Genomic DNA, 57,671 nt, shown 5'->3' on the forward strand with positions numbered 1-57,671 from the left:
TAAGCGATCTCCGAAGAACTGACGTAACAGCTCGGCGGTTTGTGCTTTGGCAAGCTCATCTTCACTGACCGTTTTGGTGACATTGACTCGTGCCACCGCTGGCGTCACTTGCTGTACTAAGTCAGAGAAGTCAGCAGTGGTGACCGCTGCTTGTACCTGAGACATAGTGGCTACATTAATACCTGTCGCCATTACCGTGCCGATAGCCAGTGCCAAAGTACTGCGTTGTAACCAACGCTGCATACGAATAGTAGATTGTGCTTGAAACATATTGATAGGCATATTGTCTCCATATGAGTGATTATTATTGTTAGCAACAATATTATCGCTATTATCGCCATAATAGATATAGCCAAATCCATATAAACCCGCTACATCGTCATCCTCGTTAACCATACTAAGGTATAGCCTGCATTCAGCTCCCTTATATCAAGGTTATTTGAATTCAACGATAGCAAGCTTGTCTAAATTTATAGGAATAGTCCTGACTGCTGGTCAGTTTACTACTTGTCTGCGAGTTTATGTAGTAGCGCCTGACCATGATGGCAAATATAAGCCGTTTTAATATGACGTCATACTATCTTCTCATTTTTTGTAATCTTTGATATTGATATTAATAGTGCCGTTACCTACTCGTGTGTCAGCGCAGAACGATGGCGCGTGGCTATCACGGCAGACAGACCCTTGACATATATAAAATAAAATCATGATATGATAACAAACCTAATAAATTATTTAGCAAACAATAGTCAGCTATAATAAGGTGTTATTTACAGAACGCCAAGCAATTTGGCTTTTATCGCCTTTATTTTCCATCTTTTGTGTTTCTAGCATTGGTGTATTTAGCTTGAGACACTTTTGTCTTTGTTACTATATAGTATATATATCATCCATGATTCATGATGGCTATGGTTATTATTAATTTGCCGTTACAAAAGGTTTTTGACGGCTAACGATGACCTATTTTAATAGCTATACAGCATCACAAGATTATAAAAGGATTAATTTATGGATACCGCCCTATTATTATCCGGCGTGGTTGGGATTGGCATTGCCGCCCAATGGTTGGCTTGGTATTTAAAGCAACCATCCATTTTATTTTTATTACTTATTGGTATTATCGTTGGCCCAGTGCTCGGCGTATTCGACCCTGACTTGGTGTTGGGCGAGCTGATGTTCCCGTTTATCTCTTTGGGGGTGGCGATTATTTTATTCGAAGGCTCGCTAACGCTAGAGTTCGATGAAATCAAACAACACGGCTCGGTCGTGCAGATGCTGGTATCAGTCGGGGTACTGATCACCATTGCTATCGTGGCGCTGTCGACTTATCTATTGTTCGATGTCGATCCACTGATTGCGTTGCTGTTCGGTGCACTGGTCTGTGTGACGGGGCCAACGGTAATTATGCCGCTACTGCGTAGTGTGCGACCCAACAAGACCATCTCCAATATCCTGAAATGGGAAGGCATTATCATCGACCCCATCGGCGCTATCGCCGTGGTATTGGTCTACGAGTATATTATCTCAGGCGGCGAAGCCAGTAGTATCTTACTGTTTGCCAAAATCGTGGTACTTGCAACCGCGCTAGGTATGGCGGGTGCTTGGGTACTGGCGTTCCTCATGCGTCGGCATATGATTCCTGAGTTTTTGCGCAATGTCTTTACCCTTGCCTTTGTTTTGGTATTATTTTCAGTCTCAAACCATTTAGAGCATGAGTCGGGTCTACTGACCGTCACTGTATTAGGCGTTGCCCTCGCCAACTGGCCAAAATTCCCGCGCGATACGATTTTAGAGTTTAATGAATCGTTAACCATTTTATTAGTTTCAGTATTATTTATCATTCTTGCGGCTCGTGTTGAGCTTGAAAGTCTACTGCAGGTTGGTTTTGCGGGTCTAGTATTACTGGCTATCGTGATGTTCATCGCGCGTCCATTATCAGTATGGGCCTCGTCCATTGGCTCTAACTTAAAGACCAATGAAAAGTTAATGATTAGCTGGATTGGACCACGCGGTATCGTCGCTGCCGCTATCTCATCTCTGTTTGCGATTCGCTTGCAAGAATATGATATCCAAGGCGTTGAACTGCTAGTGCCATTGGTATTTTTGGTCATTATTGGTACGGTCATGATTCAGGGCTTGGGCGCAAAAATGGTAGGTAACCTGCTTGGTGTCCGTGAGCCTGAGACCAACGGTATCCTGATCGTCGGCTCCAACCCAATTGCCCTGCTCGTCGCCACCTCATTAAAAGAGCAAGGCTTCGATGTCATCGTCGCTCATAACAACTATACCAACATCGCGCGCGCGCGTATGAGTGGTCTGCGCACCTATTTTGGCAACCCCATCTCTGATCACGCCGACCATCATCTTGACCTCATTGGTATTGGTCATTTATTTGCCATGAGTATGGATAAAGAGATGAATACCTTGTCTGAGATTCATTACCGTCATGAGTTCGGTGAACGTAAGCTTTATCGCCTCAAGTTCAGCGACGAAAAAGTTAAAAGTGAGCGCGACGATAAGCAAGGTAACTTCCATTCACAGTGGCTGTTTGGCAAAGATGTCACCTACACCAAGCTTGCCAGTATGCTGTCCAGAAAAGCCCGTATTAAAATCACCAATATTACGGACAGCTATAGCTTTGAGCAGTATAAAGCTGACAATAAGCAATTCGTGCCGCTCTATACGCTAGACAAAGAAGGCAAGCTGCACGTCATCACGGACAAATTCGAAGGATCAGTACCGCGCGATCGCAAGCTGATTTCTTTGGTCGTTGATGATGAGGTACAGCCAAAGCCAGTAGACGTCACGCCAAAGCAAGAGCAAGCACGCGCTGCTGCAGATGCCAGCTTTGAAGCCAACTCTAAAGCGCCTGAAAAGCGTAAAGAAAAAGAGATGGTGGAAGAGATCGCTGATACGCCAGAACAAGAGCTAGCCGTCGCGACTGATAAAGACAGTGACAAGAGTGCCTCTAACAGCACTAATAATGCCAGTATCAAAGCGGCGGCGGCAAAGAGTGATGCTGTAAAGGAAACCACAAAGGCTGAAACCAATGAAAATCAGGACATAGAAGCTAAAGAGTCTTTTAACAGCCCCTCTAATAAAGGCGTGATGTCTGATAATTCAACGGCAACATCCAAGACTGCTAAGCCGACTACTAGCAATAGTGGTACAAACGGTAATGGTAATGCGCCGAAGATGAAAAGTGGTGCGCTCGACCCTAATCGCCTACCTGACTCAGATCATGACAATACCAATAGTGATGTGAAGATAAAGGATGCGGCAAAAAAGGCTGCGGATAAACCATAACGCTATTGTCTGAAAAGCTAACGAGCAAATAAAAAGCCCTCATAATGATTATGAGGGCTTTTTTATAGGGCGCTATTTGACGATGTTTGGCAAGATTTAGACATTTTTAGCCCATTTAGATGACTATCGAATAAATTGAAGACACGCTCTAGCTAAGATGAAATCGTGTCGCAACCGTTTGCCATACTCGCACACTTACTTCGTCAGCACTGCCTGAGGCGTCGATACGCTGGATACGCTCAGGCTGCTCGCCAGCAAGGACACTGAAACCTTTATGCACCCGAGTAAAAAACGCCGCCGCCTGCTGCTCAAAACGATCGGCAGCGCTACGTTTACCCGCCCGCGCCATGCCTTCTAATACTGGCAAATCCAACCATAGAGTCAGCTCGGGCAACTGGGTAACAAACTGACCGATAAGGCTGTCAATTTTGGCTCGTACCTCCTCATCACCATGCGCACGTCCAAAGCCCTGATAGGCAATGGTAGAGTCGGTAAATCGATCGCATATCACCCATTTACCACGCTGTAATGCGGGCAAAATTACTTGTTGCAGATGGTCACAGCGCGCCGCAAACATCAGTAGCAGCTCAGTATTATCATTAATTTTGGTATCAGGGTCTAGCAAAATAGCGCGCAACTGCTCTGCAAACGGGCTACCACCCGGCTCACGGGTACGCAGATAGTCGATACCATGCGCCTCTAGTCGCGCACATAACTGCTCGATAGCGGTGGTCTTGCCAACGCCTTCGGTACCTTCAAAGCTAATAAAGCGCCCTTGCATGGGCGCGGTATCTGTAATCTCAGGCGTGGCTTGAGCTGGGCTGCTGTATGCTAAGTTGGCTGCTATAGATGCTGACATACTATGACCTTATGTCATTGATGAGAATGGGCGTGGCTCTTCGGTACATACTGGCTTATGACGGCGGCGTTTGCGAGCGCTTTTCACGCATCACGCTCAGGTATTCTTTTACCGCCTGATTGTGCTCAGCCAAGCTATTGGTGAATTTGTGCCCACCGTTGCCTGTCGCCACAAAATACAACGCATCACTATCCGCCGGATGTAAGGTTGCTTCGATAGAAGCCGCAGAAGGCAAGGCTATCGGTGTGGGCGGCAAACCATCAATTTGATAGGTGTTATACGAGGTCTTTTCGTCGATGTCTTTACGGCGAATATTGCCATCATAGCGGCTGCCCATACCATAGATAATGGTCGGATCGGTCTGCATGCGCATGCCTTTATCCAAGCGGTTTTTAAAAACCGCAGAGACTAAAGGACGCTCTTCTGCCACACTGGTTTCTTTTTCGATAATAGAGGCCATAACCAGCGCTTCATAAGGACTCTTATAAGGCAGGTCAGGCGCACGATTTTCCCATGCTTTGGTCAATGCCTGCTGCTGACGCTTGTACAAATCTGTCAATACCTGCTTGTCGCTGGTGCCCTCGCCGTAATAATAAGTATCAGGCGCAAACCAACCCTCAAGATTATGATTGACGATAGGGTCGTTACTATTGGTCACGCTGTCTGGCAATATACCTGCCAAATCTAAAGCCTGCGCGATACTAGCATTGCTAGCATTAGCGCCATTCACTGTCAGCACTTCTTTTTTGATAGTGTTATTATCACGTAGCGTTTGATATAGATCTTTAGACGTTTTGCCTTCGATAATTTGCACTTTTACCATCGCTGCTTTAGCCCCTTGCGCGAGCACTTGCAGCGCCTCAGCGATGGTTGGGTTCTCTGGTAATTGATAAATACCGGCATGTAATGGCGCGTCCACTTGCGACTTGATATAGAGCTTGGCAATGCTGGCAGAAAAAAGTGGAATCTGCTGTTGCCACTGCGGCAATAAGCCGTAATAGGTCTGACCTGACTCAATCGTCACCATTTGCTGCGGCTGCTCAATCCGTCCAAACAACGTCTGATAGACCATCACTAAGAAAAACGCGGCAATCAGCCCAAGCACGAGCAAGACTTGATAACCGCGCTGCATAAAGAACGACTGATTGTCTGCTTTATATTTACGCGGTTTACTGTTGCCGCTGATGAGCGAGACATCTGTTGCCGGTACGTCCTCTACTGCCGCCTCGTCGACGACTGGTCTAGCATCTGATGGCGTGCTAGCAACACGCTCGTCAACAGTTCCCGCTTGCTTATTGGATGGGGTATCATTAGGACGTTCAGGAGGCGTTTCAGGTGTGGGCGTGCTCATGGCAACTCGCGAGGCAGAAGTTTGCTAGAATTTAGCACTGAACCGTGCGCTTTTCAATGGTATTTGCTTAGCTTATGAATTATCTTGCTATTGATAGCAGTTTATATGGCTTAATACTTAGGCGTTTTTTTCAGTATTCTCAGCTTATCTATTAATAATGAAAATATCTTATGAACCTACATTTTAACCAAAGTCTTGCTAAAAACTATCACTCTGAACCTCAAAAAGTTCGTGTACTCAGTGAAGCATGGGTAAAAGAAAATAGTTACTGCACCAATTGTAGCGCCCAGTCGCTAGCTGAGTTTGCTAATAACAAACCTGTTGCTGATTTTTATTGCGAAAATTGTAATGAGCAATATGAGTTAAAAAGTAAAAAAGCCAAGTTAAGCAATGTTGTCAATGATGGTGCTTATAAGACGATGATTGAGCGTATCAATAGTAAGAACAATCCCAGCTTCTTCTTTTTAACCTACTCAAAAGAATACACCGTCAATAACTTTCTGATTATTCCCAAGCATTTCTTTACACCCGATATTATTGTTAAGCGTAAACCCTTATCAGTGACGGCAAAACGAGCAGGTTGGGTTGGTTGCAATATTGACTTACGCCAAGTACCCGAATCGGGCAAAGTATTTTTGGTCAAAGACCAACAAGCTATACCGCGTGAAAATGTCACTCAACAGTTCCAAAAGACTTTATTTCTACGCAAGCAATCTATGGCTTCACGTGGTTGGACACTCGATGTCTGGCAATGTATCGACCGACTCGATGACAGTTTTTCTCTCAATCAAGTTTATGCTTTTGCTGATGAGCTGCGGCTCAAACATCCTGAAAACAACCATATCAAAGATAAAATTCGTCAGCAATTACAAGTGTTGCGCGATAAAGGCATTGTTGAATTTATCGGTCATGGGCATTATCGAAAATTATATTAAACGCTTTTATTATCCCAAAGGGGTAAATCTGCGCTTGCCGCTAATTTTCCATAGAATTTGTGCGGAGGATAATCCATTTCCAACTCATCATTTACTTTAAAAAAACTTCTTACATTGCCTTCAAGACACATATAAGTTCTGTTTTTTACATGTTTATTCTATCCTATTAATAGTCCTAGTGGTGTACGAGCAGCTTTGGTAAAAGCCTGTCTTTTGACCATAAGCGCACACATCACAGTGTCATCATGAGGTAGCTTATCCAAGCCTTGCTCTATGACTTCTTGACGTGTATGCGCGTACTTAAACTCACCACCAAATGCTGTATATTTTTTATCTTTCTTAGAATAGATAATACTGAATGCTATCTTCGAATAACCAGCTAAGTGGACGATTTCATCAGGATGTTTTTTTGCTTTATGACATACCTCATTAAATAGCATTAAGCGGCGGATTTGTAGCGGAATTCTTTTTTCTTCATAGGTAGTACGCATTTATTATCTCCTGTTAAATAACCTTTAATCAGATACGATTTATTTCTAAGTCCCTTAAATTATATTAAACGTTTCTCATTAAAGCGCTCAGGCCTCGGTTGTCCTTTATTATCACGGTAGACGTCTGCGATTAACTCGTCTCTATCGTCCCATAAAGGTAAACGTGCCGTTGCAACTAAACGGTCATGAAACTTATGCGGTGGGTAGTCTGAATCAATTTCATCATTAATCCGAAAAAACACTTCTTCACGATAATCGACGTAAGCGTGCATTCTATTTTTAACGTAGTTATTCCAATACCAGACCAGCTGGATAGCTGTGCAAGCAGGTTTAGTAAACTGCTTTAAATTGACTGTCAGTGCACGCGTGACTGGTTCGTCGTTAGGAAAAACTCTAATACGTTGCTCGATAACTTCTTCTTTTGTTTCTGCGTACTCAAACACGCCGCCAAACGCGATAAACTTTTTAAAGTCTTTCAAATACATAACACCGAGCGATAACTCAGTGAATCTCGATAAGTGAATAATTTCATCAGGTTGTTTTTTTGCTAATTTGCAAATCTCATCAAAAATTAATAATCGACGGATTTGTAAGGGGATTCGTTTATCTTCGTAGACGTATTCCATTGATTTCTCTCCTTATCAAATCACTATCATTGATCGATTTTCCTTATCGCACAAGGCTACGTAACAAAAGACGATCACTTCTTTTTAAGCGCTTTTGCTAACCTAGGCTATATGAATAATAAAGAAATTTTGATAAAGATATATTGGGAATAGCGATGATGAAAACAGATAAGAAATTGAATAGAGTTTTTCAGATAGAAATTGTGGAAACACTCAGCAATATCGTAGAAGTTGATGCAGAGAACGAGCAAGAAGCACTATTAAGAGCGCAAGATATGTATCGTAATGAAGAGGTTGTTTTATATCCCGATGATTTTATTGACACCAAATTTAATATTTTTGCGCGAGAATAAATAGCTTTATTTAGCCGATATTTTTTGACTTTTAAAACCCACCACTTCACCCGACAATAACGTCAGACTGCTCATCGGCATAATACCGCGTAACGCATTGCAAAAGAACAGTTGGCTTAACTGCGGCAAATCTTCATCTGATAACGATCTGATAATGACTGGCTGTTCTGTGCTGGATAGCCCATCGATGAGCGCTTGCCGCATCACGCCAGCGACGCCCGATTGTGCCATCGACGGCGTGTACCATTGACCAGTGCTCAGATAGTTGCCGTTGTTTTGAGGATGTGAAGGATTGGACGATTTTGCGAATGGCGATTCTGATAATTGATAGAACACATTACTCATCGTTCCTTCAACCCACTGCCCGCTCATATCACGCAGCAGACCTTCGCCAATATTTGGCTCTGTATTGGCTGGTAAATGCTTGGTTTGTAATGAATGGGACGTCAATTCTTGGGCTTTGATGCGTTGCAGCTCGGCGCTTGCCAGCACAGTATCGAGGCGATTTAAGCTTTTGAGTCCGGCCAGCGGTGGCGGTAAGCAAGCAATTTGAGAAGACAAACAAATGGCAGAAGCCACTGGTTGCACAGGCACTAAGCACCCATCAGGTAAAGACATCTGCTCAGCAGTGGCGAGAGGCATGGCGGAAGACTTGAGCCAGATCTCACACGCACTGCCGGACGTGCTTGGCGTATAACCATAACCAAGGACATCTTGCACCGCGCGGGTGACGATAAGCTTAAGCATGCCTTGCTGCAAGTGCTTGGCCTGTCTATGCAAGGTAGCTAACAGTGCTCGGCTATCGATATCGAGATGCAAGGCACTGGCATGAGAGTCCAGACGCTGCTGATGATAGCTCGACCACAGTATCCGTCCATCGATGACGCCCATAGTGGTAAAAAAGCCATCACCGTATGCCAGTCCGCGATTGTCTAAAGGCAGTGTGGTTACGACTGTTAATGCTGTCTCTGCTTCGTCATCGCTAGCCGCGCTTAAAGGTTGCAGACGTAGCCAGCTGTTGGACGGCGGCATAATGGCGGCCACCGTTTAGCTATTGTCTGTTTGCGCATCGGCTTTATTCAGCACCAGCATACAGCTGTAAAACTCACATTTCGCCAGCTCTATTTTTTGTCCACCGACGGTTTTATTCTTAATAATTTGACCGCCCAGCATATCAGCGATTAATTTTCCGCCCTCATCACCCATCAGCTGACGCGCTAGCATATAGGATTTTTTGGCATGGTTTTGACTCAGCTCTTTTTCTTTTTTTGAGTCGGTTGGATTGGCATAATACCAGCCAAGCTCCAGATATTTTTCGGAGTCGATAAGGTCTAAATAAGGCGCATCGGTATCCATAAAGCGATACTTAGAGGCCGAATTACTGGCGTAGTCTAGGCTGTTTTCGTCCGTGCTGACCACTTTACCAAAGGTCGACTTGATATCATCCAACGCATCAACCGTAAGCGGGTCTACTGGGGCAGCGCTCCACGACGCAACCTCATATTTTACTGGTATGCCTTGCTGAGCAGTGGCACCATCTAAGTCGGCGGTTTTGGTCGGAGTGGTTTGCGTAGAGGTATTCGCAGCGCTCTGCTCGCTAGTGCTTGCCGCACTGGCCTCTGGATTTTGGGCGTCTTCTTTGGTGCTATCACAGCCACTCAACGTCACGCCAACTGCCATTATCATACTGACCATCAAGGTCTGTAGGTTATTATTCAACATGGACAATTTACTCACACTTTTAGATTGGTCTCAAAATAGTATTAACGAGCTGGCAGATGTGCCACTGATAATGAAGAATGTTGTTATTAAAAAGCTTGGTTGTAACCTAGCAGTTCCTGGCGTCTATTGATATCGATTTTTATGCTCACTAGTTTACCCAACTGCTGAACGCTTGACTACCCTTTAGGTTACGGATACCGCTCCCAGACAGTACAGATTTGTTAAAGACCTCACGTCTTAAAACGCTGTGTTTAATCGTGTATTTATTCCTTAACCGCTCCATTTGTCAAACATAACGTTATCCCTTATGATGAGTGGGTTTGAATGCTTACCAATCTGACCACTCCATGCCCTTACTGCCAGCGGACTATTTATGACCCAGCACTTTATCGTTATTGGCAATCCGATTGCCCACAGCAAATCCCCTGCAATCCATACCCAGTTCGCCGCGCAGGCAGGGATTGAAATTAGCTATCAGCGCCAGTATTGTCCCGATGAGGCAGCCAGTTTTATGGCGGTTATTGAGGCGTTTTTTCATGGTGGCGGTGTGGGTGCTAACGTGACGGTTCCTTTTAAACAAGTCGCTTATGCGTGCTGTCAGGCACGTGGTGGCTTATCAGAGCACGCCAAAGTCGCTGGTGCGGTCAATACGATTCTGCTCAATAAAGCGCTATTAAAAAGCGGCGCGCCAATAGCAGAGGCACTATACGGCGACAATACTGATGGGCAAGGATTGGTCAATCATATCAGTAGCTTGGGTTGGCCGCTAGAGGGTGCACGCGTTGCCCTCATTGGCGCGGGCGGTGCGGCACGCGGGGTGATACTACCCCTGATTCAAGCAGGTATCGGAACCCTGACAATTGCCAATCGCACAGTGAGCAAAGCCTGTGACTTAGTCAGCGAGCTTAGCGCCGCCAGTACCTCTATTAGTCAGCAGCAGATTACCGCTTGTACCACTAGCGAGCTGCGCGGACAGTTCGATATTATTATTAATGCCACATCGATTGGTCTATCAGGTGAGACTTTGCCACTGAGCGACACCCTACACGGTCACTATGCTTACGACATGATGTACGGTCGCACGCTACCGTTCTTGGAGCATTTCGCGGCACGTGGTGCGCAAATATCAGACGGCTACGGCATGCTTATCGGTCAAGCCGCCTTAAGTTTTGAGCGTTGGACGGGTCACAGTATCGATGTAGTGCAAGCCACTAAAGCCCTCAACGTCAAATGACTTACACGACCATTTAGTGGCTTGTGTGTGAACAGCAGAATTATAAGGCTCTCTCATATGCTTTGAATTTATGGTGTTGATTTAGTGTTTCGTTGTTTGACTAAAACGCGCCAGCATCCAGTTTTCTATCTGGCGTAACGGTACGCGCAAACGGTTTGAATGAATCGCCAGACCACCGCTAAGACCGACGACGCAGCCAATCGTGGTATCAAGCATGCGCACACGAATGACTTCCTCAGCCACGGGCTGCAACAGCGACATGCTGCCATATTCAGCGATAAATATGGTTAATGGGGTGATAAATACCACCGCCAAGCCATAATGACGATCAACCAACGCCTCGATACAGAGCATCATGAGCAGCACTGCTATCGCAACGCCCCATATCGACAGCCCCCACGATAGCATCCAACCTGCCACTGCCATTCCGACCAACGTACCGAGCAAGCGATGCACTTGTTTGATCCACATCGTGCGTAGCTGCATACCTTGAATGATGATAAAGCAGCTCATGGCCGCCCAATAGGGATATGGCATCTTTAGCAATACTGCGATTGCCAACGCCAAGCTCACAAAGCTGGTCACAATAAGGCTGTCGCTAATCATGTCCGGCTCATAGGTATAAAGCGGCGCAGGCACTATAGGACGCGTGGCTAACAAAAACAGACTATAAAGCAGCGCGAGCAACATCGAGATGCCACTACCCAACATCACCAGCCCTGTCGCTGACAATACTTGCGCTAATGGCACAGGTATGAATAAGGCGATTGCTCCCGCCATCATGACAAACAACCCTGCTGGTGGTGGCTGCTGATAATAGCGACCCAACATGACAATAGTAAAGGCAAGTAGCGCAAATACAGGCAGGCGCAGCACAGGTATCTGCTGAGCGATCAGTCCAAGCGCAAAGCTCATCACTATGGCAAAGCCCCACGCCATAATCGTCACCAGACGATACGGTAGCGTGCCTGACAATGGCAAATTAAGGATAATCATCGCCCCCAACGAGGCCTTGATACCTGAGGATAAGGCGTCAAAATAAGCACCAACGAATACGGGAAAGCTAATCGCAATAGCGGCGATAATCGGCATATGCCACGGTCTTTTACTGCGGTTAACCGTTAACAGATGCGTCAGCTCACCTGAAATTAAAGACTTAATATAGGCAAATAGGGTTGTCAACCAAGATACCAGACCTGCCTTGCGCTTTGGTGCGCTCATAACTCGCTTTCCTTATTCTGTCGATAGTCGATCGATATTTCTTAAATGGTTTTTGAGATTTCTTGGATTAATGGCGCGGTACTTATTTGCTATTAATTTACATGCGGTTTATATAAAAATTATTCATGACGCACAAGTACTGCCAATTTAAATACCGCCTTATTAACTTATAACTTAATTTGATGTATAATTTTACGAATTATGAATATTAGTTATACGTTATATATTTGTGGCTGTAGAAGTCTTATACTCGTATCACCGTCATAGTAGTTGACTTTTATTAAGTAACGCTTGACCATACCTATAGCGGACAAGAATTTATTCATAAGTCCCATCGATCCTCCATAAGATCATTCATTTGCCACAAAAAATAAGCAAACATTCACTTGAATACACTTAGGTTTGAATCCTAGTGCTATGACAGTGAACCAACCAAAGAGACCAACTATGTTAACTTACAAAGCACCTTTACGTGATATCAAGTTTTTAATAAATGATGTTTTCGACTTTCAGACGCATTACAAAGATTTAGACAACGGCGCAAATGCTGATCCTGAAACGGTCGATATGATTTTGCAAAGCTTTGCTGACTTCTCTGAAAATGTCTTAGCCCCTTTGTACCAGCCAGCAGATGCAGAAGGCTGTCATTTTGAAGAGGGTGTTGTCACTACCCCTAAAGGCTTTAAAGAAGCTTACGATCAGTTTGTAGACGGCGGCTGGCAAGGTATTTCGTACCCTGAAGAGTACGGCGGTATGAACTTGCCTATGTCAATCAACCTCATTAAGTCTGAAATGATGGGTACGGCGAACTGGCCGTGGGCAATGTATCCTGGCCTATCGACAGGTTGTATCAATACCATCATGCAATACGGTACTGATGAGCAAAAAGAAACGTACCTGCATAAATTGGTTGAAGGCACGTGGGCAGGTACGATGTGCTTGACTGAGCCGCAGTGTGGTACCGATTTAGGACAAGTAAAGTCAAAAGCGATTCCACAAGAAGACGGCAGCTACAAGCTTAGCGGTACTAAGATTTTCATCTCAAGTGGTGAGCACGACTTGACTGACAATATCGTCCATATCGTCTTAGCACGCCTACCAGATGCGCCAGAAGGCACTCGTGGTATCTCATTATTTATCGTACCAAAATTCTTGCCAAATGCCGATGGCGAAGCAGGCGAGCGCAATGGCGTTACTTGTGGCTCTATCGAGCACAAAATGGGTATCAGCTCATCAGCGACTTGTGTACTGAACTTCGACGGCGCGTTAGGTTATCTCATCGGTGAGCCGAACAAAGGCCTAAAAGCCATGTTCACCTTTATGAACACCGCCCGTATCGGTACTGGTATCCAAGGTTTGGCACACACTGAGCTGTCTTTCCAAAACGCCCTACCGTATGCGAAAGATCGTCGTTCAATGCGTACGTTGTCAGGGACCAAAGATCCTGAAAAAGTAGCCGATGCTATCATTCATCACGCTGACGTTCGTCGTATGCTATTGACGCAAAAAGCCTTTGCTGAAGGCGGTCGCTCAATGATTTATCACTCAGCGCGTTATGCCGACAAAATGTCGCAAGGCGTTGCCAACGGTGATGATGCTGAGTTTGAAAAGTGGGATGACAAATTAGGCTTCTATACGCCTATCCTAAAAGGCTTTTTAACCGAGCTAGGTATCGAAGCGGCCAAGCATGGTCAGCAGATATATGGCGGTCACGGCTATATCAAAGAATGGGGCATGGAGCTGATCGCTCGTGATGCACGTATTGCCACTATGTACGAAGGTACCACTGGCGTACAGGCACTTGATTTGTTAGGTCGTAAGGTTATCTTGCAGTCTAAAGGTAAAATCATCCGTGATTACACCTCAAGCATCATGAAATGGTGTGGCGAGTACGCACTTGATAAAGACATGCGTAAATTCGTTTGGGCATTGACCAAGCTTTGTGCTGAGTGGAACACCCTAACCGTACGCTTGATGCTAATGGCACGTAAAGACCGTGAAATCATCTCAGCCGCATCAGAAGATTTCTTGATGTACTCAGGCTATGTCATGATGGGTTACCACTGGGCGCGTATGGCGGCTGTCGCTTATGACAAGCTAAAAAATGGCGGCACTGAGTCACCAGAATTCTACAAAGCTAAAATCCAAACGGCTGAGTTCTATTTTGATAAGATTCTACCACGTACCTCAGGCCACGCCGAAGGTATGGTGGCACCAAGCGAAAGCATGACTGCCATGAAAATCGAAAACTTTGCTTTCTTAGACTAAAATCATGACTAAGACTGTACGAGTTACTTGATTATTAATAAAAAAAGCGCCTATTTATTAGGCGCTTTTTTATGCTTAACTAGGGGGTGTCCTCACTTCAAACGCTTGTATCTAAATGGGCTAAAAATGGCTATGGTATTGCTGATATCAATTTTTTGTCGCCTCTGTCTGCGCAGGCACAGCAAGCAAGAAAAATGGATATCAGCAGTGCGTGAGGTGCCGATATTACTTTTCACTGACTATAGTAGATAAATAACAAAGTCAGTTAGGAGGTACGATGTTTTTGGTTAAAAATAAAACTACTTTAACAACCGCGCAAGTGCTAAAAACGCTGTTGCTTAGTGCCACATTAATAGGCGTTAGCGCACACAGTGCGTTGGCTAAAAATAGTGACACCCCGATTCGTTTTGCCAAAGGCGCGCTTAGTAGTACAGTGACGGGACAGCTTAAGCCTAATGAAAACGAGCGCTGGTATCGCTTTGATGCCAGCAGCAGGCAATATGCCATTATTAATATTGCGCCCCTTACCGGCACCCCAGAGACTGCCAATGTCGGCGTACTGCATATGCCGAATGGCACACAAGATGGCACCAAAGGCGGTATCATTTATCAAGGCTGCTTGCCTGCCACTGGCAAGTATCGATTGCGCATTGCTCGTAATCTGATGGCCACTCAAGGTCGCACCGCAGGTTATAGCGTTGAAGTGATTGTCTTACCTAAGTATGCTAGCGAGTCACTGTGCGAGTATTTGTAAGTATTCAATACGCCCTAGTCACCTAGCATTTTCTTATGATAAATCGCGCTGATTTCTTCCACCTCAACACAGATTTGTATGCCTACGCGCTCTGATTGCTCGGTATCTAACACCTCTTCTATGGTAGCCGTTAATAGCTCAGCAAGCTGATGGCGTATGACCTCATCACGACCGGTCATGATTTTTAGATGCGCATAAACAAAGCCATATGCCTGTTCGTCGTCTTCAACACCCACCAAAAATGTCTCAATAGGTATGATGCGTGCTTTGATATCCGTCGGCTTGCCAAAATGTCCACTATCCCAAAGCGCTTTGTTCAAAGACTTAAGCAAGGATTCTGCATGAGGGATACTGACATTGGGCGTGACTTGAATGGTTAAATGTGGCATGAGACTATCCTTAGAATATAATTACCTTAAAAATATAAGCACCTTAAAAATATAAATATCTTAAAAAAATAAGTACATTAAAAAGCATGGAAAACGGATAAAAAATGAGTGTGCTTGGTCAGCACGAACCTAACCATTATTCATCAGTGATGGCGGCAAAACGTGCGTCAAGGGTGGCGGCCAATTGTATCGGTGGCAGTTCAATCTCTAAGCCGCGACGCCCCGCACTCACATAAATGGTTGGCTGCTGCTCAGCTGAACTGTCTATAATAGTCGCTAAGCGCTTCTTTTGTCCCAACGGACTGACCCCGCCCAGTACGTAACCTGTGCTACGTTCGACTTGCTTAGGGTCTGCCATCTGTACTTTTTTGCATATCAGCATTTTATTAGCAGACAGCGCTTTGGCCATTTTTTTGAAATTTAAAGTTCTATCAACGGGCAAGATAGCCACAGCTAGCGAGCCATGGTCAGTCGACACCACCAAGGTTTTGAATACTTGTTTTACCTCCACGCCCAGCTTTTCGGCAGCTTCTAAGCCATAAGATGCGGCACTACTGTCGTGAGTATATTCGTGCAGCTGATAATCAAGGCCGCGCTGTTTGGCAAGTTGGATAGCAGGAGTCATAGGCGTTGAACTTTTGGTTGTTTGAAGGAGATTTGTTTAACAGCAGTGAGTGCGTGTACAGACTGGTCTGAATATTCATTCATGCTCGCTGACGCTATTATATTATTACGCTAAAGCCTTTAGACTTCAAATAATTGAGCCTTTTAAGCGGCATTTCACTCACAAAATAATTACCGATTCGTATTAATATTAGCAGTATATACAGACATAATATATCGCTTTGATGGCTTTTATGGCATCATAAGAGTAATACATTTCACTAATTTTGATACCCATTATGATACCCAGTTTCTTAAAGAATAAGTTCCTAAAAAAACGGATTTTTAAAGCGCCAGTCACGGCCGATAGCCAGTCAGCGACAGACAACGATGCAATAACTGACGGCGAGCCAGTCGTTACCAAGCCTTACTCGAATGCGCCCATCAATCAGCTCTATCGTAAGGTATCGGGTCAGCTACTCGATGTCGCCGTTAAGCCGAAGCTGTTGGGCGAATTGCCGGAGTTTGATACGGATGATCAGACGCTCAGATTTTATGTGCTGCAAGATTATTCGCGCTCCAACAGTATTTTGATCGACTTGCAGACGCAAGAGCACAACCTACCACCAGCATTGGTCGGGGTGAATGATGTCGCCCATAACATTAAAGAAAACGCGGCCATTATATTTTTGCACCATCCACATTCTAAAGACAGCCAGCTGTCGCCACGACTATCACGCTTGGTGTCTGCCGTTTTACAGCATCCAGAGTTAAAGGTTCGTTTAGTGCCCGTCTCTATCCTGTGGGGACGCGCACCCGAAAAAGAAGACTCCCTCTTTAAGCTATTGACCGCTGATAACTGGGAAGACCCTAGCATCACCAAGCAGTTATTTAATATCGGAGTGATGGGACGCGATACCTTTGTCCAGTTCCACCCACCGCAAGACTTGCGCACCCTTATCAATGACAATCTCCAAGGTCATGGAGAAGGCCCCGCTGTCTTTGATTCTACTGCCACTGATTCAACTGATTCGAGCCATTCAACTGCTGATAGCACAAATGAGACCACTACCGTAGCGAATTATGCGTTAGTCGCGGCTGCCGATGGCAATCGTGAGTTGGTGCGCATGCTACAACAACAGCTTAATATTTACCTAGATAAACAGCGGGCCAGTATGCTTGGTCCTGATTTATCAGACAGGCGCAACTTGGTGGATAAGCTGATATATTCACCAGCGATTAAGCATGCGATAGAAGCTGAGGCCACAGCGTCAGGCACCAATGTTCGTGATGCCCGTATCCTTGCCAAGGGCTATGCAAACGAGATGGTCAATGACTACTCGCACTCTATCATACGCGGTTTTTATAAATTTTTGACATGGCTATGGACGCAGCTCTATGACGGTGTAGAAGTCCATCACTTCGAGCGTGTACGCGAGCTTGCCACCGACTACGAGCTGGTATATGTCCCTTGTCATCGTAGTCATGTCGATTACCTTCTACTGTCTTATGTCATTTATAAACGTGGCCTGAGCATTCCTTATGTTGCAGCAGGTGATAACTTAGATGTGCCCATCTTAGGCCCACTATTGCGCGGCGCGGTGGCGTTTTATATTCGTCGAAGCTTCCGTGGTAATGCGCTTTATACCGCCGTACTCCGTGAGTATATGCATACGCTTATTACCCGTAATACCCCAATTGAATACTTCATCGAAGGCGGGCGCTCACGCTCAGGGCGTCTATTACCACCGAAGATGGGTATGCTGGCCATGACGGTACACAGTCAGTTACGCCAAACCAATAAGCCAGTAGTCTTCATCCCGACTTATATCGGTTATGAGCGCATCATGGAAGGCGGCACCTATGTTGGTGAGCTAAAAGGCAAGCCAAAAGAATCTGAGTCGTTAATAGGCTTACTCAAAGTTGGGCGTAAGATTGAGCGTATCTTTGGTAACGTGCATTTGAGCTTTGGCACACCGCTACACCTTAGCGACTTTATGCAAAAATTTGATGTACCCGCCAACAGCTTACCTAGTGATCGCACGGATACCCCACTCGATGAAAAAACCGGCGCGATGGTCGATAACATCGGCGTCAAAGTGATGCAGCATATCAATAAAGCCGCCGTCGTCACTCCGGTGTCACTATTGTCATTAGTCCTGCTATCAGCACCAAAAGCGGCGCTCGATGAAGAGATCTGCCGTGAGCAAATCGCCCTATATCAAGGTCTGGCTCAGCAGTTGCCCTACTCTGATGATACGGTGGTCACTGATATGTCACCACAGCAAATCATCGATTATGGGGTTAAGCTCAAGCTTATCGAGCGTATCCCGCATATTTTAGGGGATATCATTCAAGTCGCTGGCAAACAAGCCGCCCTGCTCAGCTACTTCCGTAATAACATTTTGCATGTCTTTATTCTGCTGTCATTCCTAGCCGCTTTGGTTGCCCGTAACGGTCGTATCGAACGCAGTCGTCTCAATAGCATTGCCGAGCAGTTATATCCGTTTTTACAAAGTGAGCTGTTTTTATACTACCCAGCGCATGGCCTAGCCGAAACGCTCAATAAAAAAGTGGATAACCTGCTCAGTCATGGACTGATCGTCGAGTTGGGCGATGGTGTGCTTAGCGTTCCTGAGTCTAATAGTAAATGCTATCAGCAGCTACAGGTACTCGCGACGCCTGTCGAACAAAGCCTTGAGCGTTACTTTATGACGCTTGCGCTTTTGGCTCAGCAAGGCTCGGGCAATTTGACCGAAAACGAAGTGGTTGATTTGTGTCATCTACTTGGGCAGCGCTTGTCCGTCTTATATGCTGATGATATTCCTGATTTCTTTGACCGCGCCTTATTCACCAGCTTTATTAGTGCCTTGACCCGTCTAGATTATTTGCAAAAAGATGATGAGACGGGTGTGTTGACTTTTGATCAGCGTATCAACGACATTGCCCATCATGCCAAATACGTGCTCAGCCCTGATATGATGCAAATATTACAGCAAGTGGCCAGCTTAGATGAAGAGGAAATCACTCATGCGATTACTGAGATTAGCAATAAAAAGCAGCGTAAATTTGGGCGCAAGCGTTAATTTATAGCCAGCTATCATCTATAGTCAGTGAAAAGTAGTATCGAACCATCACGCACTCTGCTGATATCCATTTTTCTTACTTGCTGTGCCTGCGCAGACAGAGGCGACAAAAAACTGATATCAGCAATAACGTTAATTATATTGAACAAAAAAAGACCTCTAATTCATTAGAGGTCTTTTTTATTGCTTATATGAACAAGTGAAGTGCAATTTCAATTTTCTAAATAGCTAGCTTTTCAGTAGCCTTGAAGCAACTATGCTAGGTAGAAATCTTTTTATACTTCATACGCTTAGGAGTGGCAGCATCACCCATGGTCTTTTTACGATAAGTCTCAAACTCAGAGTAGTTACCATCGAACCAAATTGGACCTTCTTCTTCGAACGCCAAAATATGGGTGGCGATACGGTCAAGGAACCAGCGATCATGCGAGACGACCATGACCGTGCCTGGGAATACTTGAATTGCATCCTCTAGCGCACGTAAGGTTTCGATATCCAAATCGTTTGATGGTTCATCAAGGAGCAAGACGTTTGCACCCTGTTTTAGTGTCTTAGCAAGCTGCAAGCGGTTACGCTCACCACCTGATAATTGACCAACGTGTTTTTGCTGGTCTGAGCCTTTAAAGTTAAAGCGACCGATATAAGCACGACTTGGTGTGGTGTAATCGCCAACCGTAATAATATCAAGACCGTCAGACACTTCTTCCCAAACGGTTTTACTGTCGTCTAAGTTGTCACGTACCTGACCAACATAAGCGACTTTGACACTTTCACCCAAATCAACGGTTCCAGTATCTGGCGTATCACGTTCAGTAATCATGTTAAATAGTGTGGTTTTACCCGCCCCATTTGGACCAATGATACCAACGATAGCACCTGCTGGGACGTTAAAACTTAGGTTTTCATAGAGCAAGCGATCGCCAAATGATTTAGAGATGTCATTAATCTCAATAACCTTGTTACCCAAACGTGGACCAGGTGGAATGTAAATCTCAGCCGTCTCGTTGCGCTGTTGGAACTCTGTTGAGTTCAACTCTTCAAAGCGTTGTACACGAGATTTAGACTTGGCTTGTTGGCCTTTTTGGTTTTTACGAATCCACTCAAGCTCTTTTTTCAGCGCTTTAGCAAAGGACTCTTCTTGCTTATTCTGCTGCTCTAGACGGGTATTCTTTTGCTCTAGCCACTCAGTATAGTTGCCTTCATACGGATAGCCATGGCCACGGTCAAGCTCCAAAATCCACTGCGCGACATTATCCAAGAAATAGCGATCATGGGTAATGGCAACGATAGTACCGCTGTAGTTCTGCAAGAACTGCTCAAGCCATGCGACAGATTCGGCGTCCAAATGGTTGGTCGGTTCGTCAAGTAACAGCATATCTGGGCGTGACAATAGTAAACGGCATAGTGCCACACGGCGTTTTTCACCACCAGACAGTTTGCTAACGTCAGCATCCCAAGGCGGTAGACGCAATGCATCAGCCGCTTTTTCAAGCTGGGTATTTAAGTTATGCGCATCCCATGCTTGGATGATGTCTTCCATCTTGCCTTGCTCTTCAGCAAGCTTATCAAAGTCTGCATCTGGTTCAGCGTATTCTGCATAAATCGCATCAAGGCGTGCCAGCGCATCTAAGGCTTCACGCATACCATCTTCGACATTACCACGGACATCTTTACTGTCATCAAGCTGTGGTTCCTGCGGCAGATAGCCAATCTTGGTGCCCGTTTGCGCGCGTGCTTCGCCGCTAAACTCTGTATCTACGCCCGCCATGATGCGTAGCAAGGTTGATTTACCAGACCCATTGATACCGAGTACACCGATTTTGGCACCAGGGAAAAAAGATAGGTTGATGTTCTTTAGGATTTCACGCTTAGGTGGAACAAGTTTTGACACGTTGTTCATCGTGTAAATATATTGAGCCATTAACACTCCGATAGACTGCATAGAAGAGGCCAACAAATCAGACTTAGCAATGATGCCAAGCATGCTGCGCCTCAAAATCAGGGTTACAAATTATAGGCCATTATCGCATTGTGGCGCATACCCTGCAAGCTGGTAGATGGCTTTAGCAGCTTTTAGCACGCTTTGGCATCGATTTCATATTTTTACGCCTATAAGCACAAGATTATTTGCTTAAATGCAGCCTATAATAGTCAGTATAAGCTCTAATTTGAACAATAATCATATTACCCTGATACGCTTCTGTTTTATAAACCTCACAAAAAGTTGCAGCAAATTTTTCGCAAAATTAATGAATAGCCGTTAAGATATTAGATATTCTTAATAAAATATTTTAATAATTGTAGAGTTTTTTTATCTGTTCTAATATGTATAAGCGCTGATAAAAGCGACGGCAAAAGCAGTTAAGTGAGCAGTCAAACGCACGACTTTACAATGATTGAAAAGCATATGATAAAAGGTATTCTATGACGACCGGCTACCGCCCTGAGATTATCCAACGTGCGTTCGTTGATTTTATTGGGTCGCGCCTGCATCCGTTTTGGTCGTTGACCACGCCCAAACTACGCCTTATCGCGCGACAGGTGATTAGCGAAGAATTGGTCGCCCTAAAATTTGAAGCCAATTGGGCCTTTAAACGTCTAGCATTTACTATCGATGATGGCTGGCACGGCGGGCAACATATTCATCTGACCGTGCCTATCGAAGGTATCAACCATCTGCGCAGCTACTCACTAGTGGGGATGTTTCCGCAGTCAGCAGATTTGCACGACGCTATCTTTGATAGTAACGCTGAAAATGCCGCCAATGACAATGACAATGACAATGACAATGACAGTGCCAGTAAGTATCTACGCGATACCGTTACCATTGCCATCAAACCGCAAGGATTGGTTTCAGACTATCTGACCAAACAAGCGCTACTTGGTACGGTATTTAATAGTAGCTTGCCAAGCGGTGATTTTACCTTGGCAGACACATCAGCAGAATTAGCCGAACAGAAAATCGAGCCATCATGCTCTAAGCAATCGCCATTATTATTTATCGCTGGTGGTAGCGGTATTACCCCGATGTTAGGATTGATTACCCAAGCATTAGCACAAAGCCGCACTGTCACTTTGTTATATTATCACCGTACGTCATTGGCAAAATCACCTTTCCAAGCTTACTGGCAACACTTAGCAACTGCCTATCCCTATTTTGCTTACTATATGGTGAATACCGCTGACCCAAATAACTACAGTAGCCAGCTAGCAGGCTCGCGACACTTAGACGTAGACACCTTATCACTGCTGCCGTTGTCACTAGCAGAGTCAACGATATTCGCCTGCGGCTCATCCTCGTTATTGGCAGGGCTCTACCGTGCTCTAGAGACGTTAAGCCTGCCTTCAGATAACCACACTCTAGCACCTAAGCGCTCGCTGCGAGATAACGTGATTGTCGAACGGTTTGGCACTGCATTGCCTGATTCTGATATGAGCCTTGGTACAAATGAGGAAACGGCTGATATAGCAGTGCAAACGGTCTATTTACGTGGACGACAGCAGCAGTTTAGTAGTGGCACCACTTTACTCTTGGGCGCGGAGCAAGCAGGTATCAGACTGAGCTATGGTTGTAGACAAGGAATCTGTCAACTGTGTCGCTGCCAAAAAATCAGCGGTGTCGTCAAAAATATCCAAACGGGCAAGCTAAGCAGTCATGGTGTTGAATCTATTCAGACCTGTATCAATATCCCGATGACAGACGTCATTTTGGATGTATAAAGCAGGCTTCTTTTATTAGATAGCTATTAGGTGTTGGTACGCCTCCACTCACGGTTTATAGTGTAGAAAAAACCTTGCAAACTCAAAATTAAATACGATTTTCTTGTTATTATTACTGATTAATTAGGGCGTGTTCTCATTTTGAAAATGGCGATAAAAATGAGATAAAGTGCAGGTAAATAAGGAAAGTAGCGCAGATAATATCGAGATATTGACTAGCTATTTGACGCAGTTTGGCAAGATTTAGCCATTTTTAGACCATTTAGGCAGGTTCGTTCAGATTGAGGACATGCCCTAAGTAAACTAAATAAAATACAGCAACTTGTACCAGATTTAGATAGCTTAACGCTTTAGCATATTATATGCTAAAGCCCACTTGAATCATAAAACCGGCGCTGTCGTCTGACACCCTAAGCAGTCTCGGTTAAGGACTATTTATGCGCTTATTACCGCCTATGTTCACCGCCCAGTCTGCCGTGCCTACATTTGCTGGTTTAACGAATCTATCGCCAAAACAAGGTTTATATCCAACCCTGAGCGGCGCACAATTACCAACAGCGCGTACAGAAGCCTTGGCTGCTGAGCTAAACACGCTGTATCAGAGCGTGATGGACTCACTGGGCGCTGATGACGCTCGCTATATTCAGCGCGTTTATAGCACCGTCGTCTATAGTGAAATACTGGCCCGTGGTCTACTCGCTGTGTCAGGTCGACTGTCATCACGACAAAGTAGAGTAGTCACTTGGTTACTGGGCACTTCCCTATTAAGTTTTAGCAAAATTTTAAATAATATGGAGCTTGGTCATAATGTCATGCATGGTCAATATGACTGGATGCAGCATCCGCATCTGAATAGTAAGCAGTTTGATTGGGACATCGTTTGTCCAGCGCCGCTCTGGCAGCATTCGCATAACTACCTGCATCATACTTATACGAATATTGTTGGGCGCGATCACGACGTTGGTTATCATTTGATTCGGGTAACTGATGAACAGCCTTGGACGCCAAGCGACCGTTATAATTTACTGAAGACCATGATATTGGCATTGGGATTTGAGTGGGCGGTGGCTTTTCATGACATCCAAATCAGCGTTGACGAATATGCAGAGTCGCCACAGCTAACAGAGATCATGCAGCCAAAGTCTCATGCGTTACTGAGTAAAATCGCCCGGCAAGTGGGCAAAGATCATCTTGTTTTTCCGACGCTGGCTGGCTTAGCTTTCGGTCGCCGTAGTGCGATGACGACGCTGAGTGGTAACCTTACAGCCAATGTCGCTCGCAATATTTGGACGTGGGCAGTAATATTTTGTGGTCACTTTACCGAACAGGCGCATATCTATACCCATCTGGCTGATAATGAAAGCAAAGGCGACTGGTATGTGCGCCAAATCCTTGGCTCTAGTAACATTCAAGGCAGCAAATGGTTTCACCTTTTAACGGGTAACTTGTCACATCAGATCGAGCATCATATCTTCCCTGATATGCCTGCTCGCCATTACGCGCGTATCGCGCCCCAAGTACAGGCAATATGCCAAAAGTATGGCTTGTCTTATAACACGGGTCGGTTTGGTCGCCAATTCAAACAAGTACTGGGTCGTATCAAGCATTTTAGCAAACCAAGTGCAGAAGAGTGGCAGGCACATTTGCAAGCGCAATCTAACGTGCCAGCGCATACAAGTAATGTTACAACGCCAAAAGATGAACCACTTATGCGCGGCTTAAGCAAATATCTGCCACCTGTCGTGCAACAAGCCTTATTTTATTCCAAGTAAATGTTATAAAAATTATGGTAAAAACTTTGTCTGTAGCGCTCATATAATATTAACGGTAACATTTTACCTATCTGTGTTTACCATAAGCAGTCGTACATGACTGGTGTAACAACGGATAATGTCCCATAATATAAAAACGACAAATTAGCCTTTTAGAAAAATCATAATAATGGAGTGATATATGAACGATAATACTGAAAAAAAACCATTAGATATTGTCCATGATGACCAAGCTAAACGTTTTGAGACCTCAATTGATGGTCATACTGGCTATCTCAGCTATCAGGAACACGATGATAAACTAATCTACGACCATACTATCGTACCGCAAGAATTGGGCGGGCGCGGTGTTGGTTCTGGTCTGGTCAAACATGCCTTGAACTATGCACGCGAACAGGGTAAAAAAGTCGTACCACAATGCTCATTTGTTGCCTCTTATATAAGCAAGCATCCCGAGTATCAAGATTTGGTATAACTGGCTCCTCTTATAGTCCGTTCAATTCAAAAATAAGACAGCGGAACTGAGACACATTTTTTGCAGCCTCTGTCAGCGTAGACACAGCAAGCAAGGAAAATTTGTCTCAGTTCCGCGTTATGACACTTTGTACCTATTTTATTTAGAGCCTACTATATAGGGTTAACTATATTAAGATCTAACAATTGCTACCACACTACCCTCCTATTTATTTGCTGTCTGCAATCATGTATTTATTTTTAAATATATGACAAGATATCGAATATAGGTGGGTTTTTTGTCCTATTTAGAGTATAAAGTTGCTAGCGCACTTATTAGAATTTTTATCAATCCATTAAATAATGAAAGTTAATAAAAACTCGACCAAATCATCCAACATAATAATAAGGGAGACCACCATGAGTAGTTTATCTGACAAACAAATTGACTTACAGCTAGAAGACTTAGCTGGCTGGCAGCGTGACGGCAACAGCATTATTAAAAGCTATGAATTTAATGACTTTATTGAGGCCATCAGTTTTATGAACCAAGCCGCATTTCATGCCGAAGCGCTCGAACATCACCCTGAATGGCACAATGTTTATAATGTTGTAGACGTACGCCTAACCACGCATGATACGGGCGGTATCACCAGTCTTGATATTCGTTTGGCCAAACGAATGGAACATATTATTCAACCCAAACGCTTGTAATACATTTGGACGTATTCTTTATTAAGTCATGTTCAGTGGCTTAATATCTAGAGCAAAACAATTAGTAAAGTAGGTAGTAAATTGATTAGCGAAGAGTTTCCATAAAAAAAGTCCTCAATTGAGGACTTTTTTGCTTGATAACGTTTATTTATTCAAATTCACTGCTACATTTTACGGCTAACAAATGCGACGATAAACAAAATCACCGCCAATGCTAATAGAATGTAGGCAAAGTTTGCAGACAGTCCAGCGACACCACCAAACCCTAAGAAACTTGCAATCAGTGCGATTACTGCAAATATAATAGCCCAGCGAAACATAACCTTCTCCTCAATAATTATCAAAAATCAGATAGAAAGACAAATAGCAGATCTAAAACGCGATCGTTGCTAATATTCGTCTTACTTCATCTAATGTCCATTTAAGTTGTTGTTTTTTTAATACTATTTACAACTGTGTACGGGGATAGATTAGCAATATTTTTCGCCAAAAAACGTTCATTTTAGTAATAATGTCGGTAGGTTATGTAATCTTTGTAGCAAATCTTAATATTTAGACATTTTTGCTTGGCTTTGCAGCACTTATGTGTAGAGATGGTGAGATATCACTCAACTCCGAGCATTTTCACCCTATAATTTACTATAAACCATAACAGTTCACAGTAACTGGTTCCTACTTACCATTATTATGCCTTAGAATAGATTGACGACTTAGAATCCATTTAACGATATGTAAATATGGATCTTTTTTTATTCCCATCACTCATTTATAGTCGCTTCAATCTAAAAATGGTACGAAGCAATCGAATGCAGATGTATAGACCCTACTTCAAGCAAGGTTAATGCTGCAACACTTTTATAATGGATCGGCTCTAGCATTAAATTATGCAGAAAAACACTTATTAAGGACAATAAATATGGCTAATAATATGGATACGTCAAAGAATACGAATGCAGCAGATGATAATAAACAAACCAACAGTAACCAGCGCCCTTACGCCATTATTTTATACGGAGCGACCAGTTTTGTTGGACAGATTACTGCTCATTATTTAACAAGCTTTTTGTCTAATGCCAAAAATAAGGATAGCTCCAACGTCACGTGGGCGATAGCAGGTCGTGACGAAGACAAGCTTAACGAATTACAGTCCAAGCTTGAGAGCAAAGTAGATATTATTATCGCTAATAGTAAAGACGCTGCTAGCCTAGATGAGATGACCAAGCAGGCGCAAGTCATCATCTCAACCGTTGGCCCTTACTTAAGATATGGCGAGGCGTTGGTCAAATCTTGCGCCGAAAATGGCACTGATTATGTCGACCTTACCGGTGAAGCCATCTTTATTAAAGATATGATGGACAAATACCAAGAGACTGCCAAACAAAGCGGTGCTCGTATCGTCAATTCCTGTGGCTTCGACTCTATTCCGTCAGATTTAGGCGTTTATTTTACCCAGCAGCAGGCAGAAGCTCAGTTCGATAGCACTTGTGATGTCATTCATATGCGCGTAAAAGCGGCGAAAGGTGGCTTATCTGGTGGTACGGTTGCCTCAATGGCGACTATTTTTGAAGAAGTAGGAAAAGATAAATCACGTCGTAAGCAAGTGGCAAACCCTTATCTGCTCAATGATGATAAAGATGCGCCTAGCGTGCGCCAAGCCAATGTCAGTAAGCCAGAATACGATAATGAGCACAAACGCTGGTTGGCCCCGTTTGTAATGGCAAGCATCAACACTCGTATTGTACATCGCAGCAACCAACTGCTTGGCTACAAATATGGTCGCGACTTTAAGTATGACGAAGCGATGTGGATGAAAGATGGGGTAAAAGGCAAACTGTCAAGTTATGCACTGAGCGCTGGACTGTTAGGATTTGCCACCGCGATGATGATTAAGCCAAGCCGCGAATTGCTGTCCAAGCATGTCTTACCAAAAGCTGGCTCTGGGCCGTCGAAGTCTGACCAAGATAACGGTTACTACGATATTCGTCTCTTTGGAAAAACTGCCAATAAAGACACCATCAACACCAAAGTAACGGGCGATAAAGATCCTGGTTATGGCAGTACGTCACGCATGCTGGCACAAGCAGCCTTATGCTTAGCGCAAGATATTAGCAAAGATGATGTCGGTGGCGGGTTTTGGACGCCAGCAGCCGCTATGGGTGATAAGCTGCTAACACGTTTAGAAGCGCATGCAGGTCTTAGCTTTGAGGTAGTCGATGGTTAGCCTTTACAGATGACACTTAACAAACTGTCAATAAACGAAGACTAAAATCTGAATAGCCGTATTTTTAATGATCGTATTTTTAATAACCGTATCTTGGTAACAAGGTACGGTTTTTTTATGGACAAACTCTTTAAAATTTTCAAGCAGATGTTAATGAATAATAATAACGTACGTTTTTGGTGAACAATGTTGCCAGTTTTCTCTTTTTTTATACATTACGCTACACATCCTTAGCCTGATGTCACAGCCATGTCTTAGCAACTGACGTAGTATTAAAAACGTTAAAATAAAAAATTAAAGCAGAAACGTCGAATCAAAAATTATGACGTTATTTATTAAAAACTAATTGGTTTTACTAGGGTGTGTCTTCATTTTAAAAATGGTCATAAAAGTGAGATAAACTGCCGTCAAACGAGGAAAATAGTGCAAATAATATCGGGATATTAATCAGCTATTTGACGATGTTTGGCAAAATTTAGCCATTTTTAGCCCATTCAGATACAAGCGCTTGAATTGAGGACACGCCCTAATAACTTGATATAAAAATAAGCCATATAAGAAATAATACTAATTCAAACACATTTATTAATCATTAAAAGGATGTAACCATGAAATTGAATATATTGACCGTTGCTGTTATTACATCAGGTCTAACCATGCTTGCGAGCCATGCAAATGCTGCAATGACAACCGATAATCACGGTAACGTAGGCTATGACAGTTACGACGAATGCGTCACTGCTGTCCAAGATGGCTCAGCCAAGTTTTATAGCCCTTATACCTATCAAAACCCCAAACGCCAAGCTGGTGAAGCCTCTGTCAAAAAGATGCGCTTATCTGAAGTCATGATTCCACAGAGTGTCGTCGACAGCAATAACTTAAATGCTAACAATTATTCAGCAGGTGCTTGTGATTTAGGCGTGGGACAATCGAATGGTCGCTATGGCGTATCCGGCGCTTTGGTCGGCAAATATGTTGCTATCGCCGCTGATATGCCAGTCAACGTCTACATGGATAAAAACGGCAATCCTGTGCGTTTAAGTATGCAACAGTGCGACAATCATTTTGGCGCCAAGTTCCCTACACCAATTATGTCTGAAGCTGTGGAAAGTGAAGCGTTAGAAGCGGAAGTTGCCATTACTGAAGAGCGTAGTATAGAACCCGTTATTATCGAAACGACTCGTGTTATTCGTCCTGCTAAATATAAAGTAAAAGAAGTCATCATCGCACCACAAGATCAAATTAAACGCGTTAATACAGCAAATGGTACGGCCATTGCGGTAGAAGATGCTGGGCGTACTGTAATCGTTGGCGAGGTAGCAGATGCTGAAGTGATTGATAATACTGAAATCAGTCAGACCTTCCCTGTCATCCGCGTTCCTGATAGCGATTTACAGCAGCGCGTTATCGATCCCAATACTGGTAGATATGTCATCGTTGAATAATTTTTTTACAAAAAAAATCTTGGATGCAAGTAAATTATATTCTTATAGTTGATTTAATTTAAAAGTAGTACAAGGCCACCGAGTGTAGATGTATATTTAGTACTTCAAACGAGGTTAACGCAGTAATACTTTTATAGTGGAATGACTATATTTAATAGTCACTGTGTTTAAAGCTAAGGTAAAGAAACTTTATATATTTGCCTGACAATAAGAATACAATAGTTGCACAAAGTCACCTGCGAGCGCATGTCTGTTAGATTTTTAATCTATGTACTACTGAAATAATAATCGCTTAGTTGCTATTCTCTTGCTTAGAGTTTTATTAGATTATTTTATAAAACTCTTTATCCACACCAATCATGATAATCAACAAATGGTTATCATGATTTTGTTTTATCTACACATTGAATGTTAAATATATTAAATATATAGATTCAAAATACACCATTAATTTGTGCTATACGAAATCATGCAAATAAGCGTCAAGTTTGAAATACTTTGAGCTGACGCTATGAGAATGCAAACTGAGGAATAAACTGATGAAAAACCGTACTCTACCTTTATCATTACTGATTGGCGCTATGCTCACTATTCCAAGCTTGGCTATGGCTGCACCTGCTGATACTGCACAAGCAGATATGCAAAATGCTGCTACTACCACACTTGAGACTGAAGCTGAAAATTCAGCCAATGTATCAGTACCAAATCCATCTAACTCGGTTCAGATTAACGAAACCCAGCGCATCTCAAGAGCAAGCGTAAATAGCAACGCCACTCAACAACAGATGGCTCCTGAGCAACAGGCTATGCAGCAAGCGCAACAACAAGCCATGCAAGATTCAGAAGAAGCAATGCCACAAAAAGACCTACAAGAAGATATGTCACAAGAAGATATGCTAGATGAAGAATCAATGCTGGAAGAAGAAGCTTCGTCAGAATCACAAGAAGAGCTATAACAAACTCCCCAAGAAGCAACAGAAAATCTATAATACGGTATAAGCGCTTCTGTTAACTAATAAAAGCAGTAATATTTATTTACTACAGCACCTTAGAGTCTGTTGAACGAATCTTTAAATATTAGACTGCTGATATCAATTTTTCTTGCTTGCTGTGCCTGCGCAGACAGAGGCGACAAAAAATTGATATCAGCAATACCGTCGTGTTTTTAAAAAATTTTGACTATAGCTAAAGTATTTCTCAAATATATTTCCAATAAAAAAGGCAGCCATTAGGCTGCCTTTTTTATTGGTTATTTCTGTTAATTATTTAGAACTAACTTAAGAAACTGACCAAACCCATTACTTCTTAGTTTTAGTGACGCCCGCTTCTTGCAACAATGCACCCAATGTACCCATTTTGCTAGGTGCTTCTACTTTTTCAGCTTTAGGCGCTTTGCTGCGGTTATTGGCGCTGTCTTTATCTTGACGATTACCGCGCGGTTTTGACGGACGCTTATCCGCTGCTGGACGGCTGTTATTTGGGCGATTGCTATTTGCCTGATTACTACGTGGACGACTGGCTTTCTCATCATTACCTGTACCTTCTGCAGTCGACTTTGCTGCTGGACGCGCGGGCTTTTCAGATTCAGGCTTCATACTAAAACCAATGCGACCACGCTTTTCGTCGATAGAGATGACACGCACTGAGACAATATCGCCCGGCTTGACGCGATTCATCGGATCGGCAACGAAGTCATTGGCCATCTGTGAGATATGCACGAGACCATCTTGATGGACACCGACATCAACGAAGCAACCAAAGGCTGTCACGTTAGTAACCACACCTTCTAGCTGCATGCCTTCGCTTAAATCTTTAATGCTATTAACGTCTTCACGGAAATTAGCCGTTTTAAACTCAGGACGTGGGTCACGTGCAGGCTTGGCAAGCTCTTCGATGATAGCTTTGACACTGATATTATCATCATTTGCCGCTAGTGCAGTGGTGTCGAGCGTGTTTAGTACACCGTCGTTACCGATGACTTCTGGCAATGCTTTACCGGTTTGCGCCAGTAAGCTATCGACCAGCGCATAGCTTTCTGGATGCACACCAGTCGCGTCAAGTGGATTACTACCACCATGTATGCGTAAGAAGCCTGCTGCCTGCTCAAAGGTCTTAGCACCTAAACGCGGAACGTTTTTGAGCGCCTCACGGCTATCAAATGCGCCGTGCTCTTTACGATAAGTGACGATTTGCTGGGCGACATTTTTATTCAAACCCGCAATATGCGCCAAGATAGCAGGACTTGCCGTATTCACATCAACCCCAACCGCGTTCACGCTATCTTGGGTCACTTTATCCAAGCTATCAGCCAACTGGTTTTGGTTGACATCATGTTGATATTGACCAACACCAATGGCTTTTGGATCTACTTTGACCAGCTCTGATAACGGATCTTGCAAGCGACGAGCGATAGAAACCGCACCGCGTACAGATACGTCTAAATTACCAAGCTCATCAGTGGCCAGCTCACTGGCTGAATAGACAGAAGCGCCTGATTCATTAACGATAACCGCTTTGGCTTTTAATTCAGAATTGGCGGCCAAAATCTCTTTAATCATCGCATCTGTTTCACGGCTCGCCGTACCGTTACCGATAGCGACTAGATCGACGTTGTAAGTACTTAATAATTCATCAATGACTTTTTTGGCTTCATCCATCTTATTATCAGGGGCGAATGGATAAACGGTTGCGACGACAGGCTTGTCTTCGCTGTCTAGCATGACATGGCCTTGGGCATCGACAATCGCCATTTTAACGCCATGGCGGATGCCGGGATCCACACCTAAAATCACTTTACGACCAGCAGGTGCTGACATGAGTAAATGCTGTAAATTATTGGCAAACACATCAATCGCGTCAGCTTCAGCAGTTAGGCGTTTTTCCGTCAATAAGCGATGCTCGATATGCGGACGCCATTTTTCTTTCCATAAGCTACTAGCGGCTTCTGTTAAAAACTCACGGCGCGCGTCAGGTGCTTTGGCATTAACATCGAAATGCTTGATAGTTTTTTCGATAAAGGGGGCATCTTCGCCTTCGATTTTGAGACCCAAAACATTCTCTTGGCGACCACGTAGCATTGCTAATAAACGATGGTTTGGCAGACGCGCAAGGCTTTCACTATGTTCAAAATAATCTTTGAATTTCTCACCGACTTCGCGTTTTTCTTCGCTAGCAACCGCAGATACGATACTCGCCGTTTTGGCAAAACCACTACGTAAATTATCTAGCAAGTCTAGTGCTTGTGTCCACTCATCAACGATGATGGCTTGCACGCCCGCCAATTGCTTATCGATATCGCTAAAGTCGACTTCAATCTCGTTACCGCTGTCGTCAGAGATGCTAGATGGCGCTTGATAGTCAGCCAGTGCCTCTGTTGGGGTAATCTCTTGCGTCAGTACCGCCTGAGCAGCAACGTCGAGACCAGCAGCACGTGCTTTGGCAGCTGGTGAACGGCGACGTGGACGATAAGGCAAGTAGATGTCTTCAAGCTCAAGCTTGGACGTCGCGTTATCGATACGCGTCTGTAGCTCGTCAGTCAAATTGCCCTGCGTGCTGAGCAGCTCAGTAATTTTGAGGCGACGCGTTGCCATGTCGCGCTCATAATTGAGAGACTTCTCTAAAGCACGCAGCTGCGCATCGTCAAGGTTTTGGGTTTTTTCTTTGCGGTAACGCGCAATGAAAGGAACGGTCGCGCCTTCATCGTAAAGTTTGACAAACGCATTGACTTGAGCAGTCTTAATGCCAAGCGCGCGAGCAAGCTTGTCGTGAATATTCGCGTGTGTGGTTGCATCCAAAACCTGTGCATTTGTCGAGGTTTGAGATGGCGTTAAGGTATCAGTGCTACTCATAGACGTATCAATCGTTGATAAATGGTGTTTGGCATTATAGCAAAAGCTGCATGAATAAAAATCCTTTTTATCTTTTCCTTATTTATCTGCTGTTTTCTACCCTAAATTGGCTGCTATGCTAAGTTCTGTAGCCTTGTTAAACAAACGCATACAGCATTTATGCCGATGGGTGATGCAATTGGCAGTGCAATCTTATACACTAAAGTATCAATAGCGCAAATATTACTACGCGCTGAAATATTGAACAGAAGTCTTTAATTTTACGAGGTTTCATTAATACCTAATAGATTAATGATTAAATAACGACAACGTTTTTGCTGAAACTTTCTACTAATAATAATTTTTATAAGAGGATGCCTGTATGCCTGATAATAACAGCCCCGATACTTTAACTCAGCGTATCTTAGTGGTCGATGATGATGCTCGTCTGCGTTCTTTATTACAACGCTTTCTAGAAGATGATGGCTTCGTCGTTCGTACTGCCCATGATGGCAGTCAGATGGATAAGTTGATGCAACGCGAGCTTTTCTCTTTAGTCGTACTGGATTTGATGCTACCGGGCGAAGATGGCATTAGTATCTGTAAGCGGCTGCGTGAAGACAATGGCGATATTCCAATCATCATGCTGACGGCCAAAGGTGGCGACGCCGATCGTATCGCTGGTCTTGAAGCGGGTGCGGATGATTATCTGCCTAAACCCTTTAATCCAAAAGAGCTGCTTGCTCGTATCAAAGCCGTATTACGTCGTCAAAATCGCGAGCTACCGGGTGCACCAAGTCATCAGCTAGAAGTGGTTGAATTTGGTCCATGGACGCTTGATTTATCGACTCGTACGCTTAAACGTGATGGCAATGTAGTTACCTTAACGACCGGTGAATTTTCAGTATTAAAAGCATTGGTTCAGCATCCACGTGAGCCATTAACTCGCGATAAATTGATGAATCTTGCCCGTGGTCGTGAATGGGGTGCGATGGAGCGTTCTATCGATGTACAAGTCTCACGCCTACGCCGCCTCATTGAAGACAACCCGTCACAAGCGCGTTACATCCAAACCGTTTGGGGTGTAGGCTATGTGTTCGTTCCTGACGAAGCTGAAGTTGAAACAGCAAAAAGTGAATAGTATTTACTTTATAGTTGCTGCTTTACACCCACTTATGACGATAGTTTAGACGACAATGGCTTTGACCACATCTACCATGATTCAAAACATACCCTGCACCTTGGTGACAGGGTTTTTGGGTGCGGGTAAAACTACCGTCATCAACCAGCTACTCTCTAGCAAGCCCGCCGATGAGCGCTGGGCTCTATTGATTAACGAGTTTGGACGTATTGGCATTGATGGCGCGCTGCTAGCAAGCGCACAAGAGAACAACGTTGATACAGGCAGCATTGCCATTCGCGAGGTCAGTGGTGGCTGTATTTGTTGCACCAGTCAGCTGCCCCTACAGATTGCGATTACCCGCCTGCTTAGCGATCATCGTCCGCAGCGCCTTATTATAGAACCCACCGGATTGGCACACCCACGCGAGTTGATACAACAACTGAGCGCGCCACATTGGCAAACAGCACTCAATATGCAGGCTGTAATAACGGTGCTAAGTGGCGGGCAATGGCAACAACAAAAGTATCGCTCGCACGATGGTTTTCAAGCGCATGTCCGTGACGCTGATGTCTTGGTGATCAATCGCTATATGCAGCTGAGTGAAAATGAGAGGCAGGCGTTACAAGAATGGATAACACGGCTCAATCCTGACGTGACCACTATCTGGACAGAATCTGAGCCTCACACCGTGGATGATCGCTCAAATAAGATAACTGCTTTGAATACCGCCTTATCAATGCTGATAGCACAGCTGACCAAACCAAGCCATACCATCTCTCGGCAACGCGCTACCAATAAAAGCCAGCCTAATCAGATTCGCATTTCCTTACAACCACTTACTAGACAGCCACTTACTGGCTTGATGTCTAATCAAGCTATACAAAACAATGAAAGTCATGACGGCATAGCGGCAGATACTGAGCTCCCCTACCGCTATCACGAACAACAACAAGACATGCTGTTAGGGGGCTGGCGCTTGCCTGCACATTACGTATTTAACGCTGATGGTTTACAAGAATGGTTGTTAAAATTGCCTAACTGGCAACGTATTAAAGGCATGGTTCATACCTCTGACGGCTGGTTAAAGATTAACTTTACACCTGACAGCTTGACTATCACCACGACGAGCGCCCACATCGATAGCCGATTAGAAGTCATTTTGCAGACCGATAATGATTTGCCGATAGACAACGTTAGGTCAACCATCAGTCTTAGTAAAGATGATTGGCAGGCTTATGACCAGCAGCTGATGGCGCTGGTGCTTGAAGACAGACTCTAGTTACCTATAAAAAGACTACCTTTCAAAAAATGCCACACTCACAAAAAAGACCACCGTTGCTAAGTAAAATAGCAACGGTGGTCTTTTTTTATTGATTCGATTTTACAAATTAGCGCAATTGGCTGTCTTTACTGCCGCGACGATTAAACAGCTCAGCTGCTCTCGCCTCTTGTTCAAGTTCGCTTTGGCAACTGACACAATGCTGTACACCCGGTAAAGCTAGGCGCCGCGCTTCTGGAATAGGATTGCCACACTCATCACAAAACTCTGCACTATCACCTTTAGGTATCGCACTACGCACACGATCTAACGCATCATTTACCGTTGCATCCATCTGTTCGTGTTCAGCGCCATCTCTTGACCAACCACCAGCCATAATCTTATCCTTTTTGTCTATTATTATTAATATCTTATAAGATAAAAGTCTTTAAGAACAAATAGATGGGGCTAATTGACACTATTTTCAATGCTTAAAAGTCAATTAAAACATATCTCTCAGGTTATCATAGCTTAGCTAATCTTTTGGTTGTAAATCCACCACTTGCCCGCGCACCCCAATGCTGGCGTCACTCATCAGACATACATAACCTGCCATAATATCCTCAGGTGTTTTGAGAGACATAGGGTTCTCACCAGGATAAGCATGAGCGCGCATATTGGTACGCGTTCCACCAGGATTGATACAGTTAAACCGCAAATTCGTGGTATTTTGCGTCTCTTGAGTAAAGATATCATTCATCCCTTCGACGGCTTGCTTGGAGAGTGCATAAGCGCCCCAAAATGCACGAGGATGGGTACCAACCGTGCTAGACGTAAAGACGATAGAGCCATGATCAGCATCTTTTAATAGCGGTAATAACGCTTGCGTGAGCATAAAAGTCGCCGTAAAATTGACCTTCATCACTTGGGCAAAGGTATCGACGTCATACATCTCAAGCGGCGTCAATTGTCCAAGCATGCCAGCATTATGTAAGATACCATCGAGCTGACCCACTTCTTTATTAATCAGGCCTTCTAACTGCTGCATATCTGCGTAAGTTGCGCCTTCTAAATTCATCGGTAGCATGGCTGGCTGCTTGCCACCCAAGCTCTCAATCTCATCATAGACGTATTCAAGTTTGCTACTTGTGCGACCCAATAATAGTACCGTAGCACCATAACGGGCGTAGGTTAAAGCGGCGACGCGCCCAATACCATCACCTGCCCCTGTGACCAAGATAGTCTTGCCGTCTAAACAGTCAACAGGTGGCACAAACTGACGAATATCGTCGTGCGTTAAAGGCTGTCTAGGATTTTGCGCGGCTGCTTGATGATTCTGCTCGGTCGCTGACTGTTTAACATTGTCACTCATAGTATGACTCACTGCGTATTATTTATTATTAGAGGTATTTGCATTCAAAAGCGTTTATTTTCAGAGATGCGCGTTTACGAGCAAATATTTAAGATTACATATTTATAAGATATTTGGTTGTAAATGCTTTTTTATGACTGATTTATTGATAAGTGTTTTAGTTATAAATATTCAAACTTACCAGAAGACAGTAATAGCTTATTCAACTGCTCAGGGGTATCCGTAATATAATCAGCGCCCCACTTCTTAAGGTTTTTTTGATCTTGCGGCGGAATATAGCCATAAGCGGCCAAAATTGTTGACATACCAGCGGCATTGCCAGCATCGATATCGCGTATATGATCCCCTACATAGAGCACGCAACCAGCAGCGCCGCGAGGGATACCAAGTTTTTCTAATGCCATATACATCGGCTCTGGATCAGGCTTAGGGCGCGATACATCTTCAGGACAGACCAAGGCAGCACAGCGCTCATCCAACTGCATTTTCTGTAACAGCTGCTCTGCTAGATAACGTGGCTTATTGGTCACAATACCCCAAGGCACACCTTTTTTCTCAAGCGTGGTCAGGACCTCTTCTAGTTCGCTAAATACACAGCTGTCTACACAAATCTCTGCTCCATAATCATCTAAAAACTGCTGGCGAAAGCCAAGTAAAGCTTCTTCGCTGACACTGTCTTGACCGTTTTGATGCAGCATAAGCTTGACCATGGCTGACGCACCAGCAGAGACTTGCTCTCGAATAAGTGCTTCAGGTGGGGCTTGCCAATCATTTTCGCGGCTCATTTTAGCAATAATCCGTACGAAGTCGGCAGCGGTATCGATTAGCGTCCCATCAAGGTCAAATAAAACGGCTTTGACGAATTGGCTCATAAGGCATACTCTTTTAATTGGTGAGGTGTTTGGCGCATTAATGATGGGACAGTAGGCAATTAGTTAAGCTATTAAGCCATTGGTTTTTGTACCGCTATCATATAGTTGACATCGACATTTTGTGCCAGCCAATAGCGCTTAGTCAGTGGATTATAATGTAGTCCGGTAATATCTTGGCGCGTAAATCCAGCAGTAACCGCCATCTTATCAAGCTCAGCAGGCGTGATAAATTTGGCATAGTCATGGGTGCCACGATCCAGTAAACGCAATACGTATTCGGCGCCCACGATAGCAAACAGATATGACTTAGGATTGCGGTTAATCGTCGATAGCACACAAACACCACCAGGCGCTAATAGGGCAAAACAAGCTTGCACAATCGAGCTTGGATCAGGCACATGCTCAAGCATTTCCATACAGGTCACCACATCAAACTGACCCGCATGGGTTTTGGCCAAATCTTCTACTGGGATATGCTGATAACGAAGCGTCTTGTCTAAACCACTTTGCTCTGCATGAATCGTCGCCGCCTTTAGGTTTTCAGTCCCTAGGTCGATACCGGTCACATCAGCACCGCGACGTGCCATCGATTCAGATAATATGCCACCGCCGCAACCGACATCGAGCACTTTTTTGCCCGTCAACCCCATCTCTGCAGTCTTATTAGCGTTTGTACTATCATCGCTATTTTGATAGCCGCGCTTAACATTTTCTTCTATCCAGTTCAGGCGCAGTGGGTTGATTTCATGCAAGGTCGCAAACGCGCCCGTATTACTCCACCATTCGCTCGCCAGTTTATTGAACTTGTCGACTTCGCTAGGATCTACATTTATCGTGGCAGCCGTATCGTTAGAAATAGTATCATTAGCAACAATATTAGCAGTATCGAAACGGCTGTTCGCTTGATCATTCAAAGCAGGCGAAGAAGATAAAGCTGAGCTCATAGCGTTTTCCTTTAGAGTTATTATCGGATACAGTACAGAATTATACCCTTAATATTAGCATGCGAGCGCCAGTTTTGTCGTGAGTACATCGTCACCGATTGTGAGTAAAAGCAGAAAATACTTACATATCATGTCTATAGCGCAGTGCTAACTTGATGGTAACCGATATCTAAAAAGCCTCTTTGCAAACGTTATATGATAAAATTTTTAGTCATAAGAGTCATAGGTACTGTTAAGTAAGATACCTTAAATAATAGCTCACAGCTTTACAACCGTTAGTTAAGAATCGGGTTCACAACCATACCTGTTTTACGTTATTATAGTCGGTACTCTGATATAGGTTGATTATACTAGACGCTTTGTCATTTATATTATCAAACCTATAGAAAATCCTAAAAACTCTCAGCCTCTACCCCTCAAGGAAAAAGTATGAAACGTGTCATTGCATTGACTGGTCTGACTTTTGCTATTGGAATAGCCAGCATGGGCGCCCAAGCAGCCGATTATGTCGCCGGAAAAGACTATCGCGTGCTAGACAATCCAGAAAAAATCAACGGTGATGCTATCATTGTCCGTGAGTTTTTTTGGTATGGTTGCCCGCACTGTAACACGCTTAATCCTCATATGGAAAAATGGGCAAAAAATAAAGACAAAGATGTGGCTTTCTTCAAAACTCCAGCAGCGCTCAACCCTGTTTGGGAAGCCAGTGCCCGTGGTTTTTATGCCGCTCAGCTGTTAGGCTATGAAAATAAAACCCATGATGCGCTCTTTGATGCGATTCATAAAGATGGCAAAAAGCTGTTTGATCAAGCCTCATTAAGCAAATGGTACGCAGCCCAAGGCGTCAATGAAAAGAAATTCAATAGCCTTTATAACTCATTTGCTGTAGGTACCAAAATCGGTCGCTCACAAGCAGGCGCTAAGCGCTATCAGCTGTCTGGTGTACCAGCCGTTGTGGTACAAGGCAAATATGTCGTCACTGGTGAAGATGCCAAAGTACCTAAAGTGGTTGATTACTTAGTCGATAAAGCACGCGCTGAGAAAAAATAAGCGTTAATTATATTTAATTAAACCGTATTAACGCTGTACTAAAAAAGCCAATCATTAACGATTGGCTTTTTTGTGTTTGAATGTTGATAAGCTTATTTTTTAGCACAGTCATCAGCAGTTGTGCAGATAATCGCGATAGTGCTATTAGCAGTTATAGAATAACTAGCCTTTTAAATCCGATAAGATGGTCACTTCGCGGATATAGCTGGCCAAATCTGCTTTAGACTCCAGCATCAGCTCATCATCCTGCGTGTGCTTGGCGTATTCAATCCAAAGCAATAATTGATACAGGCTATTACGCTCAGAGACTTTATATTGTTTGACAAACTGCTTTAGCGTGCCTTCGTCATTGATATTTAGACGTTCAGACCAGCTTTCTATTTTAGAGACTTGTTCTTTTGGAAAGTAAGCGTCGAATAAGGCTTTTACCAATTCATGGCGGTTTTCTTCGCTGATCAATTTACCGACGCGCTTGGTCTGTCTAATACGCGCATTGGCACTGGTAATGTCTGCTAATGCCATCAACTCCGCCATAAAATAATCACTGGCTGGCAAGTTTTTGAGCTGTTTTTTCGACAAGCTGGCGAGGGGTATCGATAATTGTTGCAAGCGCTCATGGGATTTTTTGAGTTCTGTGCGCGAGACGCGCATATCATGTTCTGACCAGTCAATCATAAAAGCGTTCCAAAATAATAAAATGAATAGATTCTTTAGCCATTGATAATCACTACCAACGACTTTTTTCGCGATGTTTCGCTACAACTTTCACGCCTTGCGGCATTGCAGCAGCCAGACGTCGCTGTAAGATATCGGTAATAAATACGGAGCGGTGCTTACCGCCCGTGCAGCCAATCGCTACTGTCACCGTATGGCGGTTATTGTGTAAAAAGTCGGGCAGCCAACGACTTAAAAATTTATCGAGATCATCGGTCATCTCAGCCACTTCTGGATAATCTGCAAAGAATGCGTCGACTTCAGAGTCAAGACCAGTCAAGGCGCGTAGCTCAGGATTCCAGTGTGGATTTGGCAAAATCCTAACATCAAATATAAAGTCAGCATCCACTGGGTTACCGTACTTAAAGCCAAAAGACAGCAAATTAATGACAATTTGATTGTCCATACCGACATAAGCACGCAGTGTGTCTTTGAGCTGATGGATATTCAGCATACTAGTATCAATTTTGATATCGGCATGGCTGGCAATAGGTTCTAACAGCTCAACCTCTTTTTTGATCGCGGCCGGTAGATTAAAAGCAATATGCCGAGCATTATCACTGTCAATATCTTGTGACATTAACGGATGGACACGGCGCGTCGCATTAAAGCGTGCGACCAAAGTGCTCTCTTGCGCGGTCACATATAGCACTTCAACAGCCTGCTTACCATAAGTCTGTTTTAGGATAGCATGGGTCGCTGCAAAGTTAGACAAATCAGCGCGCGGCGTCCGAATATCCACACCAAGGGCGATACGCTTAATACCACTATCGCTGACCAGTTTCTTAGCAGCATCAGGCACTAACGACAAGGGTAGATTATCAATAGAATAATAACCCAAATCTTCTAAGATATTTAATACAGACGTTTTACCCGAGCCGGAACGACCCGATACGACTAAAATACTTAGCCGCTCATCGTTCGGGGCAGCAAGCATTTTCTGCTCTGCTTTCTCGTTGCTTTTACTGTTTTTTTTACTGTCGCTTTTATCGTTACTGGCATCCATGATCCGTTACCCTGTCCATTGCATCCGTCAAATTACTGTGTCATAACGGTTAATGTACCGTTACTACTTGGTTGTCCAACAAGCGTGCCCGCCCTAGCCAAGCCGCGACGAGGATAATCAAATTCTCGTTTTCCACATTAAAAACTTCGGCATCATTAATGACCGATTTCAGCGCATCTGTTTTTACTTCTAGATAGTCAATGTTGAAGCCAGCGTTACTAATACGCTGAGACGTCTCTGCAAGTAACGCTTCAAATTCTGGCATACTCAGTTTATTACTCATTAACTGCTGTGCTAGACGTTGCAGCTCTGCATGAAGCACGGGGGCTGTTTCTCGCTCAGCTGCGCTCAAGTATTGATTGCGCGAAGATAGCGCCAAGCCGTCAGCAGCACGCACAATAGGCGCACCAACAATCTCAATGGGATAGCTTAAATCACGCACCAGTTGCTTAATGATGGCTAATTGCTGGTAATCTTTTTGTCCAAATACTGCCACACCAGGTTGCACGATATTAAATAACTTGGAGACAACAATGCCCACACCATCAAAGTGCCCAGGGCGCGATTGACCACATAATTGCGTGGTAATGCCGCCAGCAAGAACAGAGGTCGGTGGCGGCATTACTGGGTACATCTCAGCGATACTTGGGGCAAAGACATAGTCCGTACCAACTGTTGCTAGCTTGGCGACATCTTCATCTAATGTGCGTGGATAACTCTCAAAGTCCTCTCCTTCCCCAAACTGGGTAGGATTGACAAAAATACTTACCACCACGATATCGGCATGCTGTTTAGCAATGCTGACCAGCTCAAGATGACCTTCATGCAGGTTGCCCATCGTTGGTACTAAGGCAATACGCTGAGCGCTATCTGGCTTATCATTTCTTTGACCACGATAAGGCTGTAGCGCGGCGCGCAACTCTAAAATCTGCTGATAAATGATTGGCATCGTTAAATATTCTTCTACTGATAATCGTAAAAACCAAAAGACTTATTAATACTAGCGCTACAGACTAGCTAAATTGGTGCTGCTCTGTTGGGAAACTGCCTTCGCGTACTGACTGCTGATAAAGGGCAAAGGCGCCTTCAATACTGCGCGCACTGTTACGCTCATCAGTTAAAAAGTCATGGACAAAGCGCGGCACGCGTCCATGCACCATACCCAGCATGTCATGCATGACCAACACTTGACCATCCGTATCTGCACCAGCGCCAATGCCAATCACCGGTGCTGTAACCGCTTCTGTTACGGCTTTGGCGAGCTCAGCAGGTACACATTCTAATACGAGCAAGGCAGCGCCTGCAGCAACGACCGCTTTGGCGTCCGCCAACAATTTATCAGCCGCTTCATCACCGCGACCTTGGATTTTATAGCCGCCAAAAACGTTGACCGATTGCGGAGTCAAGCCAAGATGGACACAAGTAGGCGTGCCTGCTTGCGCTAAGGTCGTGACCAAATCACAAAGCTCACTACCACCTTCAATCTTTATGACATGCGCGCCTGCTTGCATCAACTTGCGACTATTAGCGATCGCTTCTGGCAACGTCACATAACTCATAAATGGTAGGTCAGCTAAAATCAGAGCATGCTGATTACTACGGGCAATATTGGCTGTATGATAAGCCATATCATCAACGGTCACGGGCAACGTTGAGTCGTGGCCTTGTACCACCATACCCAAGCTATCACCAATCAAAATAGTATCGATCTGCGCCTTGTCCATCATGCGTGCAAACATCGAGTCATAGCACGTTAAGCAAGTAAACTTGGTGCCTTCTCTTTTGAATTTTTTTAAAGTAGATAACGTCGTCATATGATTCTCAATTAATCTGCAATGCCTTTATTTATCAATGTTTCTAATTATCAATATCTTTAATTATCAATGTCTCTAATTATCAATATCTTTAATTATCAATGTCTCTAATTATCAATGTCTCTAATTATCAATGTCTCTAATTATCAATATCTTTAATTATCAACACTTCTAATCATCATCGTGCCTGTGATTATAAGCATTATCAGTCGCTCGATAATAATTGTAAGCCTGTCCGATCATGACTTTGCGGATAGCTGTCTATCGGTTTTCCTGCAATCGTCAGCTTTGGCGCGAGCTCTCGCAGCGGTATCAGGACAAAATTACGCTCAAGCAGTCCAGCGTGCGGTATGGTCAGCTGCGGCTCCGCAAGTTGTATGTCGCCATACAATAAGATATCAACGTCCAAACTACGCTCACCCCAATGACGTAAGCGTGCCCGCTTAGCGTGCTCTTCTAGCTGCTGGCAAAATGCAAGCAACTCAAAAGGCGGCAATATTGTCTTAAAACCAGCGACAGCATTAACAAAGTCGGGCTGGTCTTGTGGCCCCATAGGCGCTGAGGCATAAAATGAGGATACTCGAACCTCACGTATTTGCTCATGCTCTCGCAACCCTTGCAATGCCTGCTGTAAGTGCTCTACCGGCGAGCCTAATTCATTGGTTAGATTGCTACCTAAGCCCACATAACAGCTAACCCAAGTCGCCTTGTCCGTCTCGTCAGGTGTTTTATTATGACACTTAGCACTTTTATTAAAGTGATTTTTTATCATGAGCACTTTACTCTAAAACCTGCGGTTCATCACCATCATCAATATCGGTTAAGGTCGTTTATCAATACTAGACATTATCGGTACTGGGCTGACGACGACGGCGTTTCGATGGTACAGGGCCTTTATTATCCGTTACTTTAGTGTCAGTTGCCTTATTGCCATTAACCTTGTCATTTGCTTTACTAGTAACTGTCTTGCTATTGGCAGACTTTGACCCTGTCGTTTTAGCTGATCTCTTAGCTTTCGCAGGCGTAGTCGCTTTATTAGTTCCTGTCTTGTTTTCTGGCGAAGCTTCTACATGCTCTACCGTTTTCTCAGCTTTAGTATTAGCATTACTAGCAGGTTGAGCAGCTGGCTTAGGCGCTTTCTTCGCGTATTGCTTAGCATTTTGTCCGTTATCGCTAGTTGGCGACTTTTCTGCCGTGCTTGCACTATTATCAACGTCTACCGTAGGCTCACGGCGACGACGCTTATGCGGTATCGGCTCGTTATTCATACTGACTAGCGCCGGTGACCTTGCCACTGAACGGGTCGGATAACTATTGGCTGCGGGTGACGTAACCTCTGGTTGTTTATCCTTAGGTTGCTGAGCCTTATTTGAGCGATCAGCTTTACTATCAAAATTAGCATTCTGACTAGGTAGATCTTTCTCAGCTGTTGGACTCGACATCACTGCTTTTTTCTGCACGGACTCTTGACGAGGCTTAGGCTTATCAGCACTTGCTAGCTGCTTTTGTAATGGCGGCACGACTTTTTCATGCTCGATCACAAACAATGGCGCAGGCTTGGAATGATGGCGCTTATTTGCCGCTTGGTTACCGCTACTAGCAAGAGACAACTGCTGTAGCTGAGCAAGCTCATTACTGTCTTGTTTGACCTGCTGCGCGTTATAACCTGTGTCTTTACTGCTGTCAGATTGCTTAGCATCTGTAGACTGGCTGGCGGCCCGGCGACGACGTGATGGGATATTTGACGCATCGTTCACCATGTTCTGCTCATTGCCATTTTTTTCAGTGCCATGCTTTTCAGTCCTGCCATTGGCTTTGCTACGCTTAGTGTTTTGTTGATTAGATACCGACTCATCGGCTGTATTTGATTCTGGCTTTTGACGATTACGTCCGCGTCCACCACGCTGCCCTTTTTTATAGGCGCCGCGACGAATATTTTCATCAAACTCATCAATCGCTTGTTCCTGCTCTGATACAGACAAGGTTTGATAAGTTTGCCACCAGTCGCCCATGTCGTTGGTCGATTCTGATAATGGATGCTCAGCATCACCGCACTGCTCACGCAATAATAAAAAGTCAAAGCCTGCACGGAAGCGAGGATGCTCAGAGAGCTGGACAATTTGCTTGCTACGCGGGGCTGCAAGTTTTGGCTGCAATATCCAAATATCACGGATAAATTGCTCAGCAAATTTAGGAATAGCGGTTTTAATACGTTGACGGTCAATGACCTTGCCAGCCGCATGCATCTGCGCTTCAGCAAATGGCATATTGCGCTTTTTAGCTTTTTCTAACTGATGCAGATAGTTTTCCCATAATATGGCTGCATAGAAAAATGCTGGATTGATACTTTTGCCCGCTGCAATGCGTTTGTCAGTATTAATGGCCACTTGTTTCACTAAAGCGCTAGGCTCAGAAGGCGGATAAATAATTAAACTATCAATCGCGCCCGACTCAAATAATAGCGGTAATAATGGCACCAAATAACCACCGGTAAACATCTTTTGCGTTTCATCATAGAGGCGATGCGGTGATATTTGCTCAAGCAGCGCCCAGTTACCATCATGAAACTGATCGGCTAACTCGTCATCAAACTCAAAACCGAGCTTGGCTTTAAAACGTAACGCCCGCAATAGTCTTACCGGATCTTCTTCGATACGAACGGGCGCATGGCCTAATAGGCGAATGATTCTATTATCAATGTCTTCAAGCGCACCGCAAAAATCATGCACCACACCTTTTAGTGGCTGATAATAAAGCGCATTGATCGAAAAATCACGACGAGAGAAGTCTTGTTGGATATCGCCCCAAACGTTATCACGCAGAATCATACCGTCTTGATTGGTGGTACCACTGCTGGTGGGCGGACCACGAAAGGTAGCGACTTCGATCAGCTCACGACCTGAATACACATGCGCCAACTGAAAGCGGCGACCGATAATGCGGCAGCGCTTACCAAAGACGTCTTTGATCTCATGCGGCTTGGCATCAGTGACAGCGTCAAAGTCTTTTGGGCGCAAACCCAATAAAGTGTCACGCACACCGCCGCCGACGATATAGGCGTCAAACCCTGCTCGGGTTAAGGTGGCAATTACTTCAGTAATGGAATTGGGTAATTCAGATTTATTCAGTTCTAACTGCTTGGCGGCACGCTCGGCCATGCATCTACTCCTCGCCGGTATTCTTTAACCACCCCTGATCAACACAGCGTTTATCAGGCGGATGTAACTGCTAGTTTAACAAATTTTGCGCGTGGTAGGTGCGTTATGACATTTAGTTACGTGCTATTTTGTCAATATTGGGATTAATTAATGCAAAATAATGCTATTAATCTTGCACGCGTAAACGGGCTCGATTTTTCTCAATCGTTTTTACGCCAATACCTTTAACCTTTGCTAACCCATCAACGCTCTTAAAATCGCCAAACATGTCGCGATATAAAATAATCGCTTGGGCTTTACTACTACCAATCCCGTTTAATGAAACGAGCTCACCTTCACTAGCACGATTGATATTGACGGTAGATTGATCGCGCGCTTGAGTTTTAGCATTCTCTTGTGCTAAAAGGTACGCATAAGCGCTTTGTGGATTATCAAAACAGGGCGCGGCGTGTGCATTGCTAAAAGTCAGGATAATCAAGGCTAGACAACAAGCAGCGCTAGATATTAAGCTGTTCAAACTGGTAAACCCAGCAAACGAGACTTTATGATAAGCGTTCATGACGATCGTTCATATCGTTTCGCCGCTTCCCATAATGCATCCATTTCTGTTATATCGCTGTCTTCTAAACGCTTGCCAGCCGCAGCCAAATGCTCCTCAATATAGCCAAAACGTGATTTGAATTTATGCACACAAGTAAGGGTCGCTGTCTCAGCATCAAGGTTCAATTTACGCGCCACGTTGACCAGCGCAAACATGCAATCGCCCAGCTCTTTTTCAATCTCTCTAATATTGGCTTTGCTTATGTCATATTTATCAGCTTCTTTAGACTTATCTGTTTTAGAGTTCTCTGTCAGTTCAGCCTTTAACTCACTAATTTCTTCCTCAAGTTTTTCAAACGCTCCTGCTACGCCTTCCCAATCAAATCCAAGTTTTGATGCCTGCTTTTGTACATCCTGCGCCTGCATGAGCGCACTGCCCGCTTTGGTATTGTCTAGACGACGTTTGGGTTTACCACGTGCCTCGCGCGCTTGCTGCTCCTCTGCCTTAATCTCATCCCAACGAGCTTTTACCGCCACGTCATCTTCAAGACTTTCAGCCTCAAACACATGCGGATGACGGCGAATCAACTTTTCTTGTAAAGTAGTAATGACATCGCCCATATCAAAGCGCCCTTGCTCCGCGTACATCTGGCAATGAAAAACCACTTGCAGCAGCACATCACCAAGCTCGCCTTTGATATCTTCATCATCATCGCTTTGTACCGCTTCGCCGAGCTCATAAGCTTCTTCGATAGCATAAGGAATGAGGCTATGATTGCTTTGCTTTTTATCCCATGGACAGTCGGCGCGCAATCTTGCCATCAGTGTCAACAAATCATCAAGCTGCCCGCTTGCTTTTGGCGTGCCTTGCACAGGTTCGGGTGCTGCGATTTTGTTTTCTATGATACTCATAAAGGGTGCTCTTATACTTATCGTTGTTATGGAATAGAATCACGTTAACTTCATAACGATTTAGTCATTAGTGTAGCATTGAACGCTTAATAGCCTATAATTGTGCTATCTAATTTATTATTTTACCACCGCTCACGCGCAAGGAATTTTATCATTATGTCTACGTCTGCGACCACTAACTACCAGCCAGCGACTGAATTCAATCCTATTATTATCGATTCATTTAAAGCCTATGATATTCGCGGTGAGCTTGGGGTAAATCTGAATGAAGCCATTGCTTACCGTATTGGTCGCGCCTTTGCGCAGATTTCATCTCAGCGTTATCACGCCGTAGATGCCACAACTGAACTAAAAAACTTAAAACCTGCCATTGTTATCGGTAGCGATATTCGCCATTCAAGCGAGCAATTAAAACAAGCGACCATCAAAGGTATGCTAGATGCGGGTGTTGATGTCATTGATTTAGGCATGAGCGGTACCGAAGAAGTGTATTTTGCCACCAGTCACTATCAAGCATTAGGCGGCATCGAAGTCACTGCCAGTCATAATCCTATCAATTATAATGGCTTAAAACTGGTCAAAGAACATTCAAAACCCATTAGCGCCGATGATGGTTTAGCAGAGATTCAAGCATTGGCAGAATCTGGGCAATTTACCACTGAAAACCAATCAGGAACGTTGCAATTATTGAATGATAAAAGTGCTTATGTTAATCACGTCATCAGCTTTATAGATACCGATAAATTAAAACCGCTGAAACTGGTTATTAACTCAGGCAATGGTAGTGCAGGCCCCGTGGTTGATTTATTAATTGACAAGCTGGCACAAGCAGGCGCACCCATTGAAGTGATTAAACTGCATCATACGCCAGACGGCAGCTTCCCCAATGGCATCCCCAATCCTATGATTGAAGCCAACAGAGTAGCGACTCAGCAAGCCGTTTTGAAAAACAAAGCCGATCTTGGTATTGCCTTTGATGGCGATTTTGACCGCTGCTTTTTATTCGATGAACATGGTGAATTTATCGATGGTAGCTACATCGTTGGAATGCTCGCGCAAGCCTTTTTAAATAAACACCCAAACGAGTCAATCGTCTATGATCCTCGCGTGATATATAACACTGAAGCGGTGATTAAAGAACATAACGGCAAGGCGGTTATCAGTAAGTCTGGACATTCATTTATTAAGCAAGTGATGCGTGACTCTGGCGCGGTCTATGGCGGTGAGATGTCCGCCCATCATTATTTCCGCGACTTCTTCTACTGCGATAGCGGTATGATTCCGTGGCTGCTAACGATTGAGCTATTATCCATCACGGGTAAGACGCTGTCTGAGTTGGTCACTGGCTATATTGCAGCTTATCCCAGCTCGGGCGAGCTTAATTTTCGTCTCACCACAAATGATGCGCCAACTATCATTAGCGCTATCGAGGATAAGTTTAGCGTTAAGAACCCAAGCAAGTCGCTGCTTGATGGCTTAAGCCTAAACTTTGATGAGTGGCGCTTTAATCTACGTACCTCCAATACCGAGCCACTAATCAGGCTTAATATCGAAAGTCGTGGTGATAAAGAATTGCTAACGATTAAAACTCGAGAGATTCAGCAGTGGCTAGCGGTGCAAGGTGCTGTACCAGCGTAAACGAATACGATTTAATACGCCCTAATTAAAGCCAAAAAAAAGCTAGCTGATAATTATCAACGAGCTTTTTAAATAACAGAAAAACTTGAATAGCGCTATAGTCAAAATACCCTAAAAACGCGACGGTATTGCTGATATCAATTTTTTGTCGCCTCTGTCTGCGTAGGCACAGCCAGCAAGAAAAATTGGTATCAGTAGTGCGTCATGTATCAATATTACTTTTCACTGACTATATTTAGACCGACCAATACCCAAATAGTCACCCACTAAACTATCTATCTGCGAGCGTGTCAGTGCATTTTGCGCATCAAATATTGGCATCGCTTGCTGATTGATTTTGGCAATATCTAGCTGATCTCGTGGCGACCAACTGACAATAAAGATAGCCTGAGCATCATCGATTTGACCATAAGGATCAGCCATTAATTTAAGTAATGGTTGCTGCTGATAAAGCGCGGCAAGCTCATCTTGAGCTTTATCGCTATAGACCAAAGTACGAATATTATAAGACCACAGCAATGCTAGTAATGGATGTATGGCTGAGCCTGCGGTACGTCCCGATCCTGATTTATAACTACCGCCCCAAACCATCACCGTTTTATTATCGATAAAACCATCAAAATATTGCCAAAATTTACGGAATATCAGCTCTTTTTGGTCTTCGTTGATGTGCATGACTGACTGCAACAGTGGCATATCTAAACTGTGCGTTTGGCTAGACTGCTGCAACTTAGCAAGCTCAGTCGGTAGAGTGTTACCGCCAAATCCCCAACCCGCTTGCAGATAACTGCTACCAACGCGCGCGTCTAGCCCCATGATACGACTGACTTGTTTGATATCGACCTGTTGACTGTCCGCCAAGCGTGACATCTCATTCATAAAACTCACTCGCGTCGCCAGCATCGCCATAATACTGCTACGGGCAAACTCTATGGTTGCGATATCAGCGTGATGGGCGGCGCGTGCGTGCTGCATTAAAGGCTGCAGTATATTTAGATGGTGGCTACTGTTGGCGGTTTTTTCACCAAGCAACCACAATGAAGGGTTCAGCATCGAGCTATAAGCATCACCGTCCTGCAAAAATACAAACGGCACATAGTAGACCCATGCACGCTGCAAACGCTGAGCCAGTGCTGAGACAACTCCTAGTTTTTCAATACCGCTCATTAGCACAGGTAGCGACTGCTGATGACTGTGATTGAATGCAGTAATCCAATTGTCTTCTGCCCATACTGGCTTGATACTGTCTAAAAACAACCAATAAAGTGCAACGTTGCTTGCTTCGCCACGTTCACTGTCCTCATTGCTCTCATTGATATGACGACTATCACTAAAATTTGCCCTTTCATAGTAATGAATCAACGTGTCGGCGCTATCTGGTAATGCTTGACTGCTAATAACCTGCTGCTGCTCATACATCTGCCATAGCGCTTGCAAATGATGCTCAAAGCCATACTGTTTTATTTGCTGCGTCAATAGCTCAATATCTGCATAAAGATGCACGCGCTGACCTAAGCTTGCCAGCACTACCGCACTGGTAATGGCTTCAATACTATGGCCAACAAGTACACAAACTGGCTTGCTTCTCATACGTTGTGCTGTAAATGCATGCGTATATTTAGGCGTATTATCGTTTATAGAATCAGCGCTCATGAACTATCCTTTTGACTTTATTACTATCGGCAGTCGTATTAAGACAACTGTCTAATGTGTTGTAGCAGCTGATCGGTAGAGGTATCAAATTGACCCTCGGTTTCTTTCTGCATGGCTTGATGCACGGACTCTGCCATTTGCTTGCCCATCTCGACACCCCACTGATCAAACGGGTTAATATCCCAAATGCTGGCCATGACATAGACCTTGTGTTCATAGAGCGCAACCAAAGCCCCTAAGCTATGCGGCGTTAGCTCGTCGATCAGTAGCGTGGTTGACGGCTGATTGCCACGGTAGTATTTATATTTTTCCGCAGCAGACGCTACTTGCACCTCGGACTCTTGGAGCGCTGCATTACCAAAGGCCAATACTCGGCTTTGTGCCAAACAATTGGCTAGCGACAGCTCATGCTGCTGCTGTAATGGCGCGTTTTGCGATTGACCACTATAACGGCGCACACAAGCAATAAAGTCACACGATACCTGCTGTGTACCTTGATGTAGCAACTGATAAAAAGCATGCTGCGCGTTAGAGCCAATCTCGCCCCACAGAATCGGACAAGTATCATAATCAATATGATCACCGTGCTGAGTGACCGACTTACCATTACTCTCCATCTCAAGCTGGGTTAGGTAGCTTGGCAAATAGCTGAGACGACCATCATAAGGCAATACGGTATGAGCATTTACCTGTAAAAAAGTACTGTTCCAAACAGCAAGCAAGCCTAATAATACTGGCAAGTTTTCTGCAAAATCGGCCTGTGCAAAGTGCTCATCCATACTATGCGCACCCGCTAATAACGCTTTAAACCCTGCCATACCGATACGAATGGCAATAGCAAGACCAATCGCCGACCATAAAGAAAAGCGACCACCGACCCATTCCCAAAGCTGCAGCTGATGCTCAGGATGAATACCCCAAGCACTCATTTTTTCACTATTAGCAGATATACCAATAAAGTGGCGACGTAACACACTGTCTTCCGTACCAGCGCGCAGCTTGGCGGTGGCAAGCAACCATGACAATGCCGTCTTAGCATTAGATAAGGTATCAATAGTACCGAAGGATTTAGATGAGATAATAAACAAAGTCGTTTCAGGGTTTAAGTGCTTCAGCAAGTTATCAAGCTGAGTACCATCCATGTTTGAGACGAAATGTACTTCAATATCGGTATCCGCCCATTCATCGAGCGCCGCAGTCGCCATCAGTGGCCCAAGATCAGAGCCACCAACGCCAATATTCACCACATCAGTAATCGCCTTACCCGAAAACCCGCGCCATGTACCACTACGGACACGCTCAGATAATCTGGCTACTTGCGAAAGACTCTGATGCACATCCGCGACGACATCTTGACCATCAAGCTGTAGCGTTGCTGTTTCTGGGAGACGTAGCGCTGTATGCAAGGCGGCACGCGCTTCACTGGTATTGACCATCGCGCCTTGTAATAGCGCTTTAATACGAGCCGATAAATCACAACTAGTAGCAAGACTCAACAGATTAGCTAATACTGTCTCGTCAATACACTGCTTGCTATAGTCCATATATAGCGCACCCGCTTGCCTGCTAAAACGCGTCGCACGCTCATCATCTTGCGCAAACAAAGCTGCCAATGACCACGGCTGCTTAGCCAGACTTTGCAACTGCTGCCAATATTGAGAGCTGCGAGCACTGCTATAACGCTTATCGTCCTTTATCTCAGCCATCAGCTATTCATCTTCTGCTAATTGCTGCTGGGCAAAATAGATAAAAGCCTGCATATATGAGCGCATATCGCCTGCATCATAACTATCGCCGCGCATGGTCGTCACATTGACCCCGTATTCGCTAATCAGCGCATCAATCGCATCGGTCAGCTGAATCTCACCGCCAACCGACGCTTTGGTATTTACCAAATAATCAAAGATTTGATTGCTAAACACATAACGACCAACCACTGCTAAGCGTGAAGGTGCATCTGCTAAGCTAGGTTTTTCTACAAAGCCAGCGACTTTAAAGCTAGCATTAACCTCTGTTTTATCATCGATATCGCTTGCATCACTAAACGCTTCATGTAATTGGGCGATACCGTATTTATGCACGTCTTCATCCGCCACTTTATCTACCAATATCTGTGAATGACTGTCTTTAGCAAAAGCATCAATCATAAAAGCTAAGTTATCAGCAGTCATATCACCCGTAAAAGGATCGAGTACCACGTCGGGCAATAATACGGCAAAATCATGCTCACCAATAACGGGGCGCGCAGCGAGTACCGCATGTCCCAAACCTAGCGGTTTACCTTGACGTATCATAGACACCGTTACATCGTCTGGTAACCAGTTTAAGCTATCGGCTAACGCGTCTTTATCTTTAGCACGCAATTGATTATCCAATTCAGCATTGATATCAAAGTAGTTTTCAATCGCGCTTTTTTGTGCATGCCCGACCAAAACAATATGTTTGATACCGGCTGCTATCGCCTCTTCAACCACATAATGAATAGCGGGGCGATTACCAAGTGGTAACAGCTCTTTGGGCACGGATTTAGATAGCGGTAGCATACGGGTACCAAAGCCTGCGACGGGAATAACGGCGTGGGTAATTTTTGTCATAATGTTTAAACTGTCTTAAAAAGGAAAGATTAAAAAAGAATATTTTATAAAATCTAAGTGGCGTTATAGCCGTTCGGATTCATACTCTGCCAACGCCACGTGTCTTGGCACATCTCAGTAATTGATAATTCAGCTTGCCACTTTAACAGATCTTTCGCTTTATCAGCACTGGCATAGCAGCTGGCAATATCACCAGCGCGGCGGTCTGCAAACTGATAAGGAATATCTTCCCCAGATACTTCAGAAAAAGCAGTGACCAACTCTAAAACCGAAGTACCTTTACCGGTACCAAGATTAATTGGTAAAAATCCTACTGGAACTGCTTGCTGCTCTAAGTAACTAAGTGCGGCAACATGGCCTTGAGCCAGATCAGTAACATGAATAAAATCACGAACACCAGTACCATCGACAGTTGAATAGTCATTACCAAAGATACTGAGTTTTTCAAGCTTACCGACGGCTACTTGAGAAATATAAGGCATTAAGTTATTTGGGATATCATTGGGGTCTTCGCCAATCTGCCCTGAAGGATGTGCACCTACCGGATTAAAATATCTCAAAGGGATGAGATTCCAGCTTTCATCGGATACCGCTAAGTCTTCTAGAATATGCTCGACCGTCAGTTTACTTTGCCCATAAGGATTGGTACAAGAACGCGGTGAATTCTCGTCAATAGGCAGCCTTTCAGGGTCACCATAAACCGTTGCTGACGATGAAAAAACAAGATTTTTGACATCGTACTCTGCCATGACCTCTAGTAAGGTAATCGTACCACTAACGTTATTGTCGTAATACTTTAGAGGTTGCGCAACGGATTCACCAACCGCCTTTAACCCCGCAAAATGAATCACACCAAAAAACTGATGCTCTGCAAATACTTGTCTAAGTGACTCAGCATCGCGAATATCGCCTTCGATAAACTCAATGGGCTGACCGATAAGACTAGAGACACGATTTACTGCTTCGCGGCTACTATTGGATAGATTGTCGTATACCACTATGTCGTAGCCTGCTTGATGTAAAGCTATACAAGTGTGCGAACCAATATATCCAGCACCACCTGTGACTAATATTTTATTTTTCATAATAACGTCTCATTGTTTTTCGAAGCAATTATTTTTCGAAGTAGGTATTCGTTTTTACTCGTAAATGCAACTATACTGGGAACCACAAAACATTGCCAACGTAAATGCCCCAATCATGACTATCTGCCCTTTCGCTATTAAACTAAGCCAGCCACCATATTATGAAATTTAGCACTTACATCAAGCCACTATTATTAGGCTATTATAAACAGTATCGGCAGCCAAACCAGCGTTTAGCGTTAGTCGTCGGTATGCTGCCATGGCAGGATTTGGTCGGTGGCTGGGTATTAGAGTCGTCACATATCCAAATACAACGGCACTTCAATCAATGCTACTTTGAGCTGTGGTTGAAGCCATTTATCAATCGCGTTAATCCAGTTATTTATATCTGGGGTTATAAAGCACCTGATTATTTTATTGAGTATATACGCGAGCAAGGTCTAGATATCTTCTTTGTAGAAGATGGATTTATTCGTTCTGGCCCTGATGATGAAAGTGGTGCGCCGCCATTATCTATCGTGATGGACAGTCAAGCGCCCTACTTTGATACCACGCGTCCAAACGATTTGACTGATCTCATAGCAAACTTTGATTTTGAGCAGGATGGCTATGATGAGACACTAGCACAAGAGATGCTCGATTATTACGTCGCGCATCGCGTGAGCAAATACAATCATCAGCCTTATGTCGATGTCTCACCGATATATGGCGAAAAAAGTAAAAAGCGAATTTTAGTATTAGGCCAAGTGTCCCATGATGACTCATTAAAATACGGTGGTGGTATTGGTGTTACGCTGCTTGATGTGGTCAATAAAGCTATTGAAGAAAACCCTGCTGCACAGATTATCGTAAAACCACACCCAATGACGCTTAATGACCCCTCTGTTGTCAGCGCACTCACTGAGTTAGATTGTCTTATCCTTACCCAGTCTATTCATTTGGTCGATGCATTAGAGACCATCGATCACGTATATACGATTACGTCACTGGGTGGGTTTGAGGCTTTGCTAAGAGGCAAAGCAGTTACGGTATTGGGAAGTCCTTTCTATAAAGATTTGTGCTCAGATACATCAGAACTAAAACAAACAAGCAAACAAACAGCGTTCTATGCCATAAATAACTATAATTACTATTTGGACAAATAGCAGTTACTTATGTAAAGAAAGGATTATTTATAATAACGCTCCAACATAGTCATCAAACGCTCCTGATAGTCAGGGAGTTTATTTGCCCCCTCACTTTTAAAATCATTGGCGCAAAACGAATGTGGTGAAGCATTTTGTTTTTTTAACTTTAATAGTTTTTCATAGCGAGTAACAGCATGTCTTGAGCGTATATTAAAATAGTAACAAATATCAACCTTTTCAATAGCTTTAGATTCGCAGTACAATAGCCAAGGTACTAAAAAAGAGGCCATATTAAGATCATTATGACCACGGAACCGATTAGGTAAAAAGGCTTTTATTTCTTTTTCAAACAGTTGCCATGTTTTTTCATATCCTGATTTTTTTAATGGAAAATAGGTATGGACAAGCGGATTCTTAATATTATACGGATAATGTCTTTTAAGTAACTCAATACTTCTTAATGAAGCCTTAAGCGTAGGCGTTTCCACTCCTTTGCGCTGCATATCATATAAATTCTTAGTTGAGACAAATAATGAGCTGATATTATTTGCTGAGAAAAAGTGCTCTTTAGGTAACTCTTTTGCGACGAAAACATCATCGTTAAAGTAGATGAAATCTTCTGACAAGTTAGGAATACGATAAAGAAAGGCTTCTATCACATGCGAATTAAAAGTAGGTAAATATTGAGAGTCGATAATCTCGGTATGATCGACTACAGTAACTCCTTTTACTTTATTTAGCCAGCTTGGTAATTGGTTGTCGGTAATAATATATATGTTTCTAACCCAAGGTAAATATTTCTTGACTGCTTTGACTGAATAAAATAGCTCATTATGATTATCAAAACGTGCCCTATCAGTAGCATACTGACCGATATTTCCACGTTTACTGTTAGCCTCATAATACTCATACTTCTCTTGCCACGTTTTATCAGTATTATCTACCCAAGTGAATACAACGTCTATAATCATATCCTGAGGTATATCGACAGTATTGATATTAGAATACTCTACAAAGGCAGTTTCAACTGCCTCATCTACTCCAAGCTCAGTATTAGTAACAGGATAACGCTTATTAAAATAATCCCTAAAGAAAACTCCTGGATTGTTTTTCAGCTTTTTAAACTTACGCTTGTGTAACTTCATTGTAAAAATATCCTTTCATATATTTCTTTGACTATCTACTAGCAGACATTAATCTTTTGAATAAAAAAGCTAGGCGTACGCCTAGCTTTTTTATTCACACACTTTCAAACTGGACTAACATTTCAGACTATCGAATCGGCTCCAATTATATGAGCTATCGTATGCTGGATATATGGCTATCATACCCTTGTAACAATATTTAGCCAAGTCAGTATCTTCTAGCAATAAAGCAATCTCTGCTACCAAACGCCAATACTCATAAGAATGCTCTATAGTAGGTTTTACAGCATTTTCGTAAGCTTCATCAATTAGGCCC

50 protein-coding genes (2 of these 50 cut by a window edge) are annotated in these 57,671 nt (G+C 43.9%); 19 read left to right on the forward strand and 31 right to left on the reverse strand.

Going from position 1 to position 57,671, the window contains the following annotated elements:
• Positions 1-192: the start of a Do family serine endopeptidase gene (locus HQR03_RS06300; protein ID WP_418889565.1), read on the reverse strand. The gene continues 1,173 nt to the left of window position 1, outside the view; only the first 192 of its 1,365 coding nucleotides appear in the window; it begins with the start codon at positions 190-192; its stop codon lies off the left edge, out of view.
• Between the two features lie 816 nt (positions 193-1,008).
• Here HQR03_RS06300 and HQR03_RS06305 point away from each other — a divergent pair.
• Positions 1,009-3,306 carry a cation:proton antiporter gene (locus HQR03_RS06305; protein ID WP_173239568.1) on the forward strand — a complete coding sequence of 766 codons (2,298 nt, stop codon included), beginning with the start codon at positions 1,009-1,011 and terminating at the stop codon, positions 3,304-3,306.
• A 148-nt stretch (positions 3,307-3,454) separates the two neighbouring features.
• On the opposite strand, the gene tmk is transcribed toward HQR03_RS06305, so the two are convergent.
• Both tmk and mltG read right to left on the reverse strand, forming a co-directional pair.
• Positions 3,455-4,087: a dTMP kinase gene (gene tmk, locus HQR03_RS06310; RefSeq protein WP_173239600.1), complete on the reverse strand. Its 633-nt coding sequence runs from the start codon at positions 4,085-4,087 to the stop codon at positions 3,455-3,457.
• A gap of 133 nt (positions 4,088-4,220) precedes the next feature.
• On the reverse strand, positions 4,221-5,516 hold the full coding sequence (gene mltG / locus HQR03_RS06315; protein WP_173239569.1) for an endolytic transglycosylase MltG: 1,296 nt from the start codon (positions 5,514-5,516) through the stop codon (positions 4,221-4,223).
• Positions 5,517-5,686: 170 nt separating this feature from the next.
• On the opposite strand from mltG, the gene HQR03_RS06320 reads away from it, so the two are divergent.
• Complete coding sequence (locus HQR03_RS06320; protein ID WP_173239570.1) at positions 5,687-6,451, forward strand: DpnI domain-containing protein; 765 nt, start codon at positions 5,687-5,689, stop codon at positions 6,449-6,451.
• A gap of 158 nt (positions 6,452-6,609) precedes the next feature.
• On the opposite strand, the gene HQR03_RS06325 is transcribed toward HQR03_RS06320, so the two are convergent.
• Positions 6,610-6,942: a hypothetical protein gene (locus tag HQR03_RS06325; protein WP_173239571.1), complete on the reverse strand. Its 333-nt coding sequence runs from the start codon at positions 6,940-6,942 to the stop codon at positions 6,610-6,612.
• A gap of 59 nt (positions 6,943-7,001) precedes the next feature.
• On the reverse strand, positions 7,002-7,568 hold the full coding sequence (locus tag HQR03_RS06330; RefSeq protein ID WP_173239572.1) for a hypothetical protein: 567 nt from the start codon (positions 7,566-7,568) through the stop codon (positions 7,002-7,004).
• A gap of 155 nt (positions 7,569-7,723) precedes the next feature.
• On the opposite strand from HQR03_RS06330, the gene HQR03_RS06335 reads away from it, so the two are divergent.
• The gene (locus HQR03_RS06335) at positions 7,724-7,921 is read left to right on the forward strand and encodes a DpnD/PcfM family protein (RefSeq protein ID WP_227688983.1); all 198 of its coding nucleotides are present in this window, start codon (positions 7,724-7,726) and stop codon (positions 7,919-7,921) included.
• A gap of 6 nt (positions 7,922-7,927) precedes the next feature.
• Here the strand turns inward: HQR03_RS06335 and HQR03_RS06340 are convergent, their stop codons facing one another.
• Both HQR03_RS06340 and HQR03_RS06345 read right to left on the reverse strand, forming a co-directional pair.
• Complete coding sequence (locus HQR03_RS06340) at positions 7,928-8,953, reverse strand: aminotransferase class IV (RefSeq protein ID WP_173239573.1); 1,026 nt, start codon at positions 8,951-8,953, stop codon at positions 7,928-7,930.
• A gap of 15 nt (positions 8,954-8,968) precedes the next feature.
• Positions 8,969-9,643 carry a hypothetical protein gene (locus HQR03_RS06345; protein WP_173239574.1) on the reverse strand — a complete coding sequence of 225 codons (675 nt, stop codon included), beginning with the start codon at positions 9,641-9,643 and terminating at the stop codon, positions 8,969-8,971.
• Between the two features lie 373 nt (positions 9,644-10,016).
• Between HQR03_RS06345 and aroE the strand changes: the two genes are divergently transcribed.
• On the forward strand, positions 10,017-10,877 hold the full coding sequence (gene aroE, locus HQR03_RS06350; RefSeq protein WP_101212186.1) for a shikimate dehydrogenase: 861 nt from the start codon (positions 10,017-10,019) through the stop codon (positions 10,875-10,877).
• A gap of 81 nt (positions 10,878-10,958) precedes the next feature.
• On the opposite strand, the gene HQR03_RS06355 is transcribed toward aroE, so the two are convergent.
• A complete protein-coding gene (locus tag HQR03_RS06355; protein WP_173239575.1) occupies positions 10,959-12,098 on the reverse strand; it encodes an FUSC family protein in 1,140 nt (379 codons plus the stop codon).
• A gap of 447 nt (positions 12,099-12,545) precedes the next feature.
• On the opposite strand from HQR03_RS06355, the gene HQR03_RS06360 reads away from it, so the two are divergent.
• Together HQR03_RS06360 and HQR03_RS06365 are read left to right on the forward strand one after the other, a co-directional pair.
• On the forward strand, positions 12,546-14,366 hold the full coding sequence (locus HQR03_RS06360; protein ID WP_025651099.1) for an acyl-CoA dehydrogenase C-terminal domain-containing protein: 1,821 nt from the start codon (positions 12,546-12,548) through the stop codon (positions 14,364-14,366).
• A 277-nt stretch (positions 14,367-14,643) separates the two neighbouring features.
• The gene (locus HQR03_RS06365) at positions 14,644-15,120 is read left to right on the forward strand and encodes a hypothetical protein (protein WP_173239576.1); all 477 of its coding nucleotides are present in this window, start codon (positions 14,644-14,646) and stop codon (positions 15,118-15,120) included.
• 14 nt (positions 15,121-15,134) lie between these two features.
• Here the strand turns inward: HQR03_RS06365 and HQR03_RS06370 are convergent, their stop codons facing one another.
• Together HQR03_RS06370 and ybaK are read right to left on the reverse strand one after the other, a co-directional pair.
• Positions 15,135-15,509, reverse strand: coding sequence for a 5-carboxymethyl-2-hydroxymuconate Delta-isomerase (locus HQR03_RS06370; RefSeq protein ID WP_025651101.1), 375 nt, complete (start codon positions 15,507-15,509; stop codon positions 15,135-15,137).
• A gap of 136 nt (positions 15,510-15,645) precedes the next feature.
• A complete protein-coding gene (ybaK, locus tag HQR03_RS06375; protein WP_025651102.1) occupies positions 15,646-16,134 on the reverse strand; it encodes a Cys-tRNA(Pro) deacylase in 489 nt (162 codons plus the stop codon).
• A gap of 277 nt (positions 16,135-16,411) precedes the next feature.
• Between ybaK and plsB the strand changes: the two genes are divergently transcribed.
• The gene (plsB, locus tag HQR03_RS06380) at positions 16,412-19,198 is read left to right on the forward strand and encodes a glycerol-3-phosphate 1-O-acyltransferase PlsB (RefSeq protein ID WP_025651103.1); all 2,787 of its coding nucleotides are present in this window, start codon (positions 16,412-16,414) and stop codon (positions 19,196-19,198) included.
• Positions 19,199-19,457: 259 nt separating this feature from the next.
• On the opposite strand, the gene ettA is transcribed toward plsB, so the two are convergent.
• Positions 19,458-21,119, reverse strand: a complete 1,662-nt coding sequence (gene ettA, locus HQR03_RS06385; protein WP_101212169.1) for an energy-dependent translational throttle protein EttA — start codon at positions 21,117-21,119, stop codon at positions 19,458-19,460.
• A gap of 503 nt (positions 21,120-21,622) precedes the next feature.
• Here ettA and HQR03_RS06390 point away from each other — a divergent pair.
• The 4 genes from HQR03_RS06390 (at position 21,623) to HQR03_RS06405 (ending at position 25,857) form a co-directional block, all read left to right on the forward strand.
• Positions 21,623-22,918, forward strand: coding sequence for a flavin reductase family protein (locus tag HQR03_RS06390; RefSeq protein ID WP_173239577.1), 1,296 nt, complete (start codon positions 21,623-21,625; stop codon positions 22,916-22,918).
• A gap of 437 nt (positions 22,919-23,355) precedes the next feature.
• On the forward strand, positions 23,356-24,690 hold the full coding sequence (locus tag HQR03_RS06395; protein ID WP_025651107.1) for a fatty acid desaturase family protein: 1,335 nt from the start codon (positions 23,356-23,358) through the stop codon (positions 24,688-24,690).
• Between the two features lie 181 nt (positions 24,691-24,871).
• Positions 24,872-25,165, forward strand: a complete 294-nt coding sequence (locus HQR03_RS06400) for a GNAT family N-acetyltransferase (protein ID WP_025651108.1) — start codon at positions 24,872-24,874, stop codon at positions 25,163-25,165.
• Positions 25,166-25,563: 398 nt separating this feature from the next.
• Positions 25,564-25,857 carry a 4a-hydroxytetrahydrobiopterin dehydratase gene (locus HQR03_RS06405; protein WP_025651109.1) on the forward strand — a complete coding sequence of 98 codons (294 nt, stop codon included), beginning with the start codon at positions 25,564-25,566 and terminating at the stop codon, positions 25,855-25,857.
• A gap of 164 nt (positions 25,858-26,021) precedes the next feature.
• Here HQR03_RS06405 and HQR03_RS06410 read toward each other — a convergent pair whose 3' ends face one another.
• Positions 26,022-26,177: a DUF1328 domain-containing protein gene (locus tag HQR03_RS06410; protein ID WP_010200882.1), complete on the reverse strand. Its 156-nt coding sequence runs from the start codon at positions 26,175-26,177 to the stop codon at positions 26,022-26,024.
• A gap of 596 nt (positions 26,178-26,773) precedes the next feature.
• On the opposite strand from HQR03_RS06410, the gene HQR03_RS06415 reads away from it, so the two are divergent.
• The 3 genes from HQR03_RS06415 to HQR03_RS06425 all read left to right on the forward strand — a co-directional run bounded on the left by HQR03_RS06415 (position 26,774) and on the right by HQR03_RS06425 (position 30,479).
• Positions 26,774-28,078, forward strand: a complete 1,305-nt coding sequence (locus tag HQR03_RS06415) for a saccharopine dehydrogenase family protein (RefSeq protein ID WP_173239578.1) — start codon at positions 26,774-26,776, stop codon at positions 28,076-28,078.
• Between the two features lie 608 nt (positions 28,079-28,686).
• The gene (locus tag HQR03_RS06420; RefSeq protein ID WP_173239579.1) at positions 28,687-29,523 is read left to right on the forward strand and encodes a hypothetical protein; all 837 of its coding nucleotides are present in this window, start codon (positions 28,687-28,689) and stop codon (positions 29,521-29,523) included.
• A 539-nt stretch (positions 29,524-30,062) separates the two neighbouring features.
• Complete coding sequence (locus tag HQR03_RS06425) at positions 30,063-30,479, forward strand: hypothetical protein (RefSeq protein WP_173239580.1); 417 nt, start codon at positions 30,063-30,065, stop codon at positions 30,477-30,479.
• 342 nt (positions 30,480-30,821) lie between these two features.
• Here HQR03_RS06425 and HQR03_RS06430 read toward each other — a convergent pair whose 3' ends face one another.
• Positions 30,822-33,371, reverse strand: a complete 2,550-nt coding sequence (locus tag HQR03_RS06430; protein WP_025651113.1) for a Tex family protein — start codon at positions 33,369-33,371, stop codon at positions 30,822-30,824.
• Between the two features lie 361 nt (positions 33,372-33,732).
• On the opposite strand from HQR03_RS06430, the gene ompR reads away from it, so the two are divergent.
• On the forward strand, positions 33,733-34,491 hold the full coding sequence (gene ompR / locus HQR03_RS06435; protein WP_025651114.1) for an osmolarity response regulator transcription factor OmpR: 759 nt from the start codon (positions 33,733-33,735) through the stop codon (positions 34,489-34,491).
• Between the two features lie 55 nt (positions 34,492-34,546).
• Positions 34,547-35,752 carry a CobW family GTP-binding protein gene (locus HQR03_RS06440; protein WP_051395056.1) on the forward strand — a complete coding sequence of 402 codons (1,206 nt, stop codon included), beginning with the start codon at positions 34,547-34,549 and terminating at the stop codon, positions 35,750-35,752.
• A 109-nt stretch (positions 35,753-35,861) separates the two neighbouring features.
• On the opposite strand, the gene HQR03_RS06445 is transcribed toward HQR03_RS06440, so the two are convergent.
• The 4 genes from HQR03_RS06445 to ubiG form a co-directional block, all read right to left on the reverse strand.
• On the reverse strand, positions 35,862-36,128 hold the full coding sequence (locus tag HQR03_RS06445; protein ID WP_101212161.1) for a DksA/TraR family C4-type zinc finger protein: 267 nt from the start codon (positions 36,126-36,128) through the stop codon (positions 35,862-35,864).
• A 138-nt stretch (positions 36,129-36,266) separates the two neighbouring features.
• Positions 36,267-37,103: a YciK family oxidoreductase gene (locus tag HQR03_RS06450; RefSeq protein ID WP_217271552.1), complete on the reverse strand. Its 837-nt coding sequence runs from the start codon at positions 37,101-37,103 to the stop codon at positions 36,267-36,269.
• Between the two features lie 161 nt (positions 37,104-37,264).
• Positions 37,265-37,975: an HAD family hydrolase gene (locus HQR03_RS06455; RefSeq protein WP_025651119.1), complete on the reverse strand. Its 711-nt coding sequence runs from the start codon at positions 37,973-37,975 to the stop codon at positions 37,265-37,267.
• Between the two features lie 71 nt (positions 37,976-38,046).
• On the reverse strand, positions 38,047-38,919 hold the full coding sequence (gene ubiG, locus HQR03_RS06460) for a bifunctional 2-polyprenyl-6-hydroxyphenol methylase/3-demethylubiquinol 3-O-methyltransferase UbiG (RefSeq protein WP_025651120.1): 873 nt from the start codon (positions 38,917-38,919) through the stop codon (positions 38,047-38,049).
• Between the two features lie 429 nt (positions 38,920-39,348).
• Between ubiG and HQR03_RS06465 the strand changes: the two genes are divergently transcribed.
• Positions 39,349-39,969 carry a thiol:disulfide interchange protein DsbA/DsbL gene (locus HQR03_RS06465; protein ID WP_173239581.1) on the forward strand — a complete coding sequence of 207 codons (621 nt, stop codon included), beginning with the start codon at positions 39,349-39,351 and terminating at the stop codon, positions 39,967-39,969.
• A 162-nt stretch (positions 39,970-40,131) separates the two neighbouring features.
• On the opposite strand, the gene yjgA is transcribed toward HQR03_RS06465, so the two are convergent.
• The 8 genes from yjgA to mazG form a co-directional block, all read right to left on the reverse strand.
• Positions 40,132-40,644: a ribosome biogenesis factor YjgA gene (gene yjgA / locus HQR03_RS06470; protein WP_101212158.1), complete on the reverse strand. Its 513-nt coding sequence runs from the start codon at positions 40,642-40,644 to the stop codon at positions 40,132-40,134.
• A gap of 52 nt (positions 40,645-40,696) precedes the next feature.
• A complete protein-coding gene (gene rapZ, locus HQR03_RS06475) occupies positions 40,697-41,620 on the reverse strand; it encodes an RNase adapter RapZ (RefSeq protein ID WP_037024744.1) in 924 nt (307 codons plus the stop codon).
• A 118-nt stretch (positions 41,621-41,738) separates the two neighbouring features.
• The gene (gene panC / locus HQR03_RS06480; RefSeq protein WP_173239582.1) at positions 41,739-42,638 is read right to left on the reverse strand and encodes a pantoate--beta-alanine ligase; all 900 of its coding nucleotides are present in this window, start codon (positions 42,636-42,638) and stop codon (positions 41,739-41,741) included.
• Between the two features lie 64 nt (positions 42,639-42,702).
• On the reverse strand, positions 42,703-43,503 hold the full coding sequence (gene panB / locus HQR03_RS06485) for a 3-methyl-2-oxobutanoate hydroxymethyltransferase (protein WP_173239583.1): 801 nt from the start codon (positions 43,501-43,503) through the stop codon (positions 42,703-42,705).
• Between the two features lie 205 nt (positions 43,504-43,708).
• Positions 43,709-44,275, reverse strand: a complete 567-nt coding sequence (folK, locus tag HQR03_RS06490; protein ID WP_173239584.1) for a 2-amino-4-hydroxy-6-hydroxymethyldihydropteridine diphosphokinase — start codon at positions 44,273-44,275, stop codon at positions 43,709-43,711.
• Between the two features lie 67 nt (positions 44,276-44,342).
• Positions 44,343-46,661, reverse strand: coding sequence for a polynucleotide adenylyltransferase PcnB (gene pcnB, locus HQR03_RS06495; RefSeq protein ID WP_173239585.1), 2,319 nt, complete (start codon positions 46,659-46,661; stop codon positions 44,343-44,345).
• Between the two features lie 166 nt (positions 46,662-46,827).
• Complete coding sequence (locus tag HQR03_RS06500; RefSeq protein WP_173239586.1) at positions 46,828-47,220, reverse strand: ComEA family DNA-binding protein; 393 nt, start codon at positions 47,218-47,220, stop codon at positions 46,828-46,830.
• Positions 47,217-48,113, reverse strand: a complete 897-nt coding sequence (mazG, locus tag HQR03_RS06505; RefSeq protein ID WP_173239587.1) for a nucleoside triphosphate pyrophosphohydrolase — start codon at positions 48,111-48,113, stop codon at positions 47,217-47,219. Before mazG ends, HQR03_RS06500 begins: the two co-directional genes overlap by 4 nt.
• A 156-nt stretch (positions 48,114-48,269) precedes the next feature.
• On the opposite strand from mazG, the gene HQR03_RS06510 reads away from it, so the two are divergent.
• Positions 48,270-49,751 carry a phosphohexomutase domain-containing protein gene (locus HQR03_RS06510; RefSeq protein ID WP_217271553.1) on the forward strand — a complete coding sequence of 494 codons (1,482 nt, stop codon included), beginning with the start codon at positions 48,270-48,272 and terminating at the stop codon, positions 49,749-49,751.
• Positions 49,752-49,973: 222 nt separating this feature from the next.
• Here HQR03_RS06510 and HQR03_RS06515 read toward each other — a convergent pair whose 3' ends face one another.
• From HQR03_RS06515 to galE, 4 genes are all read right to left on the reverse strand, one after another.
• Entirely contained in the window at positions 49,974-51,341 is a 1,368-nt protein-coding gene (locus HQR03_RS06515) for a UDP-glucose/GDP-mannose dehydrogenase family protein (protein ID WP_418889566.1), read from the reverse strand.
• A gap of 101 nt (positions 51,342-51,442) precedes the next feature.
• Positions 51,443-53,110 carry a glucose-6-phosphate isomerase gene (gene pgi / locus HQR03_RS06520; protein ID WP_173239589.1) on the reverse strand — a complete coding sequence of 556 codons (1,668 nt, stop codon included), beginning with the start codon at positions 53,108-53,110 and terminating at the stop codon, positions 51,443-51,445.
• 3 nt (positions 53,111-53,113) lie between these two features.
• A complete protein-coding gene (locus HQR03_RS06525; RefSeq protein ID WP_173239590.1) occupies positions 53,114-53,998 on the reverse strand; it encodes a UTP--glucose-1-phosphate uridylyltransferase in 885 nt (294 codons plus the stop codon).
• A gap of 53 nt (positions 53,999-54,051) precedes the next feature.
• Entirely contained in the window at positions 54,052-55,083 is a 1,032-nt protein-coding gene (gene galE / locus HQR03_RS06530; RefSeq protein WP_173239591.1) for a UDP-glucose 4-epimerase GalE, read from the reverse strand.
• A 161-nt stretch (positions 55,084-55,244) separates the two neighbouring features.
• On the opposite strand from galE, the gene HQR03_RS06535 reads away from it, so the two are divergent.
• Positions 55,245-56,228, forward strand: a complete 984-nt coding sequence (locus tag HQR03_RS06535) for a capsular polysaccharide export protein, LipB/KpsS family (RefSeq protein WP_173239592.1) — start codon at positions 55,245-55,247, stop codon at positions 56,226-56,228.
• A gap of 23 nt (positions 56,229-56,251) precedes the next feature.
• On the opposite strand, the gene HQR03_RS06540 is transcribed toward HQR03_RS06535, so the two are convergent.
• Complete coding sequence (locus HQR03_RS06540; protein ID WP_173239593.1) at positions 56,252-57,355, reverse strand: Stealth CR1 domain-containing protein; 1,104 nt, start codon at positions 57,353-57,355, stop codon at positions 56,252-56,254.
• 114 nt (positions 57,356-57,469) lie between these two features.
• Positions 57,470-57,671: the 3' end of a CDP-glycerol glycerophosphotransferase family protein gene (locus tag HQR03_RS06545; protein WP_173239594.1), read on the reverse strand. Its footprint extends 3,563 nt past the window's final position; the window shows 202 of its 3,765 coding nt (coding positions 3,564-3,765); the start codon falls outside the window, past its right edge — the gene reads right to left on this strand; it ends in the stop codon at positions 57,470-57,472.

Origin of the sequence: Psychrobacter okhotskensis (genome assembly GCF_013248965.1) — a bacterium.
In the GTDB taxonomy this organism is placed as follows: Bacteria; Pseudomonadota; Gammaproteobacteria; order Pseudomonadales; family Moraxellaceae; genus Psychrobacter; species Psychrobacter okhotskensis.

Bases quoted from the DNA above. Each gene is read 5' to 3' on its own strand.
- HQR03_RS06305 (WP_173239568.1), top strand. From the start codon at position 1,009: ATGGATACCGCCCTATTATTATCCGGCGTGGTTGGGATTGGCATTGCC.
- tmk (WP_173239600.1), bottom strand. From the start codon at position 4,087: ATGCAAGGGCGCTTTATTAGCTTTGAAGGTACCGAAGGCGTTGGCAAG.
- mltG (WP_173239569.1), bottom strand. From the start codon at position 5,516: ATGAGCACGCCCACACCTGAAACGCCTCCTGAACGTCCTAATGATACC.
- HQR03_RS06320 (WP_173239570.1), top strand. From the start codon at position 5,687: ATGAACCTACATTTTAACCAAAGTCTTGCTAAAAACTATCACTCTGAA.
- HQR03_RS06325 (WP_173239571.1), bottom strand. From the start codon at position 6,942: ATGCGTACTACCTATGAAGAAAAAAGAATTCCGCTACAAATCCGCCGC.
- HQR03_RS06330 (WP_173239572.1), bottom strand. From the start codon at position 7,568: ATGGAATACGTCTACGAAGATAAACGAATCCCCTTACAAATCCGTCGA.
- HQR03_RS06335 (WP_227688983.1), top strand. From the start codon at position 7,724: ATGATGAAAACAGATAAGAAATTGAATAGAGTTTTTCAGATAGAAATT.
- HQR03_RS06340 (WP_173239573.1), bottom strand. From the start codon at position 8,953: ATGCCGCCGTCCAACAGCTGGCTACGTCTGCAACCTTTAAGCGCGGCT.
- HQR03_RS06345 (WP_173239574.1), bottom strand. From the start codon at position 9,643: ATGTTGAATAATAACCTACAGACCTTGATGGTCAGTATGATAATGGCA.
- aroE (WP_101212186.1), top strand. From the start codon at position 10,017: ATGACCCAGCACTTTATCGTTATTGGCAATCCGATTGCCCACAGCAAA.
- HQR03_RS06355 (WP_173239575.1), bottom strand. From the start codon at position 12,098: ATGAGCGCACCAAAGCGCAAGGCAGGTCTGGTATCTTGGTTGACAACC.
- HQR03_RS06360 (WP_025651099.1), top strand. From the start codon at position 12,546: ATGTTAACTTACAAAGCACCTTTACGTGATATCAAGTTTTTAATAAAT.
- HQR03_RS06365 (WP_173239576.1), top strand. From the start codon at position 14,644: ATGTTTTTGGTTAAAAATAAAACTACTTTAACAACCGCGCAAGTGCTA.
- HQR03_RS06370 (WP_025651101.1), bottom strand. From the start codon at position 15,509: ATGCCACATTTAACCATTCAAGTCACGCCCAATGTCAGTATCCCTCAT.
- ybaK (WP_025651102.1), bottom strand. From the start codon at position 16,134: ATGACTCCTGCTATCCAACTTGCCAAACAGCGCGGCCTTGATTATCAG.
- plsB (WP_025651103.1), top strand. From the start codon at position 16,412: ATGATACCCAGTTTCTTAAAGAATAAGTTCCTAAAAAAACGGATTTTT.
- ettA (WP_101212169.1), bottom strand. From the start codon at position 21,119: ATGGCTCAATATATTTACACGATGAACAACGTGTCAAAACTTGTTCCA.
- HQR03_RS06390 (WP_173239577.1), top strand. From the start codon at position 21,623: ATGACGACCGGCTACCGCCCTGAGATTATCCAACGTGCGTTCGTTGAT.
- HQR03_RS06395 (WP_025651107.1), top strand. From the start codon at position 23,356: ATGCGCTTATTACCGCCTATGTTCACCGCCCAGTCTGCCGTGCCTACA.
- HQR03_RS06400 (WP_025651108.1), top strand. From the start codon at position 24,872: ATGAACGATAATACTGAAAAAAAACCATTAGATATTGTCCATGATGAC.
- HQR03_RS06405 (WP_025651109.1), top strand. From the start codon at position 25,564: ATGAGTAGTTTATCTGACAAACAAATTGACTTACAGCTAGAAGACTTA.
- HQR03_RS06410 (WP_010200882.1), bottom strand. From the start codon at position 26,177: ATGTTTCGCTGGGCTATTATATTTGCAGTAATCGCACTGATTGCAAGT.
- HQR03_RS06415 (WP_173239578.1), top strand. From the start codon at position 26,774: ATGGCTAATAATATGGATACGTCAAAGAATACGAATGCAGCAGATGAT.
- HQR03_RS06420 (WP_173239579.1), top strand. From the start codon at position 28,687: ATGAAATTGAATATATTGACCGTTGCTGTTATTACATCAGGTCTAACC.
- HQR03_RS06425 (WP_173239580.1), top strand. From the start codon at position 30,063: ATGAAAAACCGTACTCTACCTTTATCATTACTGATTGGCGCTATGCTC.
- HQR03_RS06430 (WP_025651113.1), bottom strand. From the start codon at position 33,371: ATGAGTAGCACTGATACCTTAACGCCATCTCAAACCTCGACAAATGCA.
- ompR (WP_025651114.1), top strand. From the start codon at position 33,733: ATGCCTGATAATAACAGCCCCGATACTTTAACTCAGCGTATCTTAGTG.
- HQR03_RS06440 (WP_051395056.1), top strand. From the start codon at position 34,547: ATGGCTTTGACCACATCTACCATGATTCAAAACATACCCTGCACCTTG.
- HQR03_RS06445 (WP_101212161.1), bottom strand. From the start codon at position 36,128: ATGGCTGGTGGTTGGTCAAGAGATGGCGCTGAACACGAACAGATGGAT.
- HQR03_RS06450 (WP_217271552.1), bottom strand. From the start codon at position 37,103: ATGAGTGACAATGTTAAACAGTCAGCGACCGAGCAGAATCATCAAGCA.
- HQR03_RS06455 (WP_025651119.1), bottom strand. From the start codon at position 37,975: ATGAGCCAATTCGTCAAAGCCGTTTTATTTGACCTTGATGGGACGCTA.
- ubiG (WP_025651120.1), bottom strand. From the start codon at position 38,919: ATGAGCTCAGCTTTATCTTCTTCGCCTGCTTTGAATGATCAAGCGAAC.
- HQR03_RS06465 (WP_173239581.1), top strand. From the start codon at position 39,349: ATGAAACGTGTCATTGCATTGACTGGTCTGACTTTTGCTATTGGAATA.
- yjgA (WP_101212158.1), bottom strand. From the start codon at position 40,644: ATGATTGACTGGTCAGAACATGATATGCGCGTCTCGCGCACAGAACTC.
- rapZ (WP_037024744.1), bottom strand. From the start codon at position 41,620: ATGCTTGCTGCCCCGAACGATGAGCGGCTAAGTATTTTAGTCGTATCG.
- panC (WP_173239582.1), bottom strand. From the start codon at position 42,638: ATGCCAATCATTTATCAGCAGATTTTAGAGTTGCGCGCCGCGCTACAG.
- panB (WP_173239583.1), bottom strand. From the start codon at position 43,503: ATGACGACGTTATCTACTTTAAAAAAATTCAAAAGAGAAGGCACCAAG.
- folK (WP_173239584.1), bottom strand. From the start codon at position 44,275: ATGATAAAAAATCACTTTAATAAAAGTGCTAAGTGTCATAATAAAACA.
- pcnB (WP_173239585.1), bottom strand. From the start codon at position 46,661: ATGGCCGAGCGTGCCGCCAAGCAGTTAGAACTGAATAAATCTGAATTA.
- HQR03_RS06500 (WP_173239586.1), bottom strand. From the start codon at position 47,220: ATGAACGCTTATCATAAAGTCTCGTTTGCTGGGTTTACCAGTTTGAAC.
- mazG (WP_173239587.1), bottom strand. From the start codon at position 48,113: ATGAGTATCATAGAAAACAAAATCGCAGCACCCGAACCTGTGCAAGGC.
- HQR03_RS06510 (WP_217271553.1), top strand. From the start codon at position 48,270: ATGTCTACGTCTGCGACCACTAACTACCAGCCAGCGACTGAATTCAAT.
- HQR03_RS06515 (WP_418889566.1), bottom strand. From the start codon at position 51,341: ATGAGAAGCAAGCCAGTTTGTGTACTTGTTGGCCATAGTATTGAAGCC.
- pgi (WP_173239589.1), bottom strand. From the start codon at position 53,110: ATGGCTGAGATAAAGGACGATAAGCGTTATAGCAGTGCTCGCAGCTCT.
- HQR03_RS06525 (WP_173239590.1), bottom strand. From the start codon at position 53,998: ATGACAAAAATTACCCACGCCGTTATTCCCGTCGCAGGCTTTGGTACC.
- galE (WP_173239591.1), bottom strand. From the start codon at position 55,083: ATGAAAAATAAAATATTAGTCACAGGTGGTGCTGGATATATTGGTTCG.
- HQR03_RS06535 (WP_173239592.1), top strand. From the start codon at position 55,245: ATGAAATTTAGCACTTACATCAAGCCACTATTATTAGGCTATTATAAA.
- HQR03_RS06540 (WP_173239593.1), bottom strand. From the start codon at position 57,355: ATGAAGTTACACAAGCGTAAGTTTAAAAAGCTGAAAAACAATCCAGGA.